A 57,305-nucleotide genomic window follows, 5' to 3' on the forward strand; every position below is an offset into this window, starting at 1 on the left:
CCCGTAGGGCGCGGGGTTCAGCGTGCGCAGCGACGCGTACAAGTCGCTGGGCCGCACGTCCGTGGTGGCCCGGAAGGTCTGGCTCAACACCACCTCGAACAGGTCACCGCGCGCGAAAGCGTCGAGCGCGCTCCGCACCCCAGCCTCGAACTCGGCTTCGGTGTGGTCGCTCTCGACGGGGCCCAGGTGGCCGCCGCGCGGCAGGTCGTCCGCCGCTCCCGCGACAGGTCTCGCGAGCCCGCGTGTGGTCGCCGTGCCCGTGGCCAGTTCGTAGGTCACGCGCTCGGCGCGCCCCTCTTGGGAGTCCACGAACACCAGCTCGTCCGGGAGGTACAGCACCAGATCGCGCGCCCCGAGCGGCAGCGGCAGCTGTGAGCGTACGGGCTCGAAGCGGAACCCGAGGCCGTAGCCGAACGCGCCGTACAGCCCCAGCAGCCCGTCGCCCGCGTGGCCCAGGTGTGCCACCAGGGCGCGCAGCAGGTCGAACACCGACGCCGACCGGCTGCGCTCCTCTTCCGACTCCGGGGCCACCGCGGGGCGCACGCGCGCGCGGATGACGTCGTCCGCTATCTGCACGTCCATGAGCGCGCTGGTCTCGCTCACCACGGGCAGCAGCATGCGCAGCAGGGCAGCCCCCCGCATGTTCAGGGCCGCGAGCTCCACGCGCTCGCTGCTGCACGTGATGCGCAGCGGCGGGTTCACCAAGCCGATGTCGTAGCGGCTGTAGCGCCCCGGGAACTCGAAGCTGGACCCGAGCAGCACGCCGGGCTGCGTGTCGAGCGCGCGCGCCATGGACGAGAGGGCCGCCCGCGCCTCGGTGAGCGTGAGCGGCAGCGTGTGACGCTCGACGTGGACACCGCCACCGGTGATGTAGTGCGTGGTGGCGTGCGCTTCGAGCGCGGGCGATGAAGCAGGGATGACGGACAGGGGCTGCATGGTCGAGACTCCTTGCCTCCCTCGCGCCCGCTGAAGTCCTCTCGCTTCGCTCGGCCGCCGGGAGGCGACCGGGGTCGCCTCTTCTGGGGCCGAAAACAGAACGGCCGCCAGAGGGAGGCGGCCGCGAACGATGACTGAGCAACGAATATCGCGCGGCGCCTCCTAGGAGGTAAACCACCAGCGCGGATACGAGTTGATGCTGCGAAGCATGGCCACAAGGTGGCGCACTACCCTGGGAGCGTCAAGTAGTCCGGTCTCGACCGCGTGCGCCCACTGGGCGTTAGCTCTCCGACACCACGATGACCTTGTCCGCCGTCGTGAACGTGATGGCGTCCGCCTTCTTCGGGTTCACCACCACGCCATAGGCCTGCGACGCGTCGAACGACTTGGCCGCGATGCGGTAGCCGATCGCGATCTCGCCGCGACGCCGCGCGGCCTCCACCACCGTGTGGAACGTCATGGCCTGCCCGGTCTGCACGTAGTGGTCCATGGGCTTCAGGTAGATCTCCGCGCCGTCCGGATCGAAGAGGTCCATGAGCACGGGGTACAGGTCCGCGTTCTCGGCGGTCTGGCACATCATCAAGCTCACCAGCTTCTCGCTCACGATGAAGTCGTCGGCTTGCGTGATCTCGGCCAGCTGCCGGTTCCGCACGTCGCGCATCTCGCTCACGATGGAGAAGTCGAGGTTCAGCCGCTCGCCCATCTCGCGCAGGTGCAGCAGCGTGACCAGCACGCGCGCGTCGGCCCGCTGCGCCGGGAGGTCGTCGCTGCACATCACCAGGATGTGGTCGAAGGTCTCGGGCTTGGTGGACTCGAGCACGCTGCGGTCCGTGGTATCGCCCGTGCGCACCTCGAGCCGCTGGGACACGAGCGGTCCGATGGCCTCCTCCACGTGGCTGACTTCGGCGGTGTCGGCGACGATGCGCACGTACGAGCCGGGCGCCACGTAGGCGTCGAGGCCACGTACGATGGCGGGCACACCGTCGCTGAAGCCCAGCACGAGGGTGCGCTCGGTCTCCACCGTCTTCGGCGGCGCCTCCACGATCAGCGCCGCGTCGAATCTTCGGAGCGTCGGTGCTCGCCACCAGCGTGTCGTCGTCGCGCGAGATGGCGATGATGCGGTCGCCCTTCTGGATGCGGGTGTCGAGCGGCGGCAGCACGCGCGGCCCTTCGCTCGTGCGGATGCCGATGACGGCCGACTCGGGGTACAGGAAGAGCGCCTCGCCGAGCGTCTTGCCCACCAGCTCGGGCGCCTCCGCGATGTAGATTTCGTCGCCGTCGAAGTCGAGCAGCTCCGTGTGCACCACCGAGAGACCCGACTGTCGGCACGTCTGCACGGTGATGCGCGAGATGAGGTCGCCGATGAGCACCACCGAGACCTCGGCCTTGCCCACCATCTTGGCGACCGCGACGTTCTTCTCGTCCTTCACGGCGGCCACGATGTGATACGGCTCGGCGCGCCGGTTGGGGGCGTTGGTGATGGCCAAGATGGCCTTGATGACCGTGATGTCCGGATCCTCGTCCTCGGGCGACAGCACGATGATGGACTTGGTGCCCTGCACGTTCACCATGTCGAGGTCGATCGGGTCGGCCGGATTTCCGGAGCGGCACACCACGCGCACGCGCCCCGTGTCGGGCACGCGGGCGCGCAGCTCGTCCTCCATCTCCACCTTGTCGCGCTCGGACAGGATGACCACGCACGCGTCGCGCGCGTTCTCGTTGGCGATGGTCAGCTCTGAGAGCACGGTGTCGATGGCGGACGTGAAGCCCAGGATGAGCACGTGGTCCGACTCGATGACCTTCGAGCGCCCCTTGCGCATCTCGTCGATGCGCGCCTCGAGACCCGCGTTGAGCACGCCGATCAGCGCGGACACCACGAAGATGCCACCCAAGGTGATGGCGAAGTTGGTGAGCAGGAAGGGCCAGCTGCCCGCGTCACCCCCCAGGGCGCCTGCGTCCATGGCGCGCATGAGCGCGTACCACAGCGTCTCCACGAAGCTCTTGTCCGCGACCTCCTCGGGCATGATGCCGAAGGCGATGACCACGATGGCGTACACCACCATCATCAGGAACGTGACCACCGCGAGCCAGGCGATCAGGGCACGCGTGCCCTTGGCCATGGAGTTGTCGAAGGCATAACGGAGGCGTTCTCGGACGGTCGGTTTCATCGCGGCCACAGGTACCACGGAACGCCCGGTTCCACTTGTTTTGAAAAGTTACAGGCATCCTTCCTGTTCGCCCCACCTTCGGCGCCGAGGGAGCGGGGAGTTTGCCGCGTCGCTCGTGGTACCAATTCGAGACCATGCCTCGCTGTCTCCCAACCATCATCGCCGCGTTCTTGGTCGCCTGTGGGACGCCCACCTACACCGAGGGAACCTACGCCATGGCCACGGAGAGCCTGGACGAGTGGATCGCCCGAGCCGATGAGCCCTTGCGCAGCGAGCTGGCCGCGCATCGGGCCGAGTTCGATCGTCGCATGACCGCGCTGCCCACGGACCCTGCGGCGCGGTCGGCCGCCATTGGGGACATCTACACGGAGGCCATGGAGACGCGCTCGACCTACCAGGGCGCATCCTCGACGACCTTCGCTCGCGCGCCCGTCCCGCGCTCGCGGCGTCGGGGCTCATCGGCTACTGGTCGGACAACAACTATCGCCTGAACATCGAGGCGGACGGTCGCATGAGCTACTCGCGGAAGGGCCAGAGCACCCACATCTCGGGCGAGATCATCCGGGTGGATCCCACGGGGCTCCGGTTCCAGGTGTTTGTACTCGGGTCGGCGGACCGCGAGTTCAGCGTGGAGCACGCGCCCCGCATGGAGGGAACGCTGCGGGTCATCCGGGTGAACGGCAATATGCTGCGGTTCTGGCAGTGACCCGGCGCGGCGCATCGCCCGGCGCGAAGTAGACTGCGCGCGATGTCCGTCTCCGCCTGCCAGTTGCTGTTCGTTGCCGTAGACCCCGAGGGCCTCGCCGTCGAGTGCGGCCCCGTCCACTTCACGCGGGCGCAGCTGACGCAGCGGTCGCTGTCCTTCGCGACCCTCCTGCGCGACGCGGACATCCAAGCCGACGACCACGTGGCCTTGCTGTGTCGCAACCGCGCGGAGGTGCTGGAGGTGGTGCTCGGGTCGCTGCTGGCGGGCGTGTGGCTCACCCCCGTGAACTGGCACCTGGCCGCCGCCGAGATCCGCTTCGTGCTGCGCGACTCGGGCGCGAAGCTGGTGGTGGTGGACGAGGCGCACCGCGCGCTGGTGCCGGAGGGCGTGGCCACGTTGCTCCTCGGGCCCGAGTACGAGCGAGCGCTCGCCAATGCCCAAGCGCTCCCGCTCGACCTCACTGCTCCGCCGGGGGGCACCATGATGTACACCAGCGGCACCAGCGGGCAGCCCAAGGGCGTGCAGCGGCAGCGCCCGAGCACGCTCCAGGCAGCGCTCGAGACCTACCGCGCCACCGCACGCCTGGTGGGCTTCACGGCTCCCGGCGTGCACTTGGTGCCCGGCCCGCTCTATCACGCGGCCCCGCTGCTGTTCGCGCTCTACGATGCGCTCTCCGGCTCCTCGGTGGTGGTCATGGACCGCTGGGACACCGAGCACTGCCTCGCCCTGCTGCGCGAGCGCGGGGTCACGCACGTGCACCTGGTGCCCACCATGATCGTGCGGCTGCTGCGCGTGCTGGATGCGCGCAACGAGCCCACCCCCACGGGGCTGCGCGTGCTCTTGCACGGCGCCGCGCCCATCGCGCCGGCCGTCAAGCACCAGGCCATCCGGCGCTTCGGGCCCGTGCTGACCGAGTACTGGGGCGCCACCGAGGGCGGCGTCTACACCCTACTGGACACGGCCGACTGGCTCGCCCACCCGGGCAGCGTGGGGCGCGCCCTGCCCAGCTTCGAGGTGTACGCCGTGGATGACGCCGGCACGCGCTTGGCGGCGAACGAGCGCGGCACCCTGGTGTGCCGTCACCGTCAGCTGAGCACGCCGTTCGTGTACCACCTGGCCCCGGAGAAGACGCGCGCGGCCTACGTGGCGGAGGGCGTCTTCACCGTGGGTGACCTGGGTCACGTGGACGAGCAGGGGTTCGTGTACTTGTCCGACCGGCGCAGCGACCTGATCCTGTGCGGAGGGGTGAACGTGTATCCCGCCGAGGTGGTGCGGGTGCTCGCCGCGCACGCCCACGTGGCCGACCTGGTGGTCACGGGCACGCCCGACGACGAGTGGGGCGAGCGTGTGGTGGCCGTCATCGAGCCCACCGCAGGCGCCGTCCGCGCCTCGCTGGAGGCCGAGCTGCGGACGCTCTGCGAGGCGGAGCTAGCGCGCTTCAAGCACCCCCAGCGCTACGTCTTCGTGGACCAGCTGCCGCGCCTGCCTTCGGGCAAGGTGCGCACCCAGGACATCGCGGCGCTGGTGGCGCCCGGCTAGCCGCGCTGTCACGGGATTCCCCCCCCTGTGCTGGGGAATCCAGGAGCTTTCACGGCGGGCCCACCCGTGGTACGTCCTCGCTCCGATTCGCCGCCGCTTCCGGCTCCACGCATGAACCCCTCCATCCTGCCTCCCCCGCTCAATGCAGAGCGCGTCGACACCGCCGGGCAGTCGCGCGCGGAGCGCCTGTTCCCATTGTTGACCACGCTGCGTGGGTATAAGCGCAGCGACTTCCGGGGCGACTTCATCGCGGGCCTCACGGTGGCGCTGTTCACCATCCCACAGGGCATGGCCTACGCCCTCATCGCGGGTTTCCCACCGTCGGCGGGCCTCGCCACTGCCGTGGCCGCCTCCATCTTGGGGGCCGCGTTCGGCAGCTCCGAGTACCTCATCAACGGGCCCACCAACGCCATCGCCGTCATGATCGCCGGCAACGCGGCGCTCTTCGCCACGCAGGGCGATCCGATCCAGGCCATCATCCTGCTCACGCTCATCATCGGCGTGGTGCAGACCATCGCGGGCCTGCTGCGCCTCGGGACCATGACGCGCTTCGTCAGCGAGTCGGTGCTGGTGGGCTTCACGGCGGGCGCCGGCGTCTACATCGTGGTCAACCAGCTGCCGGGTTTCCTGGGCGTGGCGCGCGCCGACGTGGTGCCCACGCTGTGGGGCTGGGTGCCCACCAAGTGCGCGCTCTTCGACTTCATGCGGCTGGTGAGCTCGCTGCACCACATCCACCTCGCCACGCTGGCGTTGGCTTCAGGCACGTTCGTGTGCGTGCGCGTCCTGCAGCGCCTCGAGCCCAGCATCGGGCGGCGCGTGCCGGCGCCCTTCGCCGCAGTGGTCATCGTGTCCGTGCTCGCGTGGCTGCTGGGCCTCACGGAGGACGGCACGCCGCACCGGGTGGCGCTCATCCGCGACATCGAGCCGCTCACCCGCTCGCTGCCTTGGCCACGCATGCCCACCTTCGACGCCCCGTCGTTCCGCGCGCTGGCGCAGCCGGCGTTCGCCATCGGGCTGATGGGCGCTGTGGAGGCGGTGGCCATCGGCAAGTCGCTCGCCACGCGCATGGGTCAGCGCTTCGACGCCAGCCGGCAGCTGGTGGGCGAGGGGCTCTGCAACGTGGGCGCTGCCATGGTGGGCGGCTTCGCGGCGTCCGGGTCGTTCAGCCGCACCATGGTCAACTTCGAGTCGGGTGCCACCACGCGCATGTCGTGCATCTTCTCGGGGGCGCTGGTGCTGGTCATCGTGGTGCTGTTCGCGCCGCAGGCCAACGAGATCCCCACCGCGGCGCTGGCCGGCACGCTGGTGCACATCGGCCTCAAGCTGGTGGACATCGGCCGCCTCAAGGCCGTGTTCGACAGCACGCCCGGCGACCGCATGGTGCTGGTGGTCACGTTCCTGGCCGTGCTCTTCGCCGAGCACCTCGAGAACGCGCTCTTCATCGGCATCGGCACGTCCATCTACTACGCGCTGCGGCGCGCCGAGGGCTTCAAGCTGCGCGTGCTGCTCGAGGGCGAAGACGGTGTGCTGCGCGAGGACCCGGACGTGGACCCCGCGGACATCGGGGACGTGACCGTGCTGAACCTGCAGGGCGAGCTGTACTTCGCGGCGGCCGAGGAGCTGGCGGCCGAGCTCACGCGCCAGCTGGACGCCAACACGCGCTTCCTGGTGCTGCGCGTCCAAGAGGCGTTCAACGCGGACGCCACCACGGTGGAGGCCATCGCCAGCGTGGCCGAGAAGGCGCGGGCGCGCGGCGGCCGCTTGATCCTGTGCGGCGTGCGCCAGAGCATGTACGGCGTGTTCGAGCGCGCCGGCCTGCTCGACAAGATCGGCAAGGACTCCATCTTCCAGACCGAGCGCGACCTGCTGCAGTCCACACGGCGGGCCATCGCCTTCGCCCACGAGCTGTCGGCCAAGGCGGCGGAGGCGGCGGCTGCGGCGGAGGCTGCGGAGGCGAACCAGCGCAGCTGAGGCCTCGAGGGGTGGTGGGCCGTCGAATGAGCCTTCGTTGCGCTCCCGGGGCCTCGTGCGACAGTCCCGCATGGTCGACGCTCTCCCCCCGCCCGACGCGCACGCGCCGGGTGCCCGCACCAGCACGCGCAAGCTGACGGCGGGCCTGATGCTGGGCGTGGGCGTGCACGCCATGGAGGGCTTCTCCATCTACACCGCGCTGCCCGCGCTCACGCTGGAGCTGAACGCGCGCGCGCTCTACGGCGCGGTGATCACCACGTACTTGCTGGGCTCGCTGGTGGGCCTGGTGTGGGCCGGCGTGCACACCGACACGCGTGGCCCGCGTGGCGCGCTGCGGGTGGGCCTGGGCGCCATCGCGCTCGGGCTGCTGGGCGCCACGTTCGCGCCCGACATCTACTCGCTGCTGGTGTGTCGTTGCTTGCAGGGCTTTGGCGGCGGGGCGCTCACCACGGTGCTCTACGCCGCGGTGCACCGAGCCTATCCGCGGGCCGAGCAGGCGCAGGTGCTGGCGCTGCTGTCGCTGGCGTGGGGCGGGAGCGCGGTGGCCATGCCCGGGCTGCTGGGTATGATCGTGGACCACCTGCACTGGCGCTACGTGTTCGCGCTGGGGCTGCCGGTGGCGGGCCTCGCGGCCGGGCTCATCCTGCCTTCGCTGCGCGGCGTCGAGCACCAGCCGCGCGCGTCGCTCGAAGCGGTGACCGCGGACGCCCCCGCGCGCCCACGCAAGCGCGTGCTCGCGCTGGCGGTGACCACGCTGGTGGCCGGCGCGACGCTGGGTCTGCACGCGCCCACGTTCGCAGGCGTGCCCGGGTGGCTGCTGCCGGCGCTGGGTGGCGTCGCCGTGGTGGGCGGGCTGGTGGCGCTTTGGCCTGCGGGCGTGTTCCAGCTGCGCGCCGTGCTGCCGGCGGCCGTGGGCGTGAAGACGCTGGCCTGCGCGCTGTTCTTCGGCGCCGAGGCGCACCTGCCGCTGGCGCTCACGGACATCCACCAGCGCGGCAGCACCTTCACCGGCCTGGTGCTCACCGCCGCCGCCATGGCGTGGTCCAGCGCCGCGTTCCTGCAGGCGCGCTTGCTGCCACGGCTCGGCGCTTCGCGCATCGCGCTCATGGGCGTGCTGGGCACCGCGCTCGCGGTGGCAGGGTTGCTCCTGCTGGTGGACCCCAGCGTCACGCCCTACCTGGCCCTGCCCATCTGGGCGCTGGGTGCGGCGGGCATGGGCATGGTCTACAACACCACGTCGGACTCGGCGCTGGCGGCCACGGGGGAGGGCGACTCGGGGGCCACCGGCACCGCGCTGGGCATCTCCGACTCGGTGGGCGCGGCCCTCGGCACGGGCGTGGCCAGCGGGCTGCTCAACGCGGCGCCCAGCCTGGGCGTGGGCCTCACGTGGGGCTGGATGGCGCTGCTGGTCCTGGCCGTGCCCATGGCGGTGGGGGCCAGCCGTCTCGGTGGGCGTCCACCCGTGGGCGCGCCGGTTTCCTAGCCATCGCTAGGCGCGTCCGCTAAACGGTGGGTCCATGCAGGGAACGGCGCGCCTCTCGGGTCACGTGTGGTCATCCGCGATCTTGCTCGCGGGCCTCTTTGGCTGTGGGCCCACCGACGCAGCGCCTCCCGTCTGCGAGACCTTCGACACGGGCTTCGAGCAAGAGCTCGCGGCCATGGCGGCCCCGCTGTCTCCGCGCGGCGCCGAGCTGCCTTCCACGCTGCTCACCACCTCCAGCTACGACCGCGCGTCGCTGACGCCCGGGTCGGAGGAGTGGTTCGCCAACTACGATCGCAACCGGTACTTGGGCCTGGACGCGCTCGGCCACGGCATCCTGGTCGAGCACACGGGCCCGGGGGCGCTGCTGCGCCTGTGGAGCGCCAACCCCAACGGCACGCTGCGCATCTACCTCGACGATGGTCGCGAGCCCGCCATCGAGGTGCCGTTCGAAGAGTTCCTCAGCGAGCAGAACCCGCTCGGGGCCGCGTTCGCGTATGGCGTGACCGTCAGCGCCCCGGGCGAGTACGGCGCCAACCTGTACGTCCCCATCCCCTTCGAGCGCTATCTGCGGGTGACGTACGAAGCGCCGGTGGACGCGGACCAGTCGGACCACCTCTTCTGGCAGGCATCCATCAAGGCCTACGAGCCCGGGGTGTGCGTGGAGAGCTTCGACCTCGGCGGAGCCAGCAGCTCCACGCTGACGGCCACCGGAAGCGCGCTCACGGAGCCCAGCGCCCCTGCTCCCGCCAGCAGCGAGACCCTCGCGTGGGACAGCGCCGAGGTCGCGCACACGTGGGCGGCAGGCGACGACGGCGCCGAGCTCGAGCTGCTGTGTGTGGCCAGCAGCGCCGCCATCGACAGCGCGCGCACCGTGCTGGAGCTCCGCTTCGACGGCGTGACCACCGTGCGCGCACCCTTGCGCGACTTCTTCGCGGGCCTGGCCGGAGGCACCTCCGAGACCACCTTCTACACCTCGTACGACGCGTCCACCGCCGAGTGGTGCACGCGCTTCCGCATGCCGTTCCGTGAGGGCGCGGAGCTGCGTGTCATCGCCCCCGGCGCCGAGCCCGAGCGCGAGCTGCGGCTGCGCTACACGCTGACCGCCACGCCCTTCGACAGCGCACGCTACTTCCACGCGCAGTGGCAGCGCACCCCGGCCGTGGTGGAGAACCAAAGCGACCAGCGCGCCGTGACCATCGAAGGCGGCGAGGGCTTCTTCGTGGGCCTGGTCATGGCGGCGACCAACCACTCGAAGTGCTGGTGGGGCGAGGGGGACGAGAAGGTGCACGTGGACGACGAGCCCTTTCCGCGCCTGTTCGGCACCGGCACGGAGGACTACTTCGGCTACGCGTGGGCGTCGTCCGAGGTGTTCCTCCAGCCCTTCCACGGGCAGCCCGAGGCCGACGTGGGGCAGGGCACCGACGTCTGCGGGCGTGGGGAAGACCTGGGCGGCACCTGGTGGAACTACCGCTTCCACCACCTCGACCCCATCGACTTCCAAGAGTCGCTGCGCTTCGATATGGAGGTCTGGCACTGGGGCGGAACACCCGACGGGGTGGCCCCCCTCGAGCAGGCTTTCACGGGCTTCTGGTACGGCAGCGTGGCCCAGGCGGCGCCCGCAGTCGGGGACCTCGGCACACGCCCAGGGGTGTGGCCCGCGCCCTAGCCGCCATGAACCGTGCGTACGGCCGGATACGATTTCGGTCCGCTCTCGGCATAATCGAGTGGCCAGTTGTGGGCGCTGTGGCATCTTTCCCCTCACGCCGATAGGGCGTCCAAACGCTCCGAGGGGAGATTCACATGACGGTTGAATGGAAGGCTGGCGCGCACGCGCTCAGCGTGGTCTTGGGTCTTGCGATGGTGGTGATGGGCTGCGGCGGAGGCAGCGGCGGCGACCCCGACGCGGGCACGGCGGCCGATGAGGGCGTCTCCCCCGATCAGGGCATGGTCGTGGAGGACGGCGGGCCCACCGATGCCTGCGCCGCGCAGGAAGACCTGCCCGATGAGGACAACGTGGACTCCAACTGCGACGGCATCGACGGCGATGCGGAGGATGCGGTCTTCGTCACGACCACCGGCTCGTTGGTGGAGAGCTCCACCGTGGGGACACGCGCCATGCCCGCAGGCAGCATCGCGTTTGGCATCTCGCTCGCGCAGGTACGTGGCAAGTCGCAGGTCCTCGTGGCCGCCGGCGACTACCCTGGGGCCGTCACCCTGGTCGAGGGCGTCGGGGTGTTCGGAGGCTACAGCGTGGCGGCCGACTGGGCGCGCACGGCGGTCATCGACACGCACATCGCGGGTAGCGTACTGGCCACCGACATCGAGGCGCGCACGCTGCTGTCGCAGCTCACGGTCACCGCGCCCGACGCCACCACGCCGGGCGGCTCGTCCATCGCCATGCGTGTCATCCGCTCGAGCGGCCTCGAGGTGAGCGACTCCACCTTCACGGCAGGGGCCGGCATGCCCGGCGTGGGCGTGACCACCACGCTCCCCGTCGCGCCCGCGGGTTCATTCGGCGACAACTTCGCGGCCACGCAGCGGGTGGCGGCGCTGCAGACCAGCAGCGGTGGCTCGGTGCTCAGCAACCCCGAGATCGCCGGCGGCACCAAGCAGAACCACGCCATGCCGAACGCGTTCGACTGCTCGGGCCTCGCGAGCTGCGGCCAAGTTCCCTTCGTGCAGCCGCACCTGCGCTCGCCGGGAGGCGCCAACACGTGCGGCTGTGGCCGCGGTGGCGAGGGCGGTGCGGGCCTCGTGAACCCCGCCCCACTCACCCTCGCCGCGTTCCAAGACATCATCGGGTCGTTTCAGGCGGGTCGAGGCGGCGCGGGCGCATTGGGCGAAGTGCCGGGCACCACCTGCGCGGCGCAGGTGCAAAACGGGGGTGGCGCGGCGGGGTATTGGAACGTCGGTCGTGTCGCCGTGGCCAACCTGTCGCTCAACGACATTGGCCCGCGGCCAACCGGCCCCATCCAGGGTTCGACCGGCGCTGCGGGTGCCGACGGCGCGGCTGGCCCACAGGGCGCTGCAGGCGCCGCCGGGTCGTTCGACGCCACCGGCTACGTCCCCAGCGCGGCGGGTGCCGGAGGCACGGGGGTGGGCGGCGCGGGTGGCGCGGGCGGCGGCGGTGGGGCGGCCTTCATGTGTGCGGACGAAGGCGTCCACAACGGCACGCCCAACAACTACGACGAGCTCTGGATCGTGATGACAGGCGGCGCGGGAGGCGGCGGAGGCGCGGGCGGCTGCGCCGGCACCGGTGGTGCTCCTGGCTCGGGCGGCGGTGCGTCCATCGCCATCTTCGTGTGGGAGTCCACGCCCACCTTCGTGCGGGTGACCGCCGTGGGGGGCGCGGGTGGACAAGGCGGCGCGGGCCAAGCGGGTCAGGTGGGCGGCAACGGGGGCAACGGTGTGGCGGGCCGCGGGCCCTTCAATGACGACCTCGGCTTCGGCGACACGTGGCCGTCGTGGACCGCATGGGAGAACGGCAATGCAGAGCGCTGGTGCGTGGGAGGCACCTCCGGCGGTCAAGGCGGTCGCGGCGGCAAGGGCGGCGACGGAGGCGGCGGCGGCGGCGGTGCCGGCGGCGACTCGATCGGCATTGTGCTCGCGGGCGGCTCCTCCACCAGCGCGTCCAGCAGCGACCTGACCACCACGGGTGGCACGGGCGGCGCGGCGGGCGACGGGGCTGGCACCGCCAACGACGGGGCCGCGGGTCAGTCGCTCGGCATGTTCAGCGCACCCTGACGCGACGGCGTCGGCCAGCAGCACACCGCTGGCCGACGTGTCTTTGCTTCAGCGGGCGGCCAGACGCCCGTGCAGCAGCGCCGCGAACGCGGTGCAGACGTCCACCGTGGTGAAGATGCCCACCACCTTGTGGTTCTGCATCACCACCGCGGACCCGTACTTCTTGCTGGCCATCTCGGTGACCACCTCGTCGATGGGCGCGTCGGGGGACACGGTGTAGACGCCCTGGCTCATGGCGTCCTCCACCAGAATGACGCTGGGATCCACGTCGCGGAGGGTCTCCACCAGCGCCAGGTCGCGCTCGGTGATCATGCCCACCAGCTCACCGCCGCGCAGCACGGGCAGGTGGCGAACCTCCAGCTCTTTCAGCAGCTTGTGGGCATGCGCTAGGGTTTGGTCGGAGCCCACGGTGTGCGGGCTGGTGGTCATGTACTTCTGGACGGTAGGGATAGACTTGCTCATGAGCCGACCCCTACGCAACAAGCGTGCCCGGCTTGCCGGCATGCGCTTCTCGCGTCGCCCCACGCCGCGCTGCGCAGCCGTTGCGCGCGCCCTCCCTCCGGCGCAACGCACCGCCGAGCTTGACCCCGTCACCCCCAGGGCCTAACCGGAAGTCACTGATGGACCTCGCGCCCACGGCCAGAGACTTTGCCACCTACCAGCGTGAGACGGTGCGGCACCTGCTGGAGCGCCAGGCCGGTGTCTTCGCGCTGATGCTCAGCTTGTCGCTCGCGCTCGACGCGTGGCGCCTGCACCCCTCCGCCGAGTTCGCCACCATCTTGCAGCGCCTGCCCGCGCAGATCGTCACGTGCGCGGTGGTCTTCGTGTTGCTGCGGTACACGCGCTTCGGGGCCCGCTTCCCCACCTGGCTGGGCGCCGTGGCCTACGCCGTGCTGGCGGGCTTCGGCGGCCTCTTGCTGGGAGACCTGGGCGGCTTCGAGGGGCCGTTCTTCTACTCGGCCTACGTCATGCCCACGTTCGTGATGATGCTGCCCTGCCGCTTCCTCGAGCGCGTGCTGATCACGGTGCTGATGGTGGGCGCCTTCATGCTGGCGTTCTTCCTGCCGCACCCGGAGCACCTGGCCTATCCGCTGTCGCACATCGCGTTCTCGTACCTGCTGGTGATCACCGTGGCCGACGTGTACTTCGGGCACCGCGCCATGCTGCTGCTGCGCGAGCGGTTCAGCATGGAGCGGCAGCTCGAGCAGCACGGCGTGGCCCTGGCGGAGGACAACCAGCTGCTGGAGGAGCGCGTGCGCCATCAGGCGGGGTCGGTGCGCTCGCTGCTGGACCGCCTCGAGACCACGCGCCACCAGGCGCGCACGGAGCTGGCGCGCGACCTGCACGACGGCATGGGCCAGCTGGTGGCGGGCACGCGGCTCGAGCTGCACCACATCGAGCGTGCGCTCGACACGGGCGAGACGCTGTCCACCGAGAACCTGGGCTACCTCTACGGCTTGGTGGACGGCCTCGACCGCCAGGTGCGCGAGATGGTGCGCGAGCTGCGCGACCCGGGCACCATCGGGAGCCTGGAGCTCGAGCTCGGCCGCCTGAAGGAGGCCTACGACCGCATGCCCGGAGTCCACATCGCGCTGCACCACGAGCTGCCCTCGGAGCCGAGCGACGCGCTGCGCGACGTGCTGGTGGCGGTCACGCGCGAGGCGCTGACCAACGCGGTGAAGCACGGGCAGGCGCAGCACATCGAGGTGCGCGTGGCGGCCGAGCAGGGCGCGCTGCGCCTCGACGTGGAGGACGACGGCGTGGGCCTGCGCGGTGGCGCTGCGGGAGGCGCCGACCCGTCGAAGACCTCGGGCTTCGGCGTGCTGGGCATGCGCGAGCGCGTGGAGTCCGTGGGCGGGCGGCTCACCTTGGCTACCCGCAGCCAGCCGGGGCGCCCGGGGGCCAGCAAGCGGCCCGGCGCGCGCGTCACCGCACGTTTTCCCGTGGAGGCCGCGTCGTGAGCGCAGAGGCTGTGATCCGCGTCTTCCTGGCCGACGACCACCCCGTCATGGTGGCCGGGCTCGCGCGCGTGCTGGCCACCGTGCCCGACATGCAGGTGGTGGGCACCGCGCACGACATCGCCGGGCTCGACGCACAGGCGCCCGGCAGCATCCACGTGCTGGTGCTGGACGTGAGCATGCCCGGCATGCACGGCGCCGAGACCATCACGGCGCTGCGCGAGCGCCACGCGCCGGTGCTGCTGTTCACGCTCGAGCCCGAGACCCCGCTGGTGGTGGAGCTGCTGCGCGCCGGCGCCAGCGGCGTGGTGGGCAAGAGCGAGCGCGTGGAGGTGCTGCTGGATGCGATTCGCACCGTGGCCGCGGGTGGCCGCGTGGTGCCTTCGGCCGTGCACGAGCGCGTGGTGGCCGGCGGGCCGGGCGCGCTGCACGACGCGCTGAGCGAGCGCGAGCAAGCCATCTTCCACCGGTTGATCCGCGGGAACTCGCCGAAGAGCATCGCCTTCGATCTCGGGCTGTCGCCCAGCACCGTGTACACCTACTCGGAGCGCGTGCGGCAGAAGCTGGGGGTGGCCAGTCAGACCGAGCTGGTGGACTACGCGCATCGCGCGGGGCTGTTGGGCAAGGGCAGCTTCGAGGGCTGAGGGCAGCGGACGCGTCGGTGCGCTGACGTTGCCGGTCGCGTGGGTCAGCCCCTCCAGTGCGGTGTCGGTGCCTCCGTGCCGGGCCAGGAAGTCCGCGATCAGCCACTGCGAGATGCTCCTCCTGCCGGGGAACGTGCGCGGCATCGCGTCGTACCGGTAGAACGCGGCGTCCTCGATCTCGCCTGGCTGCGGGGTGACCTCGCCGCTCACGTAGTCTGCCTGGAAGCCGAGCATCAGCGAGTTCGGATAGGGCCAGGGTTGGCTGCTGAAGTAGCGCACGTTCTCGATCTCGAGGCCGACCTCTTCCATGACCTCGCGGCGGACGGCGTCCTCGACGCTCTCGCCTGGGTCCACGAAGCCTGCGAGCACCGAGTAGATCCCCGCTGGGAAGTGTGGCGAGCGCGCGAGCAGAATCTCGTCGCCGCGCTCGACGGCGACGATGATCGCGGGCGAGAGCCTGGGGAAAGCCTCGAGCTTGCACGACGGACAGACGCGCGAGCGCGCGGTCTCGGAAGGAACGGTCGGAGTGCCGCACGCCCCGCAGAAGCGATGCGTACGTGCCCAGTCGACGACCTGCACGGCGCGGCCCGCGAGCGCGTGGAGCGGCTCTGGCAGCGTGCCGTAGAGCGCGATGAGCTCGTGGCTGCTCGACGCCTCGGGCAGCTCGGCGTCTTCCGCGAGCGAGGCGGCGTGCACGTCGAGATCACCGAGGCGGCCGAGGTAGTGTTCCTCCGTGATCACGAAGCCGAGGGTGCGCGGATCCTCGCCGGGTACGTTGCCTTCGACGAGCACGAGCTTGCGGCGGTGAAAGACGAAGTAGACGGACTCGGCGGCCGACTCGGTCTTCCGGAGCGCGGGCACGAAGCGTGGAATCGCGGACATCGCCGGAAGATGGCATGCCGTCCGGCTCAATGCGTATACCCGAGTGGGCACCCACAGCGGCCCTCCGGTATGCTGCCGTGCGGAGGCTCCCATGCGATTTCTGTTCTCGACGCTGGCCGCGCTGGCCCTGGTTCTCCTTGTGGACGCGAGCTCGGCGCAGGCCATGCGTTGCGGCACGCGCCTGGTGCGGGAGGGGGACAGCACGGCCGAGGTGCGCGCCACCTGCGGAGACCCCAGCGACGTCATCACCACCACCGAGACGCGGCAGCGCACGGTGTACAACCGCGTGGCGGGCGTGCTCGTGGCCGACACCATCAGCATCGAGGTGCAGGTCCAGCAGTGGGTCTACAACCTCGGGCCGCAGCGCTTCATGCGCCGGTTGATCTTCGAGAACGGCGTGCTCGTGGAGATCGAGCAGCTCGACCGTGGCCGCTGAGCGGCGCATACGGCGATGTCGCTTGGCTGCAGGGTTCGATGGGCACCCCCGGCTGGAAGCCGGGGGCAGCAGACCAGGCCTCGGCGACCTGAAAGTCCGCCCCCCGGGTCGGACTGAGTTGTTGTGAAGTTGGAGGCGGTACTACCAAGGGTACTCGGACACAATAGTGCGCCCTTGGGGCGGACTGGATGCAGTGTCTCAGTACCCTCTGTAGGGCAAACCCTGTTGGTAGCCATGTAGTCCGCCGCCGCTAGGCGGGGGACTTTAAGCGAGTCGAGGCCAGGTTTGCTGCCCTCCGCTTCAGCGGGGGGTGCCCATCGTCTCGAGGCGAATCGCGTACTCGAGGCTGTCCACCAGCGCCAGCAGCGACGCCTCGATGATGTTCGTGGACGCGCCCACGGTGCTCCACGATGCGTCGTGGCTGCGGCTGTCGATGAGCACGCGCACGGTGGCGCTGGTGCCGTTCTTGCCGTCCAGGATGCGCACCTTGTAGTCGCTCAGGTGCACGTCGGCCACGGCGGGATACGTGGTGCGGATGGCCTTGCGGATGGCTTGGTCCAGCGCGCTCACGGGGCCGTTGCCCTCGCCGGCGGTGTGCACCACGTCGCCGTGCACGCGCAGCTTCACGGTGGCCTCGGAGAACATCTCGGTGCCCTGGCGGCGGCCCACGGCGGTCTGGAATTCCAGCACCTCGAAGGGAGCCTCGTAGCTGGCTTCGCTGCGCGCGATCAAGAGGGCTACGGAGGCCTCGGCGGCCTCGTAGGCGAAGCCCTGCGCCTCGGCGCGCTTGATCTGCTCGAGCACCGCTGCGCCCTCCACGGAGGACACGCTCACGCCCATCTCTTCGGCCTTGCTCAGCACGTTGGCGCGGCCGGAGAGCTCGCTCACCACCACGCGGCACTCGTTGCCCACCAGCTCCGGCTCAATGTGCTGGTAGCTGGTGGGGTCGCGGCGGATGGCCGCCACGTGCACGCCGCCCTTGTGCGCGAAGGCGCTGCGCCCCACGAACGCCGCGTGCTCGTTGGCCGGCACGTTGGCCACCTCGGCCACGAAGTGCGAGAGGTCGTAGAGCTCGCTGAGGCGGCCCTTGGGCAGGCAGCTGTAGCCCAGCTTCAGCTCGATGTCGGGGATGATGGCGCACAGGTTGGCGTTGCCGCAGCGCTCGCCGTAACCGTTGATGGTGCCCTGCACGTGGCGCACGCCCGCGCGCACGGCGGCCAGCGTGTTGGCCACGCCGCAGCCACCGTCGTCGTGAACGTGGGCGCCCAGCTCGATGTCGGGGCCCAGCTCTGCGCGCACGGCACGGACGATCTCGTCCACCTCCCACGGCATGGAGCCGCCGTTGGTGTCGCACAGCACCAGCGTGCTGGCGCCGCCGCGCTGGGCTGCCCGCAGCGTGGCCAGCGCGTAGCCGCTGTCCAGCTTGTAGCCGTCGAAGAAGTGCTCGGCGTCGTAGATGGCCGTGCGCTTCGAGGCCACCAGGTAGCGCAGGCTGTCCTCGATCATCTCGAGGTTCATGTCCAGGGACGTGCGCAGGATCTCGGTCACGTGCATGGTCGAGGTCTTGCCGAAGATGGTGCACACGCTGGTGCCCGCCTCCACCAGCTTCTGCAGCTGGGGGTCCTCGGCCGCGGCCACGTTGGCCCGGCGCGTGCTGCCGAAGGCCGTGATGCGCGCGTTGGTCCAGGTCATCTCACGAGCACGCTCGAAGAACTCCACGTCCTTCGGGTTGCTCCCGGGCCAGCCGCCCTCGATGAACGAGACGCCGAACGCGTCGAGGCGCTCGGCGATCTTGATCTTGTCGTCGCACGACAGGCTCATGCCCTCGCCCTGCGTGCCGTCACGCAGGGTGGTGTCGTAGACGTGCACCACGGGGGTGCGCTGGCTCTCGGTGCTCATCGGTGGGCCCTTTGGCGCGGCTTCTTCAGGGGCGGGACTGCTCGTACTTCGAGATGGCGTCCTCGAAGCTCAGGATGTAGCCCAGCTGGTCGATGCCGTTGAGCAAGCAGCGCTTGGCGAACGCGTCCACGGGGAACGTGACCTTCTCGCCGCTCGGGAGCGTGAGCGTCTGCGACTCGAGGTCCACTTGCACGCGGGCCGTGCGGTCGGCGTTCACGGTGGCCATGAGCTGCTGGTGCACTTCCTTGCTGACCTCGATGGGCAGCAGGCCGTTCTTGAGCGAGTTGCTCTTGAAGATGTCGGCGAAGCTGGTGCTGATGAGGGCGCGCAGCCCCCAGCCCACCAGGGCCCAGGGCGCGTGCTCGCGCGAGCTGCCGCAGCCGAAGTTGTCGCCGGCCAGGAGCACGGCGGCGCCCTGGCTCGCAGGCTCGTTCAGCACGAACGCGGGGTTGTCGCTGCCGTCGGCGAGGTAGCGCCAGTCGCAGAAGAGGCTCTTCCCGAGGCCGTCCTTGTCGGTGACCTTGAGGAAGCGCGCCGGGATGATCTGGTCGGTGTCGACGTTCTCGGCGGGGAGCGGGACGACGTGGGACTCGAGGGTCGTGAACTTGGCCATGGTGAGTTCTGGCTTTCAGTCGAAGTGACGAAGAGGGGAGGGGTTCAGCCGAGCAGCTCGCGCACGTCCGTGACCTTGCCGGTGACGGCGGCCGCGGCGGCGGTGAGCGGCGAGGCCAAGATGGTGCGACCACCCTTGCCCTGCCGGCCCTCGAAGTTGCGGTTGCTCGTGCTCACGGCGTACTGCCCGGGCTCGAGGTTGTCGCCGTTCATGGCGATGCACATGGAGCAGCCCGGCTCGCGCCACTCGGCGCCGGCTTCCACGAAGATCTTGTCGAGACCCTCGGCCTCGGCCTGGTGCTTGATGTCGTGCGAGCCCGGTACCACCAGGGTGCGCACGCCCTGAACCTTGCGGCCCTTGAAGATGCTGGCGGCGTCGCGCAGGTCTTCGATGCGCGAGTTGGTGCAGCTGCCGATGAACACCACGTCCACCTTGTGGCCGAGCAGCGAGTCACCGGGCGTGATGCCCATGTAGTCCATGGCCTTCTCGTAGGCGGCGCGCTCGCTGCCCTCGAAGGCGCTGGCGAGCGGCGTGCTGTCGCCCACGCCCATGCCCATGCCGGGGTTGGTGCCGTAGGTGATCATCGGCGTGAGCGAGGCGGCGTCGATCTCCACGAGGGCGTCGTACGTGGCGCCCGGGTCGCTCGGCAGTTGCTTCCAGCGGGCCACGGCGGCGTCCCAGTCAGCGCCCTTCGGCGCGAACTCGCGGCCCTCGATGAACTCGAAGGTCTTCTCGTCGGGGGCGATCATGCCCGCGCGCGCGCCGGCCTCGATGCTCATGTTGCAGACCGTCATGCGGCCCTGCATGGACAGGTCGCGGATGGCGCTGCCGGTGTACTCGATGACGTAGCCGGTGGCCCCGCCCACGCCGATCTTGGCGCACAGCGCGAGGATGATGTCCTTGGCCGTGACGCCGGGGGCGAGCTTGCCCTCCACGCGCACTTCGAGCGTCTTCGGGCGCGTCTGCAGCAGGCACTGCGAGGCGAGCACGTGCTCCACTTCGCTGGTGCCGATGCCGAACGCCAGGGCGCCGAACGCGCCATGCGTGGACGTGTGGCTGTCACCGCAGACGATGGTCTTGCCCGGCTGCGTGAGGCCGCGCTCGGGACCGACCACGTGCACGATGCCGTTCTTGAGGTTGCCGAGGCCGTAGAGCGTGATGCCGAACTCCGCGCAGTTGGCGGTGAGCATGTCGAGCTGCGCCGCGGCCTGCGCGTCGATGACCTTCAGCTTCTTCGGGTCGGTCGGCGTGCTGTGGTCCATGGTGGCGAGCGTGTTCTCGGGGCGGCGCGCCTTGAGGCCGCGCTCGCGCAGACCCGTGAACGCCTGCGGCGAGGTCACCTCGTGGATGAGGTGCAGGTCGATGTAGAGCACGGCCGGACAGCCCTCCTCTTCGGCGACCACGTGCTGTTCCCAGACCTTTTGGAACAAGGTCTTCGGCTGCTTCTGACTGGCGGACATCTTCGTTTTCTCTTCTCAGAAAGGTGGCGCGGGCTGGCTCAGGCGGAGGTGGCTACCTCGGCCTCGCGGGCAGAGCGGTTTTGTTGGACCGAGAGCAGGCGGTTCAGCGACGCGAGGTACGCCTTGGCGCTCGCGACGATGACGTCGGTGTGGGCGCCGTGCCCGTGATAGACACGCGCGCGGCTGCCACCGCTCTGGGGGTTGATGCGGCTCTCGTCGAGCTCGGGCTCTTCGTCGGCGCTCACGCGGACGTTGACCTCACCCAGGGCGTCGATGCCGCGCGTGACGGACTGCACGCTGTACTCGAGCAGCGTGACGGGGATGTTCACGATCTGCTGGATGGCCATGTAGACCGCGTCCACAGGGCCCGTGCCCACCGTGGACACGGTGCGCAGCTCGCCTCCCGGGATCTCGAGGCGCACGGTGGCGGTGGGCATGCCGGTGCCGCAGGTGACCTGCAGCGCGTCCAGGCGATACAGCTCTTCGGGCTGGTACAGCTCGTCGCTCACCAGGGCCAACAGGTCTGCATCCGTGATGTGCTTCTTCTTGTCGGCCAGGTTCTTGAACCGCGCGAAGGCCTTGTAGAGCTCGGCGCCCGCCAGCGGGTAGCCCAGCTCGGCCAGGCGGTTGGCGAAGGCCGCGCGCCCCGAGTGCTTGCCCAGCACCAAGAGGCTCTGGCTGGCCCCCACGGTCTCGGGCCGCATGATCTCGTAGGTCTCTTGGTTCTTGAGCATCCCGTCCTGGTGGATGCCCGCCTCGTGCGCGAACGCGTTGGCGCCCACGATGGCCTTGTTGGGCTGCACCGACATGCCGGTCACCTTGCTGACCAGGCGGCTGATGCGCGTGAGCTGCGTGCTGTCCACGGTGGTGGTGAGCTTGAAGCGGTCGTGCCGCACCTTCAGCGCCATCACGATCTCTTCGAGCGACGCGTTGCCGGCGCGCTCGCCGATGCCGTTGACCGCCACCTCCACCTGACGCGCGCCGTTCTGCAGCGCGGCCAGGCTGTTGGCCACCGCGAGGCCCAGGTCGTTGTGGCAGTGCACGCTGATGATGGCCCGCTCCACACCCACTACGTTCTGGTGGATCAGCGCGATGCGCTCGCCGAACTCGTCGGGCGTGGTGTAGCCCACCGTGTCGGGGATGTTGATGGTGCTGGCGCCGGCCTCGATGGCGGCCTGGATGGCCTCGTAGAGGAACTCCATCTCGGTGCGGCCCGCGTCCTCGGGGCTGAACTCGATGTCGGCGCACAGGCCGCGCGCGTAGGTCACCATCTCGGTGATCTTCGAGAGCACCTCGGCCTTGCTCATGCGCAGCTTGTGCTCGCGGTGGATGGGCGAGGTGGCCAGGAAGGTGTGGATGCGCGGGTGTTTGGCCGGCGAGACGGCCTCCCAGGCCTTGTCGATGTCTCCCGTGGCGGCGCGCGCCAGCGAGCAGATGCGCGGCGGCTCGGCCACGGGGCGGCCTTCCACGGCGACCATGCCCACGCCCTCGGCGATGCCACGCACCGCCAAGAGGTCATCCGGGGAGGCGGCCGCGAAGCCCGCCTCGATGATGTCCACGCCTAGCCGGCTCAGCGTCTTCGCGACCTCGAGCTTCTCGGAGCTCGTCATCGTGGCGCCGGGGGATTGCTCCCCGTCGCGCAGGGTGGTGTCGAAGATGCGAACGTGGTCAGGCTGGGACATGGTGATGGGGTCTCCTCTTCCCCGTTACTCTGCGGCTACTACAGGCCGCGCATTCACTGTCGGGTGACCGGGGCGAGGCGCGACAGAGCCGCGCATCATGGACACGGTGCCGGTCTGCACCATCTCTTCCACACCGAACGGCTTGAGCACCGCCAGGAACGCGTCGATGCGCGTCTGGCTGTCGGTGATCTCGAACGTCATGGTGTCGAGCGACATGTCCACCGTGCGCGCGTTGAACACGCTGGCCACCTGCAGCAGCTCGGTGCGGCGCTCGGGGCGCGCGGTCACCTTGATGAGCGCCAGCGCGATGTCGATGGTGGCCAGGTCCGTGATGTCGTCCACCCACAAGACGTTGACCAGCTTGTAGAGGTTGGACTCGATGCGCTTGGCCTTGTCGAGATCGGACTCGATCACGATGGTCATGCGCGAGACGCCCGCCTCGTTGGTGTTGCCCACGTTCAGCGAGTGGATGTTGAAGTTGCGCCGGCGGAAGAGGGAGGCCACGCGGTTGAGAACGCCCGGCTTGTCTTCGACGTACACGACGAACGTGCGGTAGCTTGCTTCGCTCATCTCAGTCGTCCTTTCCCGTCTCGTAGATCGGGTTGTGAATCTCGGGCTTGTCGCGGCGGATCATGTCGCCCAGGTCGGCGCCCGCGGGCACCATGGGGTACACGGCGTCCACCTGCTCCACCACGAACTCCACCACGCAGGTGCCGGGGTGAGCGTGGGCGTCGCGCACGGCCTGCTCCACCTGGTCACGCTGGGTGACGCGGATGCCCTTCGCGCCGCAGGCCTCGGCCAGCATCACGAAGTTGGGGCTCAGCATGGGCGTGGACACGTAGCGGCCGCCGTAGAAGAACTGCTGCCACTGGCGCACCATGCCCAGGTAGCCGTTGTTGATGATGGCCACGTTCACCTTGATGCCCTCCTGCAAGCAGGTGGTCAGCTCGGTCATGGTCATCTGGAAGCCGCCGTCGCCGACGACCACCCACACGTTCTCGTCGGGGCACGCGAACTTGGCGCCAATGGCAGCCGGCAGCGCGAAGCCCATGGTGCCGAGGCCACCCGCTGGTGATGAGGCGCCGCGGGTAGTCGTGCTTGTAGTACTGGGCTTCCCACATCTGGTGCTGACCCACGTCGGTCACCACCAGGGCCTTGCCCTCGGTGTGGCGGTAGAGGTCGTGGATGACGTGCGCCGCGAACAGCTTGCCGTTGTCCGGCATGTCCTTGATGTCGCGCACCGCGGAGTCGCCGCGCTCTTCGTTGATCTGCGCCATCCACTCGGGCCGCTCGCGCTTCTCCACCAGCGGCAGCAGGCGCGTGAGCACGTCCTTCGCGTCGCCCACGATGGGCAGGTCCACGCGCACGTTCTTGTTGATCTCGGCGGGGTCCAGCTCGATGTGGATCTTGCGCGCCTTCTTGGCGTACGTGGCGAGGCTGCCCGTGACGCGGTCGTCGAAGCGCATGCCCACCGCGATGATCAGGTCGGCGTCCTGGATGGCCTTGTTGACCCACGACTCGCCGTGCATGCCCATCATGCCCAGGTTGCGGGGGTGCGTGGCCGGGAAGCCGCCCAGGCCCAGCAGCGTGCAGGCCGCGGGGATGTCGGTCTTCTCCACGAAGTCCTTGAAGACCTCGCCGGCGCCCGCCATGACCACGCCCTGACCCGCGAACAGGATGGGGCGCTTGGCGTCGCGGATCATTCGCGCGGCCTGGGCCAGGTCGCTGTCGTCCGGCGCGAAGTCCGGACGGTAGCCACGCAGCACGATGGGCTCGTCGCTCCACTCGAACACGCAGCTCGCCTGCTGAGCGTCCTTGGTGATGTCCACCAGCACGGGGCCCGGACGGCCCGAGCGGGCGATGTAGAACGCCTCGCGGATGGTGGGGGCGATGTCCTCGGCGCGGCACACCAGGTAGTTGTGCTTGGTGACCGGCAGCGTCACGCCCGCGATGTCGGTCTCCTGGAAGGCGTCCGTGCCGATCAGGTAGCTGGGCACCTGACCCGTGATGGCCACGAAGGGGATGCTGTCCAGCATGGCCGTGGCCAGGCCGGTCACCAGGTTGGTGGCACCCGGGCCCGACGTGGCGATGCACACCCCCACCTGACCCGACGCGCGCGCGTAGCCATCGGCCATGTGCGCGGCGCCCTGCTCGTGGCGCGTGAGCACGTGGTGGATGGGGTACTGAATCATCGCGTCATAGGCCGGCATGATCGCGCCGCCCGGGTACCCGAAGATGACCTTGACGCCCTCACGTACGAGCGACTCCCAGATGATCTGGGCGCCGTTGAGGGTCTGTCCGGTATGATCGGGAAACTCGTTCTGGGTCATGGGGTCCTGGGGGCTGACTCGAGGGATGGATGGCTGGCCGCGGATGAAAAAAAACCCTCGCGGGGAGGCGAGGGTCATCAGGGGCTAGCCGGGGGTCTTCAGGCTTCCTGGTGGTCCTCGCCGCGTCGGCTGCCAATTAGCAGCAGGCCGCGGAGGCCAATAACGACGCCGAGCCCTACTACGACCTCACCACGCACGCCAGCCACGCCAGAGGCGGTGGAGGCGGGACGCGCAGAGAAGGAGGGGGCGGACATCTGTGGAGGATTGTGGAGCGGGGCGGGGGGGGCGTCAAGGGAATGGCGTGGATTCCCGAGGACGTGCCTGTCTCCCTCAATCGCACGCCACATTCGTCGCGGACCGCAGCGCGCGCGATGCTCGCGGGCGTCGCTGGGGCTTGTCGTGGCCCTCTTGACCCACTCGCCGTGAGGGCTTGAGGCTCATCGCCCACACACGTGCCTACCCTCTTCATCTCGTGGCGAAGTGCACTTGGGGAGCACGAGCGTACACCAGCTGCCTCGGGCCTAGACCGCTTGGGTGCCTCTTGCGCCAGACCGAGTTACGAATGCGGCGGGCCGCAGCGCGGGACTCCCCGCAGGCTCACCTGGCCGCTCTCCAGGGTGAGCGCGGAGAGGCGGTCCACCCAGCGCAGCGCGATGTTCATCAGCATCCTGTCGGCCGTGTAGGTGAAGCGGGGCTGGTCGCCGCCCAGACGGATGCGCAGCGCGACGACCCCGCGCGGGTGACAGACCCGCATGCGCATGTCGAAGATGGAGCCGGTGGCGCGCACGTCGGTGCCGCTGATGCTCTCGTACCCCTCGGCGTAGAAGTTCCCGTACACGTCCGACAGGAGCACGTCGGTCGGCCGAACGCCCCGTTCGATCAGTGACAGATCGTGCGTCACGCGCACGATGGCTTGCGACACGTGCACCGCCACCCCCGCGCCAGCCAGGATGCGCACTGCGGCGTCCTCGACCGTGATGTGGTCCAGCATCACCTTCACGCCGTCGGTGCCCCCATCGGGATCGGGTGCGCTGAACGCATCCTCGATGCTCGTGGAGTTCTGCTCTCCCGTGTCGATCACCAGCTCGACACCGCGCGTGTGAGCCTCATCGAGGCGAATGGTCCCCGTGAGCAGCGCGCTCCACACGAAGTGCACCTCGGCCTCCTCGATGGAGAGCACGTTCACGCCGCGCGGGTCATGGAACACCAATCCCCGCACGCGAGCCCTCGTGAAGGTGATGGCCTCCACCTCGTCGATGCGCATCCCCCCTGCGATTTCGCTCGTCACGATGGCCTCGAGCAAGCGGCCCGCGCGTCCGCGTCCCCAGGGTGTCTGGAGCAAGAGCAGGACGAGCAGCAAGAGGCCGAGCACCACGCCGAGGAACACCGCCGTCCGGCGCAACCACTTGCGCACGTTCGGGCTGGGTCTCATGGGGCCTACCTTGCGACGAGACGTCACGCGCGGTCAATGACTGGCCACCCGGTGGATCAGAACTGCAAGCTGCAGGCGCTGACCACTCTCGACAACACGCCGCCCACCCGGAATGCCTGGAAGGCGAAATCAGTGACGCCGCGCGCGAGCGTCTGGCCTACTGCGCCCATGAGCTATGACCTGATGGTGTTCGACCCGGCGCTGGCGCCGGTCGAGCGAGAGGCTTTCCTCGCGTGGTACAGGGCAGAGACGGAGTGGCGCGAGGGCCACGGCTACGACGATCCGAGCGTGTCATCACCGGCTCTTCGCGCTTGGTTCCTCGACATGATCTCGTCGTTTCCGGCGATGAACGGTCCCTTTGCCCCGGACGACATCGATGACGATGACACGAGGGTGACGGACTACAGTGTCGGCAAGAACGTGGTGTATGCATCGTTCGCTTGGTCGGTGGCTGACGAGGCGCGCGCGCAGATGGTCGCGCTTGCGGAGAAACACCGGGTTGGCTTCTTCGATGCGAGCGGAGATGAGCATGCGACGTGGCGGCCCCACGCCGATGGGACGTACCGGCGCGACCAAGGGTGACGGGATGAGGACTCCGACCCCATACCTGGTCGCGACGGGTGCCGTGCTCACCATGGTGAGCGTGCTCGGGTGCGGGTCGTCGGCGTCGACTGCAGCCACCGGACCTGCGGACGGTTCGCGCACTGAGCCGTCCGCAGCGGATACCGTCTGCCCACTGCCTCAGATGGACGAGCGCCGCTTCGCTCTCCACGGTGGGCCGACCACGTGCGACTCCTACGAGCTGCAGTGCAACCGGGAATGCATGCGGGGGGACGCGCGCCACTGCCACCTGCTGGGGTTGGGACATCTGCTGCGCCCAATCAACCATGAGCTGGCCACCGAGCTGCTGCTGCGTGGCTGCCAGCTGGGGCTGCCGGAGAGCTGCGTCGAGTGGGTGCTGGCGGTGGGGCGCGCCTCCGACGTGGACCAGTGCCAGCGGCCCGTGATGGAGCGTGCGTGCGCGCTGGACGTGGCTCGCGGGTGCGCCGTTGCAGGGGCCTACGCCACAGATGCCGGAGAACACGACGAGGCGCGTGATTTCGCCCTTCGTGCGTGCGCCCTGGGTGACTACGACACCTGCGCTCGGCTCGCAGAGACGACCGACGCGACCACTCCCGACGGCATCGAGACCCTGCGCCGCTTGCTGTTCGCGGCGTGCTTTCGCGGGGAGCACCTTCGCTCGTGCGTGCGGCTGGCGGAGGCGCTCGAGGACGGCCCCTTCGCCACGGACACGGCCAACGAGGCGGGAGTGGCCTGGGAGCAGGCTTGCCGGTTGGACCGGCGCTACTGCTCGCGCGTGCCGCCTCCGCGCCCACCACCCGTGGGCACCGACGCGGGCTCTGCCTCGCTCTACGCGGAGCCGAGCGCTCCCGCCGGCGCCACCCCGACCGATACCAGCGAGCGCGGTGGGTCCCTCAGCGCGGATGTGATCCGGACCGTTGTTCGTGCCAACCAGCGCCACGTGCAGGCCTGCTACGAGACCGCACTCGCACGCTGGTCCGAAATGCGCGGCACCGTGACGGTGCGCTTCATCATCCAACCCGACGGCACGGTCTCGACGGCCACCGTGGTCAGCGACACCGTCGGCGATGCCGGACTCCGCGCGTGCATCACCGCGTCGGTCGCGACGTGGCGGTTCCCAGCCCCTGCGGGCGGGATGGTGAGTGTCACGTACCCCTTCACGCTCGAGTCCACGTGACCCGTCGGGCGAGTGATGTGTCGGAGCATGTCGGCCAACGCGCTGCGCGATCGCGGGATTCCCCACAGTGGCCTTCGAGCGTCCGTGGGACACCCTCCGCTCCATCTGCGTTTATCGCATCTCCTGCGTTGCAAGGCAGGTGAGTCCATTTGCGCAGGGACGGGTCACCGCGTCGTCCAGGCCCGTCGCCACGACGATCAGCGGGCGCTACCATCTCCCTTCCACGGCTCGCCAGGCAGTCGCGCAACGATGGCTGCGTGAACCTGCGACCACGCGTCGCGTGGGTCGTACGCCAGACCAGTGCGCAGCAGCGGGGGGACGTCTGCCAAGAACGTCGGGTCGCTCACCTTGGCCGCCATGTTGGCCTCGAACTGCGCTCGCGTGACCGGCGTGCCGCCGTGCTCCATGTATCGGTCGAACGCATAGAGCAGGGCCGCCGAGTCGAACTCCTCATGCTCGAGGGCGAGCGACAGGTCGAAGAGGTCCCGCCCCTTCTTCCGCTGATAGAGGGCGCGGAGCTTGGTGCCGAGCAGCTCCGGAAGCCGGTACGTCGACAACAGCGCGTTGCCATTGAACCAAGGGTTCTCGACCATGAACGAGCGAGACACAAAGCCGTGGACGGCGAAGTGCTCCCGTGTGTTGATCTCTACCTTCAACCGCATCTGGACCACGGGCGTGAAGGTGGTGTCGAAGCGGTAGTGGAGTGCGAACCGTCCGTGACCGGCTTTCCATCTTGGCGCGCCGAGCCACGGGTCGAGCGCTGCGCGGATCTCATCCACCAGTGGACCGATGGGCCCAGCCGTCCGCTGCACGAGGTCGATGTCTTCGGAGTAGCGACCGGGTGGACTGAAGAAGAGCTTGTGGAGGGCCGTGCCACCGCGGAACGCCAGGCCATCTGCGATGAGCGGACGACCGAAGAGCTCCGCGATGGCGCGCGACAGGACCAAGTCCTGCTCGACCTGCGCGTTGTCACCCCAGGGTGCCGCTTGGCGCCATGCGGTGATGCTTGCGCGTGGGATCACTGGTCGCCCTCCACGTCATCGTTGACCAGTACGCGCCAGCGCGGGTCGAGTGGCGCGTCACTCGCGTCGCGCGCGGAGCTGAGACGCGTCGGCTGGAGGCGCTTGCCCGCGAGCATTGTCCAGAGGGCGTCCGCCAGCTCGGGTTGCTCGACCCTCTCGAGCAGCCACCCCAGACGCTGCACGTCGCTCTGCGCGACACGGTGAGCACCCTCGACCAGCGCGCGAGCGTCCAGTTTCTCCGCCAGCTCGGAGAGCACGGTGGCCACGTTGCTCCAGTATCCGGACGCCTCGGGAAAGCGCACCAGGTCGAAGGCGGTGGTCTCCGGCGTGGCGACGGTCATGGTCCCGGTCTCGGTCTGCAGTGTCTGGGTCGCGGCGCCCTCGAAGCGGCTGCTGACGTGGAACTCGACGCGCACGCGCCCCACCTCGATGGCGCGCTCGGTGCCATCCACCATCACCTGGAAGGCCATGGGCTGTTGGTGCCCGGCGCCATGGAGGGCGGCCGCGCTCAGCAGGGCAACGTAGTAGCGCCGGCCCTGGTGCCGCATGAGGTCATCGATGAACCACGTGGCTGGTGGCGAGCCCACGGAGCGATACTCGCGTGGCACCACCACGAAGAAGTCCCGGCGCGGGCTGACGATGGACCCTCGTCGCTTGAGCCGGTGGAGCGTCATCTTGATGGCCGCGTCGGAGGCATTGGTCACGGCCCCAGCATCGGCTCGCGTGAAGAAGTATTTCCCCTCTTCCGGGCGCGCCTCGATCCAATCGTGCAGGGTCCTGGGGCGGGTCATTGCTGAACCTTTTGCGTAAAGTAACGTTATGCGTAACTTTACGCAAACGCCTCAGCAATAGCCTGGTCGGCGCGCCGGCCCGGCCCTAGCTCCTCTGTGGACCAAGGGACTCGTTCGAGAGGACGGCCGTGAGCTTGGACGACGCGCTGTACGTGCTGAGCATCACCGCGGTGCTGGCGCTCCTGGATGGGACCTTCGCGGTGTTCGGGGCGGCGCTCTCACTGCGCGTCCTGCGGGGCCTGGACGTGGTGTTCGCGCTGCCGGCGCTGGGGCTTCTCGGGCTGGGCTGGTTGGTGTGGGGGCCGCACGAGCTCCTCGCCGTGCTGCCGCTGAAGCGCGTGGAGATCACGGCCGAGGCGCGAGACGGTCAGTGGCACTTCGTGCACATGCACACCGGGGCGCAGGAGACCGATGCGTTGACGGTGCCGCACGACATCCCCGTGCACCTCACCGTTCGGTCGGAGACCGAGCGGCGCCAGCTGTACATCCCAACACTCCGGGTACGGGTGGAGGTGGATCCGGGAGAGACCGAGAGCGTGTGGTTTCGTGCAGCCGCGCCCACACGCGAGGACGCCGCGTATGTGGTGTACGACCGATACCGTCCTCGGTACCCCGAGTACGAGCGGGAGCCGTTCACCGTACGCGTGGTGAGCCTCGACGACTTCTGGGCGTACCAGGAGCCGTGCTCCTTGCCCTTCCCCTGGGACCAATGTGGCGAGCGCTTCGGGGACAACGAGCTCGCGTGCTGGGGCGAGCGCCTCTCGCAGGAGATGGGCTGCATGGGCTGCCACGCCGTCGACGGCCCGTCAGTCGGCCCGCCGCTCCGCGGAATGTGGGGCAGCACCACCACGCTGACCGATGGGAGGACGCCGGTGGTGGACGACCAGTACTTCAGGCGAGCCCTGCTCCGACCCCAAGCCGACATCGCCGCGGGCTTCGATGGAGCCGACATGCCGGCCTACCACCCAACCCCCGATCGGATCCTCGCGCTTCGTGCGTATCTCATGTGGCTCACGGACCCGAACGCTCCCGTGCTCAAGGAGCGCAATCTCCGGGACCCTGGCTAGGGGTTACACTCACCCCATGCGCGCACCTGCTCCCGGCTCCATCTTCGTCCTGGCGCTGGTCGGGGCTCTCGCGGTTCCCGTCACGCACGCGCAGACCACGCCCGCCCAGCCGCTGGCGATGCTCGAGCCAGACCAGGTCCACCTCGGCGGGAGCAACTGCACGGCGAGCGTGCCGCGTGAGCTCGGTCGGTCGTCGGTGCGGAACCTCCGTTTGCGTGTCGCGTCGCAGCCCGGCCCGAGGCCCAGCACGCTCGCGGTGTGGTCGAGCGGTGAGCACACCGTCGCGAGCCGCCGGATCGACCGCGAGCTCGGCGCGCTGAACACCGTGGCGCTCGATCAGGGCCTCAACGTCCAGGTGCTCGCGCCCGTGAACGGAGGGCGCTTCCTGGTGCTCAGTGTGGGCGCGCTCTGCAGCGGGGGACGGACCCGCGGGTACTCGTGCGTTCGTGCGATTGGGCTCGACGCTGACGGGATGCCGACCGGGGCGGCCCACGCGCCCGAGCCATCCACACAGCAGTTCGATGTGGTGAGCTCCGCGACGCTTCGCGGGGTGGACGGCGCGCCGTCTGGGGTGGCGGTCGCGACCGTGTCGCGGTGGGGTGGCGCGAGCATCGATCTGTTCCGCCTCGACCCGGGGGGGCGCGTGATGGTGGAGGAGCACCCGATTCGAACCCAAGGCCCGAGCGACTATCCGATCGAGCTGCTGACGGCAGACGGAGAGCAGGTCGTGGCGCTCGGTTCCCAGGACGGGCCGGCGACCGACGAGGAAGGCGTGGCGCTCCGCCGTTCGTTCGTGCTCGCGCTCGGGCAGCGTCGTCACGTGATCACTCGAACGGCGCCCGCGAGCGCCCGCCTGAGCTGGGCGCGTGCCCGCGGAGCCGACCTCGACTTGTTCTACACGATGCCCCGAGGCGACGTGCGTTGGCTGCGGGTGTCGGGCGGCGACGGCAGCTTCCTCGACGGCACACCGACCACCCTCGCTCCCACCGCGGAGCTGCCGGCGACGCCAGTGTTCCCGGCGCTGGCGGTGACGCGCGGATCGCTCACCCTGACACGCACGGACCTCCGTGGCGCTGCCGTCGGGCAGCCGCTGGTGATGGCACGCGTGGCTGGCCGTGCCATCACGAGCTGGTCGTGGGACGGGTCGGCGCTGCACGTCGTCTGGGGAGCGCGGGTGGGCCGAGAGTGGGTGATCTCCGAGTCGAGCGTGACGTGCTCAGCGGCTCTCTGAGCCGTGATCGGCCCACCCAGCCAGCGTCACTTGCGCTTGCGCAGCCACCCAGCCACCTCGACGATGCCTTGCGCCTCTCGCTCGCCCCACGCTGCGCGGTCGTCGGGGAGCTTGGTCCATGCTTCGCACAGCGCCATCCAGCGCGGGTCCGCCGCGAACCAGCCGCGGGTCGCTCCCAGTGCGCGCGGCCGTCGTCGTGGATGTCGCGCATCAGCACGTGCAGCGAGTCGTAGACGAAGCCTGCTGCGCGCGGCGACGGCGGGGTGAAGCGAGGGGACAGCACCGCGTGGGCCTCCCCCGGGTCCCGGGTGAAGACAGCCTGGAGCGCGAGCACGCGCTCGTTGCCGGTGGCTTCGTCGAGGCGCGCGGCCAGCGCCTCTAGACCACGGGCTTCGCTGCGCGCGAGGAGCGCGAGGCCCGCGCGCTGGCGGACTTCGTGCTGGGGCGCCTCCCGCCATGCGCGAAGCAGCAGGTCGTGGCCGTGCGAGACCTTGCCCAGCAGCGACAGCAGGTCCTCCACCAGCATGCGCGGACGAGGCTCGAGTGGCTCCGTGAGGGCACCCGAGCGCTCGATGGCTGCGATCGCGGCGCTCGCGAGGGAGACGTCACCGCGGAGCTGTGCCCACGCCGTGCGAACCTCGGGACCGCTCCCGTGCGCCGCGGCGAGGCGGGCGAGGCCAGCGTCGGAGGCGTCCAGGAGGAGGGCGTGCAGCGTGGTCAGGGGCATGGAACTCCTTGTAGCAATGTGCCCTCGTGTTCTGAGCGAGCGCACGCGGAAGCATGGTGGCTGCCAGGATGACGCCATGACTTGCGGTCAGGCAGCATCACACACTAGGTTGGCCACATGACCACCACGTTCAAGCTCTACTACACCCCCACCAGCTGCGGCGCAGCCAACTACCTCGCGGCGACCATCGGCGGCCTCGAGTTCGACTCGGAGGTGGTGGACCTCGCGAAGCACCAGACCAAGTCCGGAAAGGACTTCTACGCGATCAACCCGAAGGGCAACGTCCCCGCCATCGTGTTCGCGGATGGGTCGATGCTCAACGAGAACGTGGCCACGCTCACCTTCCTCGCCGACCAGGGCAACGCTGGCCTCGCCCCGCAGGAGGGCACCACCGAGCGCTACGCGTACCTCAACGACCTCGGCTTCGTGACCAGCGAGCTGCACCCCGCGTACGGCGCGCTGTTCAACCCGAAGCTCAGCACCGAAGCGCGCGAGGCGGCCATGGCCAACGTGCAGCGGCGCGTGGACAAGTTCGTGGGCATGATCGATGGCGGGAAGAAGCCATTCCTCAACGGCAAGTCGCTGAGCGCCGCAGACCTCTACGCGTTCATCGTGCTCGGGTGGAGCGGCTTCCTGAAGGTCACGCTGCCCTCCGCAGCGCAGGGCTATGTGGATGCCCTCAAGGCTGACCCGCGCATAGAGAGCGCGCAGGCGGCGATGACCGCCGCGCAGTGAGTCTGAGAGCTCAGCCCTTGGCCTTCTTGGCCGCTCTCAGGTGGGCGCTGATCTCCTTGGCGTAGGCCGGCGAGACACGCTTGGTCTCGATGAGCTCGCGCCACAGCGGCTCGTCGAGGAACGCGGCGTGGTCGCGCACCAGCTCGTCGGAGAGCGGTCTCTTGGAGCGGACCACCATGCGCCAGTCGATGCGGTCGGCGAAGCGTCGCAGCTGCGCCTCGCTCACCTGCACGTTCGCCCCGAGGAGGCGCCACTCGATGCGGTCACCGAACGCGTCGATGACGTCTTCCTCGTGTCCGCGTCGCAGGGTCACCTTCGACCACGTGAGCCGGTCGGCGTGTTCCTTCAGGAACGCCACGGAGAGGCTAGGGTGCTCGGACACGCCCAGGGGGCCACTCCAGTCGAGCGCATCTCTGTGCTTTCGGATGAAGCTCTCGGAGAGCTTGGTGGTGTTCAAGCGCTGGAACGGAATCTTGTCCGCGAACTCTTCGATGAACGTCCGGAGAGCGCCTGCGACTGCGCCACCGCACTCCAGTCCACCCGATGGGCGTGCTCGCGCAGGAAGCCCTCGCTCAGGCGCTGCTCGTGGGACGCCCCGGCCCAGTCCACTCGGTCGGCGTGCTCGGCCAGGAAGGCCTCCGACAACACCTGGCGACGGCTGATCTCGCTCCAGCCGAGCTGCTCCGCGTGCTCGAGGATGAACGCCTCGGACAAGCACGCGTAGCGAGCGACCGTCTGCCAGTTCCCCGGTGTGAACGACGCGGCGTACGTCGCGGCGAAGCCCTCCGTGACGTAGATGTTGGGCCAGCGCAGGAGCTTGTCCCACTCCTTCTTGTTCTTCGGCACGGCGTCCGGGCGGCTGAAGCCGGCCAAGCGAAAGACGGTCTGACCGCCTGACGTGTCCTTCTCCAGGATCAGGGGAGCGTCGGGGTCGGGCAGGCGGTCGGCCGCGTTCAGCTCGGCCACCAGCTCACCGAGGTCGGTGTCGCTCGCGTCGCTCACCACCTCGAAGCCACCCTGGCCGAGCTCGATGCTGGTGCGGTCCGTGGTCGCGTGGGCGAAGAGCACGCCTCCGTCGACGCTGATCTCCCAGAGATCGTAGCGCGGCGCCGGGTCCCCCATGGCCACTACCTCGTAGCGCTGCGCTTCAGCGGGCTCCTCCGCAGGGAACGCCGCTGCGAAGCTGGTCTTCTTCCCGAAGTAGGCCGCCAACGCGGCCAGCAGCTGGTCTCGGTGGATCGGGGCCAGCTTCTTGGCGGCCGCCGCAGTCGTGATCATGGGCCCGCGCGCGATGAGCTGAAGCGACATGGCGAGCACCATAGCTCGCCCGCCGTCGGCCCGTGTAGTCTGCGCGCCATGAACCTGTTCCGCTCGGTGGTAGAGCCACGCTGGCACGAGATCGACGGATCGCGCGTGGCTCGTCCACGGGTGCTCATGGACTGGATGGAGCACGCTCGGTCGCTAGTGCCGGCGGACGACTCGCTGCATGCACCGCTCAACTTCGGTCTGGCGCGGTCCATCCGCCTCGACACTTTCGCGCCCATCGACACGCCCGCGCCGGTGGCCGTCGCGGTGTGGCTGTCGCACTGTGGGACGACCAGCTACGCCATGGACCACGAGCTCACGCGTGTCGGCGATGGCGCCGTCGTCGCGCGGGCGCGCCTGGTGTTCGTCCGCATGGGCGCCGACCGACGGCCTGCGCCCGTGGACCCGTCCGTGGCGGGGAGAGTGCACGGCGCGCCCGTGCAGCTGACGCAGGGCAGGGAGCTCGGCGTGCCCCACGGGGCGCCGGCCTTCGAGCGCGCGTTTCAAGCGGTGCTGAACGACGAGAACCGTGGACGCCACGTGGGTCACACGCAGGTGGTCGACTATTTGGACGACACGTGGCGGCTGGCCCTCCTTGGTGCGGTGCAGGGAGCCGAACCGGGGATGCACTGGCGTCAGCCACGCAGCATCGCCGTGGACTACGAGGGCGAGGCGCACGCCGGCGACCAGCTGGTGGCGCGAGCGTGGACCACGTCCGAGTGGGCGTCGGACGCGGCCCTCGACTTGACGCGGCCCAGCGACCAGCGATGCATCGCGCGCGCGCGGTTCCTGTTCTAGGCGCTCAGCCGGCCACTAGCCGCAGCACCAAGTACGCCAGCATCCCCACCGGTCCGTACATGAGGGTGAGGCCCAAGATGGGCAGGCACCACAGGTGAGAGATGCCCACGCGCTCGGCGTCGAGCGCGATGCTGGCGCCCACGAAGAGGTCGAACGCCAGGAAGTGGATCCAGCCCACCAGCACCACGCGTGGCGTACGGAAGAGCGAGATGACGCCGCGCAGCGTGAGGAAGCTGCCGCGTGGGCGCTCGCCCTCGGCGTCGTAGCGGCCGCCCAGCGTGAGGAGGAAGAGGTACTGCACGCACAGCAACGCGAGCGCGCCACCCAGCGTCCAGGTGCGCGCGGGATCGGGGACCCAGGGGAAGGCGAACACGACCACCCAGCCCAGCAGGGCGATGAGGGAGGCGAGGCGAAAGAAGCGGTCGAGGAAGGGCATGGGTCAGTCTCGGCCTATCGGAGTCGGTCGCGCCAGCGCGACGGGAGTCCGAGCGAACGCCTGATGCGAGCTTCGGCTTCATCCCACGGAATGAGGCGCACGGCTCCAGACTCTACCTCCGCGAGCCGACCGCTGACCTCGGCGGTCCATGCTGGGCTTGGCTGACGTCACTGGGACAGTCGGGGCCGGCACGTGTCTGGCGAACAGGGCCTGAGTGCAATCAGCTTGGGTTCGCGGACATGAGTCACTGCGTATTGCGCTGCGCTAGCGAACGGTGAGAGCATTCACCGACGGAAAGGGAGGGACGATGCGCAACGTGCGAAGGGGACTTCGACTCATGATGAACACGAGAACATGTCTCTTGGTGGGCGGGCTGCTGATGGCTGGCTGTTCGGAGGAAGGCAGCGGCATCGACCCCGCTCTCATTCCCACGACCCCAGCCGTCCTCGAGTGGGATGGTGAGTCGTTCCAAACCACCAACGCGATAGCGAGGCTCTCCTCTAGGACTCCGACGATGATCTTTTGGTCTGCGCCGGGGGCAAGCTGCGACCCATTCGATGTGGATATCCCAGCGGTCGGGACCATCGAGGCCACGGTCTTCTTGCCGTCGGAGTCTCTGGTCGCTGGGGCCGTTTTCGAGATCACCGGGCAAACGGGTTCCGGTAGCGTTGATCTGATCGTGGTGGCGTTGGCGCGCACCGTGGATGGTCGCGTCGAATCGCACAGCTACCACGAGGGCTACGTGGTGGTGGACGCCGTGAGCGAGTCCGAGATCACCCTTCGAGTGGCCGCCCGTGACGGCGATGTGCAGATCAACGGGGCCATCACCGCGCTTGTCTGCCCGTAGGCTCACGTTCGAGCACGACGCCGACCTCAGTTGCAGCGAAATTCACACGCCCCACCCCCTCGACACAGTACCCTCTCGTTGGCTTTTCGGACTGGAGTCGAGACATGAACGTTCACCGTGTGGCCTTGGCGAGCTCGCTGGCCGCTGCCCTGTTTGTTCTCCCTGGCTGCGGTGACGCGGGCGTTCGCATGGACGCTGGCGCCGACGGGGCGCGGCAGTCCTGCATGGACGCGACGGACTGCGACGACGGCATGTTCTGCAACGGCGCAGAGACGTGCCAGGTGGGCGCGCCCGGCGCGGACGCGTTCGGCTGCTTGCCGGCGGGGGATCCGCCCTGCGCGCTCGACGCCGTGTGCGAGGAGTCGCGCGACCGCTGCGTGGGGGACTGCGAGACCATGCCGGACTTCGACGACGACGGCACCGACCGCGTCGCGTGCGGCGGAACCGACTGCGACGACACGGACGCCAACCGCTTCGTGGGCAACGTGGAGGTGTGCGACCTCGCGGGGCACGACGAGGACTGCGACAGCGCTACGCTCGGCGGGCGGGACATCGACAGCGACGGCTACGTGGACGCCGCGTGCTGCAACCCGGACGGAGCGGGCGGGACGGAGTGCGGCGATGACTGCGATGACCTGTCGCCTTCGGCTCGGCCCGGGAGCGTGGAGGTGTGCGACAGCGTGGACAACGACTGCGACGGCGACTTCGACGAGGGCGTGGCGTTCCCGGGGTTCGTGGACGCGGACCGCGACTACAGCGGCGACGTGAGCATGCCCATCGTGGCGTGCTTGGGATCGCCCGGGTTTGCCACCACGGCGGGCGACTGCGACGACACCGACCCGCACGCCAGCAACCTGCAGGTGGAGGTGTGTGACGGCGTGGACAACGACTGCGACGGGGGCACGGACGAGAACCCGCGCCCAACGCCGTGGTATCTGGACGACGACTCGGACCAGTTTGCGGAGCCCGGAGCTCAACCCCACCGTGGCCTGCGTGCCGCCGACCGCCATGCACGTGCTGCTGCCGCTCGACTGCGACGACAGCACCGCGCTGCGCGGGCCGCTGGCACCCGAGCTGTGCAACGCGCTCGACGACAACTGCAACGGCGCGGCCGACTTCGTGGTGAGCGCGTTCAACTACGAGGACGACGACCGCGACGGCTACGCCGACAGTGGCTGCGGCGGGAACGACTGCGACGACCGCGACCCCACTAGCCGTCCAGGCGCCGAGGAGCGCCTGGACGGCCGGGACAACGACTGCGATGGCAGCGTGGACGAGAACGTGATGCCCGCGCTGTTCTTCCGCGACCTCGACGGCGACCTCTACGGCGACGCGACCATGTTCGTGGTGGCCGCCAGCGTGCCCACGGGCTACGTGGCGCGCGCCGGCGACTGCGCCGACAACGACGTCCGGCGCTTCCCCGGGAACGTGGAGCGCTGCGACGTGCTCGACAACGACTGCGACCAGCGCGTGGACGAGCACGCCATCGATCCGGGCACGTTCTACCGCGACGCGGACGAAGACGGCTTCGGCGCCGAGGACCGCGTGTGGCGCGCCTGCGAAGCCCCCGAGGGCTATGTGAGCGTGAGCGGCGACTGCAACGACGACGACCCGAGCCCCTCCGGGGGGGTCACGAGCTGGTACCGCGACCACGACGGCGACACCTTCGGCAACCGCGCAGTGGCGAGCGTGGGGTGCGAGGCGCCTGCGGGCTTCGTGGCCGACGCCACCGACTGCAACGACCTCGACCCCGCGACGAACCCTGGAGCGACCCCGCTGTGCCACCCGCGCGACCGCGACTGCGACGGCACGGTGGACGCCATGGAAGTGGGCTGCAGCGCCACGGCTTGCAACACCGACAACGGGGGCTGCGACCAGGAGCCGGTGGCCACGTGCAGCACCGTGGGTATGGGCACTTCGTGCGCGTGCCCCGTGGGGTTCATGGGCAACGGAGTGGGCTCGTGCGGCTGCCTGTCGGAGACGGAGTACCTCACCGGCTTGAGCGCCACGGGCGGAACCCTCACGCCCGCGTTCGCGGTGGGGCAGCGGCACTACACGCTGGTCATGGACGCGGCGGCCACCAGCGCGGAGTTCACGCCCAGCATCGGCGCGCCGGCCGACGTCACGCTGCGCATCGCTGGGGCCACGCACGCGTCGGGCGCGGCGTTCGACCTCGGCACCGTGGCGCTGCGCACGCTCAGCCACTTCGACGTGGTGTTGCTGGCCACGCACGCGGACGGCTGCGTGCAAGAGACCACCATCACGGTGACGCGCTCGCAGTACCTGCGCGGCACCACGGGCGGTGGGGACAATGAGGCCGACGTCGTGTCGGTGTCGGGTGACGGAAACCGCATCGCGCTCGGCGACCGCCTGGACGGGGACAACGCCCCGGGCATCAACGGCACCTCCACGGGTGGCCTGTACGCCGTGGGCGCGGTGTTCCTGTTCCAGCGGTCCGGGTCCACCTGGCAGCTCGAGGCCACGTTCCGCGCGTCGACCCTGGTGTCGCAGGACCGCTTCGGGGCTTCGGTGGCGCTCTCGTACGATGGCAGCACCATGGTGGTGGGCGCCGACAACCGTGACGTGGGCGCCTTCGATGCCGGCGTGGCGTTCGTGTTCCACCATGACGGCAACGCCTGGGTGCAGCAGGCGGTGCTGAACAACCCTGCGCCGTCTACCAACGACTACGTGGGCACGTCGATCACCGTGTCGAACGACGGAGACACCTTCGCCGTGGGCGGCCCCACGGAGGACTCGAGCGCCACAGGCGTGGGCGCACCCGTGGCGGACAACTCCTCGACAGACAGTGGCGTGGTCTACGTGTACACGCGTAGCGGCTCGATGTGGTCGACGGCCACGCGCATCAAGGCGCCGGTCAACGGCCCGGGCGACCAGTTCGGTTCTGCGGTGCGCCTGTCGGGCGACGGCATGACGCTCGCGGTGGGCGCTCCGCTCGAAGACGGCAGCGCCTCCGGCGTGAACGGCGCCTTCGACGAGCTGCAGCCCAACAGCGGCTGCGTCTACGTGTACACGCGCAGTGGCATGACGTGGAGCTATCACTCCTACATCAAGGCGCAGAACCCTGGCATGGGCGACTCGTTCGGGCAGACGTCCGCGCTCGGTCTCGACGACCTCGGCCGCACGCTGGTGGTGGGCGTGCGCTTCGCGGACCTGGTCGGTACGGATAGCGGCGCGGCCTACGTCTACACCTTCGATGGCACGGACTGGGGGTTCGAGACCACCCTCGTGGCTGGGAATGCCGACGCGGGCGATCGATTCGGCGTCGGCGCGTCCATCTCGGGCGACGGCCAGCACATCGGCGTGACGGCCCCCTACGAGGACAGCCGCTCGGCGGACGACCCGTTCAGCAACACCGAGGTGGACGCGGGCGCGGCCTACGTCTTCGACCGCGTGGACCAGGCCTGGGTGGAGGCGCTCTTCCTGAAGGCTTCTTACCCGTACGCGGGCTTCTTCTTCGGGTACCGGTACATCTCGCTCTCGTCCGATGGGGCGGTCATCGCCGTCACCTCGCTAGACTGGGGATCGGGCGCGGGGCCGCGAACGAACGGGGACCGCAGCGACCGGAGCCGCTCGGACAGCCCGGGGGCGGCGTACGTCTTCGAGCGGTAGGCGGCCGAAGCCGAAGTCGACATAGCGGCCAGTCGAGTGCCCTGCCGGGGCGTCTATCTGGATGCTCGGCCGAGCTCCATGGCCTTGAACCGCTTCCAGAGCGCGCCCACCCCTTCGAGGTCTTGCATCGTCGCGGCGCGAAGGTGCTCCCTCGCGAACGAAGCGCTGCTGGCCAGCTCGGGGTGGCTGACCTCGATGTCGTGCAGGAGCCGGTCGGCGACGGCGGCGTCGTTCATGCCCCCGAGGACATCCTGCAGGGCCTCGAGGCACTCGATGTAGCGCTCCATCTGTTCTGACGGTTGGAGCGGCAGGAAGAACTCCGCTGCGTAGCGCGTGTTCTTGGCTGCGATGCGCACCCTGTGGCGCTCCTCGGGCGTTCCGCGCGCCAGCCGCTTGCCGCGCTCGAGCAGCTTCTCGTGCCGGCGACGCAGGGTCTTCCTCGCGCGCTTCTCGAGCGGCTTCTGGAGCGCGGCGCGGGCGGTCTCGTCGAGGGACTCGCAGAAGCGCGAACCCTGGAGCCAGCTGTCCAGGGCGAGCATCAGGCGCGAGTAGCGCACGGACGTCACCGCCTCGGCGGCCTGCTGCCGCTTCTCCCCGGCCATGCTCAGCGCGACCTGCCGGAGCGGCACGAGGTCCGGTTCCTGCGGGCACCCTTCGATGAGCATCGGCAGGGTGGTGTCGGCCAGCACGTCGGCGTCACGCGCGGCTCCCAGCTGCTCACCGAGCCAGGTGAGCTCTTCTTGCAGCGCGGGGGGGAATGGGATCCATCGTTCGAACAAGCGCAGCGCAGAGCGCAGGCGGCGCGTTCCCACGCGCATCTGGTGTATGCACTCCGGGTCGGCTCCCTGCGCGACGCCGCGCTGATTGTCCTGCACCTGTTTCAGGCAGTTGCCCACGATGAGCCGAAACCCGTCTTCGACGCTCACCCCACGGCTCAGCGCCACAGGCTCGGCCTTGACGGCAGCGGCTGGGGCGACCTGCGGTTTGAGTTCCGTCGTCATGGTGGATTCACCATGGAAGTCCCACGCCCGCGCGCAATCGTCTAGGGTCCGCGCATGTTCGACACCTCGGATGGGCTCGCGGTCTGCCTCTCATGCTTGCGGCCGCGGTCGGACCTCACGGCGGACTGGGTCCGTGTCGCGACCGAGGGCCGCGACCACACCACGTTCTACTGCAACGACGACTTCGCGTTCCCGGGACGAAAGCCCGTGAGCTCTCCCAGTCCCTGCCCGCACTGTCACGAAAGCTCGGCGGTCATCGCGGTGGCCAAGAGCGTGTTCGAGGGCATTGCGCGCTTCGTGGAGAAGCGAGGGTGAGGCCGACGCAGCGGCTCAGCGCGGGACCAACCGCACCGGCAGCCCGTCGGTGGGCTTCGCGAACGGCAGGTTCTGCACCTTGGTGGGGAAGTAGCCCGGCTTCTGGAACTCGATGCGGTACTGGCTGAGCAGCTCGGCGTACAGGCTGGTGAACAGCAAGCGCGCGAAGTGCAGCCCGATGCACTTGTGCGCACCGCCGCCGAAGGGCAGCCACATGAAGGGGTGACCCTTGTGCTCGTTGCGGTCCTCGTCGAAGCGGTGCGGGTCGAAGGCGTTCGGGTTGGTCCAGAACTCGGGGTGGCGCTGCAGGAAGGCGACGGGCACGCACACCATGGTGTCCGCGGGGATGGCCACGCCGTCGATCTCGCAGGCCTTCACCGTGCGGCGCAGCAGCATGGCCACGGGCGGGTGCATGCGGATGGTCTCGTGGAAGACGCCGGCCATGAGCGGGAGCGTGCGGAACATGGTGTCGTAGCCAATGGGGCGCGGCGTGGCCAAGACCGCAGCCGCGAGCTCGTCCTGGATGTCTTGGTTGTTGGCCAGGTGGTAGGCCGCCATGGTGGCCGCGCTGGCGGTGGTGTCGTGCGCCGCCAGCATCAGGAAGATCATGTGGTTGGCGATGTCTTCGTCGGAGTAGGGCTGCCCGTTCTCCATGGTGGCGCGGCAGAACGCGGCGAAGGAGTCACGGTCGTTGGACGCGCGCTTGCGGTCGATGCGCTCGAGGAAGAAGCGCTTCAGGTAGCGGCGCCCCTCGAGGCCGCGGTGGTAGTCCGTCCCGGGCCAGTCCACGCGCACCATGCCGACCGAGCCCTCCATCATGTCCGTGAAGGCGCGGTTGATCTGCGGCAGCTCCGCCTTGTCGCGCTCGTCCAGCCAGCAGAAGACGCCGAACGCGATGTCGAGCAGCAGTCGCTTGATGCCGTCGTACATGAGCATCTCGCGGGACTCGCCCCAGCGCTTGACGGTGGCCTCCGTCACGCTCTGCACCTGCGTGGCGTACTCGATCATGGTCTCGCGCTTGAACGACTCGGTGGCGATGCGGCGATGGTTCCGGTGCTCGCCGAAGTCGCGCATGACCAAGCCGCCGTCGAAGAACTCCCCCATGTGGCCCTTCCAGCCCATCTTGCACGAGAAGTTCTTGTCGCGGTCGAGCAGCACCACGTCCGCGTAGTCCGGGTGGTTGAGCACCACGGTCTTGAAGCCCGTGATGGACGTGCGGCTGATGCGCCCGAAGCGCTGATACTGGTCCGCGAACAGCGCGTTCGGGTCCTTCACCATCTCGATGGTCCGTCCCAAGAACGGATACCCGTAGTCGCCTTGGATGTGGCCGAGGTGCTTGTTCGGGGGACGCTGGTCGTAGGGCAGGGTGGCGGTGGCGGTCACGGGCAGAGTCCTGAGCAGGGGGATGGCAGAGCATAACGGCCGTTTTGTCCCGTGAACAAGACGTTTTTGATTTTTGTCCACTCCGCGAGACGAACCTCTGGAAATGTCCTGTGATTTTTGAGGTATGCTCTGCCCGTGCCCGTGAGCGACGCAGCGCCCGACTGGAAGGCCAAGAACCAACTCCCCCTGTACGACCGCATCCTGCAGGCGGCCGGCACGGCCATGGAGCAGGAGGGCATCGACGCGCTGCGCCTCGACCGCGTGGCGCGCGCCGTGGGCTGCTCGCGCTCGTCGCTCTACCGCTACTTCGACGCCAAGGAGGCGCTCATCCTGGCGGTGCTCGAGAAGCGCGTCATCGCCATGGCGCAGCGCATCGAGATCGAGCTCGAGCCGGTGGAGGACCCGGCCGACCGGCTCATCACGGGCATCGTGCGCGCCGTGGAGCTGGCCCACTCCGACCCGCAGTTCGTGGCGCTCTTCAGCGAGCCCAACAGCCCCACGGTGGTGCGCATCGCGGGCACCGCGCTCCCGCAGCTGCTCGAGCCGGTCATCGGTGCACTGCTGCCGCTCGCCGCGGACGGCGGCCTGCTGCCGGAAGACGTGCCCACCGAGGAGGCCGCGCGCTGGGTGGTCATGATCGTGGTGGGGCTGCTGACGTTCGACTCGAGCCGGGCCGCCGACCGTGACGCGCTGGTGCAGTACCTCGAGCGCTTCTTGATCCCGTCGCTCACGGGCGCGGGGACGTGGCGGCGCCAGCCGAGCTGACGCCGTTCACCTCACTTGGGCGGCATGCGGATGCCGCCGTCCACGCGAATGACCTCGCCGTTCATGTACGGGTTGGTCAGGCACTCCATGACCATGAACGCCAGCTCTTCGGCGCTGCCCAGGCGCTTGGGGAAGAGCACGGACTCACCCAGCTTGGCCTTGAACGCGTCGGCGTCCGGGCCCGAGCCGTAGATGGGCGTGTCGATGAGACCCGGCGCGATGGTGTTCACGCGGATGCCCAGCGCCGCGAGGTCGCGCGCGATGGGCAGCGTCATGCCCACGATGCCGCCCTTGGACGCCGAGTACGCGGCCTGCCCGATCTGACCATCGAACGCGGCGACGGACGCCATGTTCACGATGGCCCCCTTTGCGCCGTCGGCGTCCATGGGCGCTTGCGTGGCCATCGCGGCGGCGGCCTGGCTGAGCATGTTGAACGAGCCCAGCAGGTTGACCTTGATGATGAACGAGAACTTCTCGAGCGGCAGCGGCGTGCCATCGCGCCCCACGGTGCGGGCGGGGCCACCGAGCCCGGCGGAGTTCACCAGCGCACGCAGCGGCGCGAGCTTCAGCGCAGCCGCCACGGATGCCTGCGCGTCCTCCACGCTCGAGACGTCGCACTTCACGAACACGCCACCCAGCTCCTTGGCGATGGCCTCGCCGCGCTCGGCGTTGAGGTCGGCGATGACCACCTTCGAGCCCGCCGCGGCGAGCTGGCGCGCGGAGCCCTCTCCGATGCCCGAGGCACCACCCGTGACGATTGAGGAGCTTCCTTCGAGATTCATGCGCGGCATCGGATCTTCCTTTCGAGACGTGATCTCACCCGCTGGCGAATAAGCACGCCGAGCTCGCGGCGTCAACGCGGAGGCAGCGGGCGCAACGCACGCGGCGCAACGAGCATCGCGGCGTGCGGTGAGGTCGCACGCTCGCGGCCCCTCTGTATGACCATCGACGATGGATGGGCGGACCACTCAGAGTCCACGCATGAAGAACTTAACCTCCTCGGTCTCGGTGTTCGCGCTCTCCCTACCACTACTCGCAGGCTGTGGTGGTGGCGACTCCTCCTCGCTCGTGACGGGCATGCCCACGGGACACACGCCCACGCCCCTTGCGGCAGAGATCGTGGGCACGTCCGCGCCGGGAGACGTCTGGTCTCTCTCGATCACCAACGGTCAGTTCACGCTCACGGGCGACAACGGCACCCCCGCCAACACGGCAGACGACTACACGGCCTCCGGAACGGCAGCGCGGTCCGGGGCAAGCGTGCTGCTGACCCCGGTGGGGTCCGACGACCCGCTCTTCCAGGACCCGTTCTACGCGCTGAGCTTGCCGGGCTTCGGGTACGTGCTGCCCCTCGCGGGCCGCGCGATCGCCGCCATCGATAGGGGACCGTGCAACGTGGCCACCGACGGCGACTACCACTACTTCCCGCTGGCGCAGAACACACGCCCGGATGGCCAGCAGTGGGGCTTCGACATGCAGATTCGCGGCGGCGTCGATGGGCGCGAGATCGTGCTCCAGGAGGCCTATCGCGACGGGGGGAACACGGGGGGGTGGGAGTGGACGCTCTCCAACGTGACCTGCGCGTCCGACGTGTTCACGGTGGGGGACATCTCGACGCCGTTCTCGCGCGACCCGGGCGTGGAGATGTACGAGGCGCCGGCCATCCAAAACGTGTATGGCGCGTTCTCGTCGAACGGCACGGCGTTGCTCGACTTCGGTCGCGGGTTCGGCGGCGTGGTGGCGGTGGCGAGTTCCGGTGTGCCTTCCACGGAGGCCGATACGCTGGCGGCGTACGCGCGCGTTCGCAACCGCATCCTGGTGGGCTACGCGGTGGCCACGCACGCCACGCAAGCCACCGGGGAGGACTGGTACGCGGTGGACGTCCAACGGGGCACCCGCGAGAAAGCGCTGCGCGTGGAGATCACCATGGGTGACGGCTTCATCGGCTCCATGAGGATGTTCGACCTGGACGGCACCATGGTGGCCGAGGGCTTGGACATCGATCTGGCGTTCTCGGACGGGCAAGCCTCGGTGAGAGTGGACTTCTCGAACGCGAGCGGGTCCTCGGCGGACCTCAATGGGGCGCTGATCACGAGCGGTGAGGACCTGTCCATCGTGGCGGCCGGTCTCGAGGGCAGCGGGGTGAGCACCACGTTCAACGACGCGCTCGCCGTCACGCTGGGAGCGGGCGAAGAGATTTGGCGCACGCAGTACGCCATGTACTTGCGCTTCCTGCCCCCGCGCGACTGCTTCGAGCCGGGCACGTCGCTACCCGACGTGTATGCGTCGTCGCTCGGCCGGACCGTCCCGTCGATGTTGGGGCGCACCTACGAGCGCATCGAGATCGAGCCCGTGCTCGACACCGACGGGGAGCTCGTGGGAACGCGGCGCATCGTCCACCACGCGGACAACACCATCGAGGACTACACCAACATGCCGGCGTTCCTGCTCGTGGACCGTGGGGCCGTGGTGCAGGGCGCGAGCACGGACGACTACCCCTTCCGCGTGTTTTGCGGCCCCAGCTACCCGTGGAACCCGGGGCAAGACGCTCTCGCGGCGACGACCGGATTCGCCACGAGCGCCACGAGCGGCTTCACGGTGCCAGGCACGTACATCATCGAGGTCGGACCCGCGAGCGGAAGCGGCGGCGGCTCGTCGCAGTATGTGGTTCTCGAAGTGCGCTGAGCTTGCAGAAAAACAGGGGAGGGCGAACACACCGTGACCCCTCCAAATGCTCATCCCAATCTATGCGCGCGGTGGCAGCGTTCTGCCGATGTCGCGTCGCAGTCAACGGTTCGATCCGCTGTCAGTCGTCGAGCGGGGCTACGACCTCGACTGCGCCCTCACTGACTGGTTGGATGGCGTGGTGTCGGCGGTTCGCAGGGGCTTCCCGGAGGGCAGCTTCGTGGGCGCCTCCACCGTGCTCTACCACGAACTCGGGGAGCGCCGAATCGAGCTGTCCGTGCGTGATCCACGCGAGCCCGCTGCGTACGAGTCGTGGGTGCGCGAGGTGGTCCGCGAGATGCCGGAGAGCGTGATGTCCACCGTCTTCGGCCCCGCCCCCTTCATCGGCGAAGCCCGCAGCGAGCGAGCCTTCGAAGACCTGGTGGAGCCGCTGCACGCGGGGGTGGACTCCATCGGCTTCTCCGTGAGCGATGGCGCCGGCCGCGGCCTGCTGGTGGGCAGCCTGGTGCCGGCGGGCGTGCGGATGACCCAGCTCGAGCGACGTCGCTGGTTCCGGGTGGTCGCGCACCTGGGGGCCGCCATGCGGCTGCGGCACCGCTTTGCCACGCACGCCCCCACACCCGACGCCGTGTTTCGCCCCGACGGAAAGCTGCTGCATGCGTCGCCCGAGGTGGCGTCCGGTGGGCTGCGCGCCATGCTCACCGACGCGGTGGACAGGCTCGCGCGCGCCAAGCAGCTGCGAAGCACGTCACCCGAGGAAGCGCTCGCGTTGTTCCGCGCGCTCGCCGACGGTCAGTACAGCGTGGTCGACTGGGTGGACAGCGACGGCAAGCGCTTCGTGGTGGTGCACGAGAACGACATGCCAGCGGGGAGCTTGCGCGCGCTCTCGCGGCGCGAGGCCCAGGTGGGTGAGCGCATGCTCGAGGGCCGCAGCAACGCGGAGATCGGATACTTGCTCGGGCTCTCACCGGGGACCGTCAACCGCATCGCGCGGGACGTGCTCGCCAAGCTGGGCGGGGCCAAGCGCGCGGATCTGCCGCGGCTCTTCGAACACGGCCTCAGCGTGGGCGAGATCGGTGATGGAGGGCTGCGGACGCTGGCGCTCGGGCCGCGCTCGGGAAGCTCCGCGCACTGGGAGAAGCTCTCTCGCGCAGAGCGCGAGGTGGTGCGCCTGGCCCTCGCAGGCAACAGCAACGGAAGCATCGCCGAGACGCGTCGCGTATCCGTCCGCACCGTGGCCAATCAGCTCGGGCTCGTCTACGCGCGCTACGGGGTTCGCGGACGGGTGGAGCTGGGGGGGCTGCTGGGCGTCGAGCCCCCATGCAGGGACGGGGAGGGGGAGCGGGCCGAGGCATAGAGGTTCGCGGTCTGCGGCCGCTGAGATAATTCTTGCGTCCTTCTAGGGCTATCCTCGTCTCCAGAGATCATGGAAGCCCACCCCAGTCACCAGACCGCCCTGCTCTGGAACCAGTTCGTGTCCCCCCTGCGCTCGTTCGTGGGCAAGCGGGCGCCGCGGGAGGTGGACCCCGAGGACGTGCTGCAAGACGTGTTCGTGCGCATCCAGGGGCAGCTGCCGAGCCTGCGCGAGGCGGACCGCATCGACGCGTGGATCTTCCAGATTGCGCGCAACGTCATCGCCGACGCGTACCGACAGCGGGCGCGGCGTGAGGCGCTCGACCAGCGCGTGGCCGCCGAGGGTCTGTTGTACGTGTCGGACGATGACGAGCGCGCGGCGGCGGTGTCTCTCGCTGGCTGTCTGGCGTCGATGATCGAGCAGCTGCCGGAGCCCTACCGGCAGGCCATCGAGCTGTCCGAGATCCGCGGCATGACCCAGGCCGAGGCGGCGGCGCTCGTGGGCATTTCGCTCTCGGGGATGAAGTCCCGCGTGCAGCGTGGGCGCGAGCACCTGAAGGGCATCATCCACGAGTTCTGCCGCGTTTCGACCGACGTGCGCGGTGGCGTGGTGGAGTGCGTGGCGCTGCGCGGCGATTGTGGCGTGAGCGCGCGTCTTTCCGTGGGGCCGAGCGACTCCATGGACATGAACAACACAACCACTCGCGAGGCCACGAACACCAACCCCAACCAAGAGGAGACCAAGGGCTGCTGCGGCGGCCCTGCCCCCGGAGACGCGAGCGCGTGCTGCGCGCTGGACGCTGAGAAGAAGGCGGCGGGCGAGGCCGGCTGCGGCTGCAGCACGAAGGCGGCCTCCGCGCCCAAGAAGGGGTGCTGCTGATGCGTGCCCTAGAGTTGCCCGTCGTCGTCATCGGCGCCGGGCCGGTGGGGCTGTCCGCTGCGGTGCAGCTCCTGGACCGCGGCCTCGACGTGCTGGTCCTCGAGGCCGCCGATGAAGTGGGCGCGAGCCAGCGCGACTGGGGGCACGTGCGCCTCTTCTCGCCGTGGCGTTACAACGTGGACAAGGCCGCCGCGCGGCACCTCGAGGCGTCGGGCTGGGTGCCTCCGCCGCCCGACGACATGCCCACCGGGCTCGAGCTGCAGCAGCGCTACCTGCTGCCGCTGGCCAACCTGCCGCTGCTGAGCGGGCGCATCCGTCGCAACCGCCGGGTGACCGCCATCACTCGGGTGGGCGTGGACAAGACGCGCAGCGCGGGCCGCGGCGACGTGCCGTTCCTGGTGCGCACCCACGAGGAGGACATCCTCGCGCGGGCGGTCATCGATGCGTCGGGCACCTGGTGGACCCCCAACCCGCTGGGGGCTGCCGGCATCTCCGCGCGGGGAGAGGCGGCGCTCGCGCATCGCATCCACTACGGCATCCCGGACGTGCTCGGCGCCCACCGCGAGCGCTACGCCGGGAAGACCACGCTGGTGGTGGGGGCCGGGCACTCGGCGGCCAACAGCTTGTTGCCGCTGGTGGAGCTAGCCAGCGCGACCCCCGGGACCAAGGTGGTGTGGGCCACGCGCAGCGCGGATCTGACGCGCGTCTTCGGCGGTGGGGAAGCCGACGGACTGCCGGCCCGCGGGCGGCTGGGCAGCGCGCTGCGCGAGCTGGTGGACAGCGGTGCCCTGCAGCTGGTCCAGCACTTCCGCATCGACTCCCTGCGCGAAGTGGCTGGCAAGCTGGAGGTGGCCGGCCTGCGCGACGGAGCGCCACACGTGGTGCGCGGCGTGGACGCCATCATCGCGGCCACGGGGCAGCGACCGGACCTGGGCATGGACCGTGAGCTGCGCTTGGGCGTAGACCCTGCGCTCGAGAGCGTGCTGGCGCTGGCCCCGCTGATCGACCCCAACGTGCACAGCTGCGGCTCGGTGCGCCCGCACGGCGCCGTGGAGCTGGCCCACCCCGAGCCGGACTTCTACATCATCGGCAGCAAGAGCTACGGGCGCGCGCCCACGTTCCTGCTGGCCACGGGCTACGAGCAGGCGCGGTCGGTGGCCGCCATGATCGCCGGTGACCGCGAGGCGGCGCTGCGCGTGGAGCTCGACCTGCCGGAGACGGGTGTGTGCTCGAGCACGCGAAGCGCCCCCGCGCAGGACGCGGGCGGTGGCTGCTGCGCGCCCGCCAAGAGCGCCTGTTGCTGAGCGGGCGGCGCTTGTGGGCGGCGGTCGCAGGGCTGTCGCTCGACCAGCTCGTGGCCTGGGGGGTGCTGTACTACGCGTACACGGTCCTCTCGGTGCCCATCGCGGCGGACCTCGAGTCTCGCGCCTGCACGTGGCGGCGGCGTTCTCCGTGTGCCTGCTGGTGGCCGGCTGGATGGGCCGCCACGTGGGCGCCGTGTTGGATGCGCGCGGCACCCGCGGCTCGCTGCGGTTGGGGGCGCTGCTGGCGCCGCTGGTGTTCGCCGCGCTGGCGCTGGTCGGCGACATGGTCTCGCTGGTGGCGGCCTTCGCGCTGCTGGGCGTGGTGCAAGCGCTGGCGCTCTACGAGCCGGCGTTCCGCACGATCGTGGACTGGTGCCCCGAGGAGCGAGCGCGCTCTCGCGCGATGCTGGGCCTCACCATCGTGGGCGGCTTCGCCAGCACGGTGTTCTTGCCGCTCACGGGCTGGCTGTTGGCCCGATACGACTGGCGCGACACCGTGCTCGTGCTCGCCGTCGGGCTCGCGGTGGTGCTGGTGCCCACGCGTTTCTCGCTGCCGCTCTCGAGCCGGGGCGGACCGCGCGCGGCGGTGGCACGCCTGCATGCGCCACCGTCCGCGAGACGACTGGCGGCGGGGCTGGCGCTGCACTCGCTCGCGTCCACCGGCGTGTTCGTCTACCTCATGTGGCACCTGGTGGAGCAAGGCGCCTCGCTCGGTGCGGCGGCAGGCCTCGCGGGCCTGGCCGGCGGTGCACAGGGGCTGGGCCGGCTGGTCTCTGGGCCGCTGCGGCGGGTCGCCGGGGGAACGAGCTTCTTGCCCCTGCTGCTCGGGGCCCAAGCGGTTGCCTTGCTGGGCGTGGTGGCCCTCGACGGCGGGGCGATGACGGCCTGCGTGCTGCTGTTCGGGGCCGCCAGCGGCGTCATGACGCTCGAGCGGGCCACGGTGCTCATCGAGTGGTACGGCCGCGCCACGTTCGGGGCGCACCAGGGCCGCCTGGCGGCAGCCACGAGCACGGCACGTGCGGTATCGCCCTTCTTGGTGGAGGGCGGTCATCTCTTCGCGAGCTACGCGGTGGTGTTCGGCGTGCTCGCTGCCGCGCTCTTGCTGAGCGCCTGGGTGTGTCGGTCGGCGGCCCGCCTGCACCACCACGAGCCGCTGCCCGGGGAGTGGGTGTTTTCGGGCTAGAGGGGGCGTTGGGTCCTGCGGTAAGCTGCCCGTGCTCCGCAACTCACGCACCGCAGAGCGTTCAGTTCTTTATTGGAAACGGCCGCCGGACCCATGCACTCGGCGGCGACACTCGCGACCTCGGCTCCATGACGCCCGACGCTCCCGCGCTGCCCTCCGTTCGCGACCTGAAGCGGCGCTACAAGCTGCTGCTTGCCGAGCAGCGCGCGCTGCACACCACCGACCTCGGCATCTCGCTGCCCATCAGCACGGGTGAGCCCGTGCTGGACGCGGCGCTGCTCGAGAAGCTGTTGCCCACGGCCACCATGGGCGAAGCCGAGCACCTGGCCCGCGCGTGGCACCTGGTGCGCACGTCGCAGGCCTCGCACCACGCCATCCTGCGCCGTCACGCGCGGGCGCTGCTGAACGACCACAAGCTGCTCCATGCGCTGGGCGCGCTCGAGCGCGGCGACGACGAGACGCTCGGCGCCATGCTGGGGGCGCTTCCCTGGGTGTGGCGCCTCGGGTTCGCCACGGCGGCCATCAAGCCTGCTGCCATGACGCTCACGGGGTGGCGGCGCGGTGTGCCCTTCCGGCTCATCGAGCCGCCGTTCGACCAACTGCGCGCCGACTTCCGCGCCACCCTCGCGCGGGCGCCGGACGCCACGCTGCTCAAGTTCCGGGACACCGTGAAGCAGTCGGCCGCGCTGCTGCACTTTCGCTTCGAGGGCGAGCGCGAGCGGGCCATCCACGACCTGTGCTTCGGTGACGGCCGCGCCGCCGCGGCGTCGGGCACGCTCCCGGTGGTGAGCGCGTTCGTCACCGCGCGAGATGCGCTGGCCCGCGACGGCTTGGGTGCGTTCGTGCGCGCGCTGGACGCCGCGCCGGGGGTCATCCCGCTCACGTCGCTGGGTGGCCTCTTCGGGCAGGCCGGCGTCCGGCTGGACCTCCCCAACGCCACCTCGCGCCCGTACATCGGCCAGCTGCGCGCGCACGCCCTCGCGTCGGCCAGCGGGGTGGAGGCGCTGCTCCGGCTGAACGAGTGGGGCCCGTGGCTGCAGCCCGAAGACTGCGCGGTCATCACCGAGCGCGTGCTCGCGGCCACCCAGAGCCCGCGCGTGAGCCTGCCGTTCTTCAAGGTGCTCAAGGGCTTCGAGGCCGCCCCGCCCCTCGTGCGTGAGGCGCTGGCCCAGCCGCTATTGGTGCCGCTCATGCAGCGCTTCGGCCAGCAGGTGCGTGCGTTGCTTCCGGCCGCGCGCGACTACACCTTCGTGCTGCCCGCCAACATGCTGCGGCTCACCAGCCTCATGCTCTACGCCATGGTGGCCACGGCGGGGGACGCGCGCCTGCTCATCTTGCGCAACAAGGGTCTGAGCAGCACCGCCCCCGTGTCCCTCCACGACGTGGTGACGCACCTCGTGGCGGGTGACACGAAGGGTTGGCTCGAGCGCGAGCTGGGCGCGGTGGCGCACGACGAGTCGTACCGCTTCGACGTCCCTGCGCTGGCGAGGACGCTCGGTGACGTCGACCCCACACAGCCCCTCATGCTGGACGTGCCGTTCGTGAGCGATGCGCGCCTGCTCGAGGCGCTGCTGCCGTTCGACCTGGCGCTCAACCTCAACCCGCCGCTGGGCGCGCCCGGTGAGCTGACCGTGGGCTACGAGTTCTACACGCACGCGGTGTACGCCACGCCCAAGGGCGGCTGGGCGGTGCTGTCGCGCGGCGGGGACACGGCCGCCACCCGCTTCGCCGAGCTCATCGACCGCCTTCAGGTGATGAGCGCCATGGCCGCGGAGGCGCGCGCATGAAGCTGCTGGCCGTGGTGGAGAAGGACCTGGTGAACGGGCGCGCGTGCGCACGCGTGGACTACACCGGCACGTTCCCATTGCTGGGCGAGCCGCCGCGACCGGGGCTGGTGGAGCTCGACTGCCCGGGGCTGAAGCAGGCCAACCGCGCAGCGCTGCTGAAGTGGCTCGCCACCGAGGGCCAACGTGTCGGTCGCGGCGCAGCCACCGGGGCATCCGTGGCGGTTGCGCTCGACGCCGTGCCAAGCCAGCTGTGGCGCGTCATCTCCTATGGCGAAGCCGTCGCGTTGCCCAACTTCGACGGGCTCACCTATCTCGCTGCTGCCGCTGCGCCGCTCGCCGAGATCAGCGCGTGCCTGGCCGAGCGCATGCCGGCGTTGCTGGAGCGCATCGACGAGGCCCTGGCCCTGTCCGACGTGGAGCAGATCCGCGGCCTGCGGGCCACGCACGCGGACCGCAAGACGGTGCCGACCGTGGTGTGGGGCCTCACCTCCCGCGCCGACACCCACATCACCGAGCTGAGCGAGCGCGTGGACCGCGAGGCGCTGGCGCAGCTGCTCACCACGCCCTTCGACGTGACCGCTTGGGTGGCGGCCGCGGCCGCGATGCGCGCGGACTCCGGGCGGGTGGAAGCCCTCGTGGCGTTGGTCCGCCGCATCCCCGATGGCGACGACGCGCCGCGCCACGCCGAGGAGATCATCGCGGCGGTGAGCCAGCACCGGGCGCTGGTGCGGGCCACGACGTACGGCGGGTTGTTCTGGAACGTGCTCGCGCCGCTGCTCGCTTGGCCGGCCACACGGCACGGCGGTGAGCTCGGGATCGAGGACGCGACGGAAGTGGTAGTGACGCCCAGCTGGGATCTCCGCAACGGCGTGCGGGTGGGGCGCATCAAGCCGGGGCGCAAGGCCCTTCAGATCCCGGGCAAGCCGCCCACCTTCGTGCGTGGCACGCGTGCGCTGCTGAAGCAGGTCGTCGACGCCGGGGGCAGCTTGCGCCACCACGGCGTGACGCTCACCTACCCGACGGACGCGCGGCCGCTGACCCCGCGGCTCATCGAGGTGGAGCGCGCCGACACGCTCGCCTACGTGGACCCCGACGCGGCGCTCGCGCTGCTGGGAGACCGCGCCACGGATCCCGCGCTGGTCGCGCTCGCGGCCCGCGCCAAGGCCGACCCGGGGGCTGCCCGCGTGCTCGCCGACTACGTCATCGAGCTGACCGCAGGCATCGACGCGGACGTCGCGCGCAAGCTGGCCCGCGGCCGGCGCTAGCGCCTTGGGCACCGAGCGCGTCCACCCGGCCTAGGAGCGACACGCACTTCGTGGCACCCTGACCGAGAAAGAGGTGCCGTGGGGGCCCCGCTACCGAGAGCTGAGACCAGGATCGAGCTGTGGATTGGCGCGTACGCGTTGCTTGCCATCGCGGTGATCGTGCTGCCTGCGCTCGTGCTGGTGGAGCAGCACCTCGAGGCCTCGCTGGTGGCCAACGAGATAGACATGGTGTCGCGCGAGGAGCGCCTCATGGTCACCACGCTGGCGCACCGCGTGGCGGCGAGCGAGCGGAGCGTGAGGCGGCTCGCGCGGCGCGTGTCCGAGACCGCTACGCCCATCACACCGAGCGAGGTGCAGACCTTCGAGCAACTGGTGGCGCGCGACGCGGACGGGGCGCATCGCTCTCGCCCGGCCAGCTTCGACGCGGTCACCCAGGCGGGCATCTGGGTGCCGCGCCACGCGCCCATGGACGACGACTCGCGGGGCTTCTACGTGCGCGTGAAGCACCTGATCGAAGACACCATGCGCGGCGGGGACGACACGCTGTCCGAGAACGCGTGGCTGCTGGTGGACGGTGGCGGTGAGGTCATCTTGTGGCCGGCGGCGCCCCTGTTCATCTACGAGGCGGCGGCCAACCACGACTACTCCGACACCGAGTGGGTGAACCTCGCGCGCCCCGCGAACAATCCCGACGGCCGTCCGCGCTGGACGCGCGTGGAGTTCGACCCGGTGCCCAGCGTGTGGATGGTCTCCGTGGTGGCCCCGTACACGCGCAACGGACGCTTCGCGGGCTCCGTGGGCCACGACGTGCCGCTCGACAGGCTCATCGCAGGAGGGGCCGCGCTGTCCGAGCGGGCGGGCGCGACGTACATGGTGATCGACCGCGAGGGGCGGCTCTTGGCGTCGGCGCGCTACGCCGCCGAGATTCAGGCGGGGCGCGGGGACTACTCCGTCGATGACGTGGCGGACGCGCCGCTGCGGAGCGCGGTCCAGCGGCTCATGCGAGCGACTCAGGACAGCACCGAGGTGCAGCGCATCGAGACCCGCGCGCTGATCGTGCTGGGGACGCGCCTCGAGGCCACCGGCTGGACCACCATCTCTGCCATCCCGCGCGAGACCATCACCGAGCGCGTGGCCGAGCCGGTGCGCACCATGCGCAACGCCACCCTGGCAGCGCTGTTGCTGGTGTTCGCGGCGTCGCTGGTGACCATCATCCAGGACCGCCGCCGCCGGCAGCGGGCGCTCTTGCAGCTGCGCGAGAGCGACGAGAAGCTGGCGCGAGCCCAGAAGCTGGACGTGCTGGGGCGCTTTGCAGGTGGCATTGCGCACGACTTCAACAACATCCTCACCGTCATCAACGGCTTCGCGCAGATCGCCATGGCGCGCAGCCGCGAGGACGAGACCCAGCGCGACCACCTGCGGCAAATCACGCGCGCCTGCATGCGCGCGGCCGAGCTCACCCGGCAGCTCCTGGCGTTTGCCAGGACGCAGCCCATCGCGCCGCAGGTCATGGACGTGAACGACCTGGTGCGCGACACGCACAAGCTCCTGCGACGCGTCATCGGGGAGGACGTGGAGGTCATCAGCCTGCCGTCACCCACGCCCGCCTGCGTGCTGATGGACGCGGGCCAGCTGGAGCAGGTGCTCACCAACCTGGCGGTGAACGCGCGCGACGCCATGCCCGACGGAGGCGCGCTGACGGTGCGCGTGGAGGTGGGCGACCATCGCGTGGTGCTGAAGGTGTCGGACACGGGCGTGGGGATGCCCGAGCACGTTCGCAAGAACGCCACCGAGCCATTCTTCACCACCAAGGAGGCCGGGCGCGGGACGGGGCTGGGTTTGTCCACGTGCCTCGCCATCGTGGAGCAGGCCGGCGGCACCCTCGAGATCCAGTCCCAGGTGGGGCAGGGCACCACGTTCACCCTGTCGTTCCCGCAGGCCGACAGCACCCAGCTGGTGCCGCCCATGCGCTCCGAGCCGCCACCCGCGCCGCGCGGCGAAGGGCAGCTGATCCTGCTGGTGGAAGACGACGCCCAGGTGCGCAACGCCACCTCCGAGCTGCTGCGGGCGCTGGGCTTCGACGTGGTCGAGGCGGACAACGGCGCGAGCGGCCTCGGCGTGGTGCGCGAGCGGCACAAGGACCTGGCGTGCGTGCTCACCGACGTGGTCATGCCCATCCTGGGCGGCGGCCCCTTCCTGGCCCTGCTGCGGGCGGAGCACCCGAGCCTGCCCGTGGTGGTCACCTCGGGCTACGTGGACGACCCGCGCCTGCGCGACGACCTGCGCGACCTCACGCTCGAGTTCCTGCCGAAGCCGTTCACGGCGGACCAGCTGTCGCGCGCGCTGGCTCGGGCCATGAGCGCGACGAGCGCCTAGCCGGGCTCGCGGCGGGCGGCACCGCGGAACAGGTCCGCCAGCTCGCTCTCGGTGGCCTGGCTGGCGCGCGCCTGGCGCTCGAGGATGGCCTCCACGCCCAGGCTCGAGTCCAGCTCGTTCAGGAACTGGTCCACGGCCAGGCGGGCCAGCCCCTCGATGCGGTCACCCCAGCGCTCTTTGAGGCGCGCCTTGGCGGCGTCCTCCAGCAGCGCGTGGAAGGCCTTGCGGACGACCTGATCGGCCTCGCCCTTGAGCATCTGCGTGGGTTCGAGATCCAAGAAGCGGGCGTTCTTGGGGCTGGGCGGCGGGCCGCCTTCGGGGCGCTTTTGGTCGTTCATGGTTTCATTCTGCCGCGCTGCACGAGGTGGCGAAAGGGCCGGCCGCGAGAACCCGTCTCGACCCTGGTTGCAGGGCTCACCCCGCGCTGAGACCATGCGCCGATGACCCCCAGCCGCCGTCCACCGCCGCCTGCAGCAGCGCCTCGCGAGCCGTCACGAGACACCCGCGGCGTGGAGCTCACCGAGGTGCAGGTGGACGGCGTGGCCATGCTGCTCATCGACCTGCCCGCGCCCACGCTCGCGGGGGACCACTTCGCCGACATGACGGATGCGGAGCGCGACGTGGCGCTGCGCGTGGCCGCGGGGCAGAGCAACGCGGCCATCGCCAAGGCGCGCGGAACGCACGTGCGCACTGTGGCCAACCAGCTGGCGGCGCTCTTCCGCAAGCTGGGCGTGGCGAGCCGCGCGGAGCTGCGCGCGCTGCTGGCGCGGGGCGGCA

48 protein-coding genes and 5 pseudogenes (1 of these 53 running past the window's edge) are annotated in these 57,305 nt (G+C 69.8%); 31 read left to right on the forward strand and 22 right to left on the reverse strand.

Going from position 1 to position 57,305, the window contains the following annotated elements; all coding sequences use genetic code 11:
• The coding region (locus IPI43_26960; protein ID MBK7777717.1) for a chorismate-binding protein at window positions 1-936 on the reverse strand (936 nt) is incomplete at its 3' end.
• Window positions 937-1,163: 227 nt separating this feature from the next.
• The gene (locus IPI43_26965; protein MBK7777718.1) at window positions 1,164-3,104 is read right to left on the reverse strand and encodes a hypothetical protein; all 1,941 of its coding nucleotides are present in this window, start codon (window positions 3,102-3,104) and stop codon (window positions 1,164-1,166) included.
• 134 nt (window positions 3,105-3,238) lie between these two features.
• Here IPI43_26965 and IPI43_26970 point away from each other — a divergent pair, with 134 nt between their 5' ends.
• From IPI43_26970 to IPI43_27000, 7 genes are all read left to right on the forward strand, one after another.
• The gene (locus IPI43_26970; protein ID MBK7777719.1) at window positions 3,239-3,595 is read left to right on the forward strand and encodes a hypothetical protein; all 357 of its coding nucleotides are present in this window, start codon (window positions 3,239-3,241) and stop codon (window positions 3,593-3,595) included.
• Between the two features lie 20 nt (window positions 3,596-3,615).
• Complete coding sequence (locus IPI43_26975; protein MBK7777720.1) at window positions 3,616-3,810, forward strand: hypothetical protein; 195 nt, start codon at window positions 3,616-3,618, stop codon at window positions 3,808-3,810.
• 42 nt (window positions 3,811-3,852) lie between these two features.
• Window positions 3,853-5,349 (forward strand): AMP-binding protein, encoded by a 1,497-nt coding sequence (locus tag IPI43_26980; protein MBK7777721.1) that lies wholly within the window; start codon window positions 3,853-3,855, stop codon window positions 5,347-5,349.
• Window positions 5,350-5,460: 111 nt separating this feature from the next.
• Complete coding sequence (locus tag IPI43_26985) at window positions 5,461-7,320, forward strand: SulP family inorganic anion transporter (GenBank protein MBK7777722.1); 1,860 nt, start codon at window positions 5,461-5,463, stop codon at window positions 7,318-7,320.
• Window positions 7,321-7,390: 70 nt separating this feature from the next.
• Complete coding sequence (locus IPI43_26990) at window positions 7,391-8,803, forward strand: MFS transporter (GenBank protein ID MBK7777723.1); 1,413 nt, start codon at window positions 7,391-7,393, stop codon at window positions 8,801-8,803.
• 34 nt (window positions 8,804-8,837) lie between these two features.
• Entirely contained in the window at window positions 8,838-10,469 is a 1,632-nt protein-coding gene (locus IPI43_26995) for a DUF2961 domain-containing protein (protein ID MBK7777724.1), read from the forward strand.
• 134 nt (window positions 10,470-10,603) lie between these two features.
• Window positions 10,604-12,547 carry a hypothetical protein gene (locus tag IPI43_27000; GenBank protein MBK7777725.1) on the forward strand — a complete coding sequence of 648 codons (1,944 nt, stop codon included), beginning with the start codon at window positions 10,604-10,606 and terminating at the stop codon, window positions 12,545-12,547.
• Window positions 12,548-12,595: 48 nt separating this feature from the next.
• Here the strand turns inward: IPI43_27000 and IPI43_27005 are convergent, their stop codons facing one another.
• A complete protein-coding gene (locus IPI43_27005) occupies window positions 12,596-12,976 on the reverse strand; it encodes a CBS domain-containing protein (GenBank protein MBK7777726.1) in 381 nt (126 codons plus the stop codon).
• A 191-nt stretch (window positions 12,977-13,167) separates the two neighbouring features.
• Between IPI43_27005 and IPI43_27010 the strand changes: the two genes are divergently transcribed.
• Together IPI43_27010 and IPI43_27015 are read left to right on the forward strand one after the other, a co-directional pair.
• Window positions 13,168-14,508, forward strand: a complete 1,341-nt coding sequence (locus IPI43_27010) for an ATP-binding protein (GenBank protein ID MBK7777727.1) — start codon at window positions 13,168-13,170, stop codon at window positions 14,506-14,508.
• Window positions 14,505-15,149, forward strand: a complete 645-nt coding sequence (locus IPI43_27015; protein ID MBK7777728.1) for a response regulator transcription factor — start codon at window positions 14,505-14,507, stop codon at window positions 15,147-15,149. The genes IPI43_27010 and IPI43_27015 overlap by 4 nt, the downstream gene beginning before the upstream one ends.
• 78 nt (window positions 15,150-15,227) lie before the next feature.
• On the opposite strand, the pseudogene nudC reads toward IPI43_27015, so the two are convergent.
• Window positions 15,228-16,031, reverse strand: a pseudogene (gene nudC / locus IPI43_27020) (NAD(+) diphosphatase).
• A gap of 91 nt (window positions 16,032-16,122) precedes the next feature.
• Here nudC and IPI43_27025 point away from each other — a divergent pair.
• Complete coding sequence (locus tag IPI43_27025; GenBank protein MBK7777729.1) at window positions 16,123-16,467, forward strand: DUF2845 domain-containing protein; 345 nt, start codon at window positions 16,123-16,125, stop codon at window positions 16,465-16,467.
• 300 nt (window positions 16,468-16,767) lie between these two features.
• Here the strand turns inward: IPI43_27025 and IPI43_27030 are convergent, their stop codons facing one another.
• From IPI43_27030 to IPI43_27060, 7 genes and pseudogenes are all read right to left on the reverse strand, one after another.
• A complete protein-coding gene (locus IPI43_27030; GenBank protein MBK7777730.1) occupies window positions 16,768-18,366 on the reverse strand; it encodes a citramalate synthase in 1,599 nt (532 codons plus the stop codon).
• Between the two features lie 25 nt (window positions 18,367-18,391).
• Window positions 18,392-18,979, reverse strand: coding sequence for a 3-isopropylmalate dehydratase small subunit (gene leuD / locus IPI43_27035; protein MBK7777731.1), 588 nt, complete (start codon window positions 18,977-18,979; stop codon window positions 18,392-18,394).
• 44 nt (window positions 18,980-19,023) lie between these two features.
• On the reverse strand, window positions 19,024-20,439 hold the full coding sequence (gene leuC, locus IPI43_27040; GenBank protein ID MBK7777732.1) for a 3-isopropylmalate dehydratase large subunit: 1,416 nt from the start codon (window positions 20,437-20,439) through the stop codon (window positions 19,024-19,026).
• Window positions 20,440-20,477: 38 nt separating this feature from the next.
• Window positions 20,478-22,121, reverse strand: a complete 1,644-nt coding sequence (locus tag IPI43_27045) for a 2-isopropylmalate synthase (GenBank protein ID MBK7777733.1) — start codon at window positions 22,119-22,121, stop codon at window positions 20,478-20,480.
• Between the two features lie 24 nt (window positions 22,122-22,145).
• A complete protein-coding gene (ilvN, locus tag IPI43_27050) occupies window positions 22,146-22,691 on the reverse strand; it encodes an acetolactate synthase small subunit (GenBank protein ID MBK7777734.1) in 546 nt (181 codons plus the stop codon).
• Window position 22,692: 1 nt separating this feature from the next.
• Window positions 22,693-24,451, reverse strand: a pseudogene (gene ilvB, locus IPI43_27055) (biosynthetic-type acetolactate synthase large subunit).
• Window positions 24,452-25,007: 556 nt separating this feature from the next.
• A complete protein-coding gene (locus tag IPI43_27060) occupies window positions 25,008-25,883 on the reverse strand; it encodes a hypothetical protein (protein MBK7777735.1) in 876 nt (291 codons plus the stop codon).
• A 168-nt stretch (window positions 25,884-26,051) separates the two neighbouring features.
• Here IPI43_27060 and IPI43_27065 point away from each other — a divergent pair, with 168 nt between their 5' ends.
• Window positions 26,052-26,465, forward strand: a complete 414-nt coding sequence (locus IPI43_27065) for a hypothetical protein (GenBank protein MBK7777736.1) — start codon at window positions 26,052-26,054, stop codon at window positions 26,463-26,465.
• A 163-nt stretch (window positions 26,466-26,628) separates the two neighbouring features.
• A complete protein-coding gene (locus IPI43_27070) occupies window positions 26,629-27,642 on the forward strand; it encodes an AgmX/PglI C-terminal domain-containing protein (GenBank protein ID MBK7777737.1) in 1,014 nt (337 codons plus the stop codon).
• A gap of 197 nt (window positions 27,643-27,839) precedes the next feature.
• Here IPI43_27070 and IPI43_27075 read toward each other — a convergent pair whose 3' ends face one another.
• Both IPI43_27075 and IPI43_27080 read right to left on the reverse strand, forming a co-directional pair.
• The gene (locus IPI43_27075; protein ID MBK7777738.1) at window positions 27,840-28,664 is read right to left on the reverse strand and encodes a nucleotidyl transferase AbiEii/AbiGii toxin family protein; all 825 of its coding nucleotides are present in this window, start codon (window positions 28,662-28,664) and stop codon (window positions 27,840-27,842) included.
• The gene (locus tag IPI43_27080; GenBank protein ID MBK7777739.1) at window positions 28,661-29,455 is read right to left on the reverse strand and encodes a type IV toxin-antitoxin system AbiEi family antitoxin; all 795 of its coding nucleotides are present in this window, start codon (window positions 29,453-29,455) and stop codon (window positions 28,661-28,663) included. The genes IPI43_27075 and IPI43_27080 overlap by 4 nt, the downstream gene beginning before the upstream one ends.
• Before the next feature lie 128 nt (window positions 29,456-29,583).
• On the opposite strand from IPI43_27080, the gene IPI43_27085 reads away from it, so the two are divergent.
• Entirely contained in the window at window positions 29,584-30,522 is a 939-nt protein-coding gene (locus IPI43_27085) for a c-type cytochrome (protein ID MBK7777740.1), read from the forward strand.
• Window positions 30,523-30,538: 16 nt separating this feature from the next.
• Window positions 30,539-31,753, forward strand: coding sequence for a hypothetical protein (locus IPI43_27090; GenBank protein ID MBK7777741.1), 1,215 nt, complete (start codon window positions 30,539-30,541; stop codon window positions 31,751-31,753).
• Here the strand turns inward: IPI43_27090 and IPI43_27095 are convergent.
• The gene (locus IPI43_27095) at window positions 31,644-32,480 is read right to left on the reverse strand and encodes a hypothetical protein (GenBank protein ID MBK7777742.1); all 837 of its coding nucleotides are present in this window, start codon (window positions 32,478-32,480) and stop codon (window positions 31,644-31,646) included. The two genes, IPI43_27090 and IPI43_27095, sit on opposite strands and share 110 nt — an antisense overlap.
• Window positions 32,481-32,597: 117 nt before the next feature.
• Here IPI43_27095 and IPI43_27100 point away from each other — a divergent pair, with 117 nt between their 5' ends.
• A complete protein-coding gene (locus IPI43_27100; protein MBK7777743.1) occupies window positions 32,598-33,215 on the forward strand; it encodes a glutathione transferase GstA in 618 nt (205 codons plus the stop codon).
• 10 nt (window positions 33,216-33,225) lie between these two features.
• On the opposite strand, the gene IPI43_27105 is transcribed toward IPI43_27100, so the two are convergent.
• Together IPI43_27105 and IPI43_27110 are read right to left on the reverse strand one after the other, a co-directional pair.
• Window positions 33,226-33,672: a hypothetical protein gene (locus tag IPI43_27105; GenBank protein MBK7777744.1), complete on the reverse strand. Its 447-nt coding sequence runs from the start codon at window positions 33,670-33,672 to the stop codon at window positions 33,226-33,228.
• Window positions 33,669-34,523, reverse strand: a complete 855-nt coding sequence (locus tag IPI43_27110; GenBank protein ID MBK7777745.1) for a hypothetical protein — start codon at window positions 34,521-34,523, stop codon at window positions 33,669-33,671. The genes IPI43_27105 and IPI43_27110 overlap by 4 nt, the downstream gene beginning before the upstream one ends.
• Window positions 34,524-34,571: 48 nt before the next feature.
• On the opposite strand from IPI43_27110, the gene IPI43_27115 reads away from it, so the two are divergent.
• Window positions 34,572-35,318: a hypothetical protein gene (locus IPI43_27115; protein MBK7777746.1), complete on the forward strand. Its 747-nt coding sequence runs from the start codon at window positions 34,572-34,574 to the stop codon at window positions 35,316-35,318.
• A gap of 4 nt (window positions 35,319-35,322) precedes the next feature.
• Here the strand turns inward: IPI43_27115 and IPI43_27120 are convergent, their stop codons facing one another.
• Complete coding sequence (locus IPI43_27120) at window positions 35,323-35,754, reverse strand: DUF4281 domain-containing protein (protein MBK7777747.1); 432 nt, start codon at window positions 35,752-35,754, stop codon at window positions 35,323-35,325.
• Window positions 35,755-35,768: 14 nt separating this feature from the next.
• Window positions 35,769-35,912, reverse strand: a pseudogene (locus IPI43_27125) (addiction module protein).
• Between the two features lie 179 nt (window positions 35,913-36,091).
• On the opposite strand from IPI43_27125, the gene IPI43_27130 reads away from it, so the two are divergent.
• The 4 genes and pseudogenes from IPI43_27130 (at window position 36,092) to IPI43_27145 (ending at window position 40,231) form a co-directional block, all read left to right on the forward strand.
• Window positions 36,092-36,601: a hypothetical protein gene (locus IPI43_27130; GenBank protein ID MBK7777748.1), complete on the forward strand. Its 510-nt coding sequence runs from the start codon at window positions 36,092-36,094 to the stop codon at window positions 36,599-36,601.
• 476 nt (window positions 36,602-37,077) lie between these two features.
• Window positions 37,078-37,353, forward strand: a pseudogene (locus IPI43_27135) (putative metal-binding motif-containing protein).
• A gap of 18 nt (window positions 37,354-37,371) precedes the next feature.
• Window positions 37,372-37,512: pseudogene (locus IPI43_27140) on the forward strand (putative metal-binding motif-containing protein).
• 82 nt (window positions 37,513-37,594) lie between these two features.
• A complete protein-coding gene (locus tag IPI43_27145; protein MBK7777749.1) occupies window positions 37,595-40,231 on the forward strand; it encodes a hypothetical protein in 2,637 nt (878 codons plus the stop codon).
• Window positions 40,232-40,284: 53 nt separating this feature from the next.
• Here the strand turns inward: IPI43_27145 and IPI43_27150 are convergent, their stop codons facing one another.
• Window positions 40,285-41,232 carry a CHAD domain-containing protein gene (locus IPI43_27150; protein ID MBK7777750.1) on the reverse strand — a complete coding sequence of 316 codons (948 nt, stop codon included), beginning with the start codon at window positions 41,230-41,232 and terminating at the stop codon, window positions 40,285-40,287.
• Window positions 41,233-41,286: 54 nt separating this feature from the next.
• On the opposite strand from IPI43_27150, the gene IPI43_27155 reads away from it, so the two are divergent.
• Entirely contained in the window at window positions 41,287-41,547 is a 261-nt protein-coding gene (locus tag IPI43_27155; GenBank protein MBK7777751.1) for a hypothetical protein, read from the forward strand.
• 15 nt (window positions 41,548-41,562) lie between these two features.
• On the opposite strand, the gene IPI43_27160 is transcribed toward IPI43_27155, so the two are convergent.
• A complete protein-coding gene (locus IPI43_27160) occupies window positions 41,563-42,930 on the reverse strand; it encodes a cytochrome P450 (protein MBK7777752.1) in 1,368 nt (455 codons plus the stop codon).
• A gap of 141 nt (window positions 42,931-43,071) precedes the next feature.
• Here IPI43_27160 and IPI43_27165 point away from each other — a divergent pair, with 141 nt between their 5' ends.
• Window positions 43,072-43,695 carry a TetR/AcrR family transcriptional regulator gene (locus tag IPI43_27165; GenBank protein MBK7777753.1) on the forward strand — a complete coding sequence of 208 codons (624 nt, stop codon included), beginning with the start codon at window positions 43,072-43,074 and terminating at the stop codon, window positions 43,693-43,695.
• Window positions 43,696-43,706: 11 nt separating this feature from the next.
• Here IPI43_27165 and IPI43_27170 read toward each other — a convergent pair whose 3' ends face one another.
• Entirely contained in the window at window positions 43,707-44,477 is a 771-nt protein-coding gene (locus IPI43_27170; GenBank protein ID MBK7777754.1) for an SDR family oxidoreductase, read from the reverse strand.
• Window positions 44,478-44,676: 199 nt separating this feature from the next.
• Here IPI43_27170 and IPI43_27175 point away from each other — a divergent pair, with 199 nt between their 5' ends.
• The 8 genes from IPI43_27175 to IPI43_27210 all read left to right on the forward strand — a co-directional run bounded on the left by IPI43_27175 (window position 44,677) and on the right by IPI43_27210 (window position 56,528).
• On the forward strand, window positions 44,677-46,380 hold the full coding sequence (locus IPI43_27175) for a hypothetical protein (protein ID MBK7777755.1): 1,704 nt from the start codon (window positions 44,677-44,679) through the stop codon (window positions 46,378-46,380).
• A gap of 88 nt (window positions 46,381-46,468) precedes the next feature.
• Window positions 46,469-47,737, forward strand: a complete 1,269-nt coding sequence (locus IPI43_27180) for a helix-turn-helix transcriptional regulator (protein MBK7777756.1) — start codon at window positions 46,469-46,471, stop codon at window positions 47,735-47,737.
• A gap of 69 nt (window positions 47,738-47,806) precedes the next feature.
• Window positions 47,807-48,613 (forward strand): sigma-70 family RNA polymerase sigma factor, encoded by an 807-nt coding sequence (locus IPI43_27185; GenBank protein MBK7777757.1) that lies wholly within the window; start codon window positions 47,807-47,809, stop codon window positions 48,611-48,613.
• A complete protein-coding gene (locus IPI43_27190; protein ID MBK7777758.1) occupies window positions 48,613-49,917 on the forward strand; it encodes an FAD-dependent oxidoreductase in 1,305 nt (434 codons plus the stop codon). The genes IPI43_27185 and IPI43_27190 overlap by 1 nt, the downstream gene beginning before the upstream one ends.
• A gap of 130 nt (window positions 49,918-50,047) precedes the next feature.
• Complete coding sequence (locus tag IPI43_27195; GenBank protein MBK7777759.1) at window positions 50,048-51,100, forward strand: hypothetical protein; 1,053 nt, start codon at window positions 50,048-50,050, stop codon at window positions 51,098-51,100.
• Window positions 51,101-51,228: 128 nt separating this feature from the next.
• Window positions 51,229-52,887 (forward strand): hypothetical protein, encoded by a 1,659-nt coding sequence (locus IPI43_27200; GenBank protein MBK7777760.1) that lies wholly within the window; start codon window positions 51,229-51,231, stop codon window positions 52,885-52,887.
• Window positions 52,884-54,152 (forward strand): hypothetical protein, encoded by a 1,269-nt coding sequence (locus tag IPI43_27205; protein MBK7777761.1) that lies wholly within the window; start codon window positions 52,884-52,886, stop codon window positions 54,150-54,152. The genes IPI43_27200 and IPI43_27205 overlap by 4 nt, the downstream gene beginning before the upstream one ends.
• Before the next feature lie 159 nt (window positions 54,153-54,311).
• The gene (locus tag IPI43_27210; protein ID MBK7777762.1) at window positions 54,312-56,528 is read left to right on the forward strand and encodes a response regulator; all 2,217 of its coding nucleotides are present in this window, start codon (window positions 54,312-54,314) and stop codon (window positions 56,526-56,528) included.
• Here the strand turns inward: IPI43_27210 and IPI43_27215 are convergent.
• Window positions 56,525-56,866: a hypothetical protein gene (locus IPI43_27215; GenBank protein ID MBK7777763.1), complete on the reverse strand. Its 342-nt coding sequence runs from the start codon at window positions 56,864-56,866 to the stop codon at window positions 56,525-56,527. The genes IPI43_27210 and IPI43_27215 overlap by 4 nt on opposite strands.
• A 102-nt stretch (window positions 56,867-56,968) precedes the next feature.
• Between IPI43_27215 and IPI43_27220 the strand changes: the two genes are divergently transcribed.
• Window positions 56,969-57,305, forward strand: the 5' portion of a protein-coding gene (locus IPI43_27220) for a helix-turn-helix transcriptional regulator (protein MBK7777764.1). It continues 5 nt past the right edge of the window; only the first 337 of its 342 coding nucleotides appear in the window; its start codon is at window positions 56,969-56,971; the stop codon falls past the right edge of the window.

Source organism: Sandaracinaceae bacterium (assembly GCA_016706685.1).
Taxonomy (GTDB): domain Bacteria; phylum Myxococcota_A; class Polyangia; order Polyangiales; family Houyiibacteriaceae; genus JADJJE01.

Excerpts from the sequence above, each read along its gene's own strand:
- ilvN (MBK7777734.1), bottom strand. The coding sequence starts at position 22,691 with ATGAGCGAAGCAAGCTACCGCACGTTCGTCGTGTACGTCGAAGACAAG.
- IPI43_27045 (MBK7777733.1), bottom strand. The coding sequence starts at position 22,121 with ATGTCCCAGCCTGACCACGTTCGCATCTTCGACACCACCCTGCGCGAC.
- IPI43_26980 (MBK7777721.1), top strand. The coding sequence starts at position 3,853 with ATGTCCGTCTCCGCCTGCCAGTTGCTGTTCGTTGCCGTAGACCCCGAG.
- IPI43_27000 (MBK7777725.1), top strand. The coding sequence starts at position 10,604 with ATGACGGTTGAATGGAAGGCTGGCGCGCACGCGCTCAGCGTGGTCTTG.
- IPI43_27080 (MBK7777739.1), bottom strand. The coding sequence starts at position 29,455 with ATGACCCGCCCCAGGACCCTGCACGATTGGATCGAGGCGCGCCCGGAA.
- IPI43_27100 (MBK7777743.1), top strand. The coding sequence starts at position 32,598 with ATGACCACCACGTTCAAGCTCTACTACACCCCCACCAGCTGCGGCGCA.
- IPI43_27155 (MBK7777751.1), top strand. The coding sequence starts at position 41,287 with ATGTTCGACACCTCGGATGGGCTCGCGGTCTGCCTCTCATGCTTGCGG.
- IPI43_27010 (MBK7777727.1), top strand. The coding sequence starts at position 13,168 with ATGGACCTCGCGCCCACGGCCAGAGACTTTGCCACCTACCAGCGTGAG.
- IPI43_27190 (MBK7777758.1), top strand. The coding sequence starts at position 48,613 with ATGCGTGCCCTAGAGTTGCCCGTCGTCGTCATCGGCGCCGGGCCGGTG.
- IPI43_27150 (MBK7777750.1), bottom strand. The coding sequence starts at position 41,232 with ATGACGACGGAACTCAAACCGCAGGTCGCCCCAGCCGCTGCCGTCAAG.
- IPI43_27110 (MBK7777745.1), bottom strand. The coding sequence starts at position 34,523 with ATGTCGCTTCAGCTCATCGCGCGCGGGCCCATGATCACGACTGCGGCG.
- IPI43_27170 (MBK7777754.1), bottom strand. The coding sequence starts at position 44,477 with ATGAATCTCGAAGGAAGCTCCTCAATCGTCACGGGTGGTGCCTCGGGC.
- IPI43_26970 (MBK7777719.1), top strand. The coding sequence starts at position 3,239 with ATGCCTCGCTGTCTCCCAACCATCATCGCCGCGTTCTTGGTCGCCTGT.
- IPI43_27175 (MBK7777755.1), top strand. The coding sequence starts at position 44,677 with ATGAAGAACTTAACCTCCTCGGTCTCGGTGTTCGCGCTCTCCCTACCA.
- leuC (MBK7777732.1), bottom strand. The coding sequence starts at position 20,439 with ATGTCCGCCAGTCAGAAGCAGCCGAAGACCTTGTTCCAAAAGGTCTGG.
- IPI43_27025 (MBK7777729.1), top strand. The coding sequence starts at position 16,123 with ATGCGATTTCTGTTCTCGACGCTGGCCGCGCTGGCCCTGGTTCTCCTT.
- IPI43_27120 (MBK7777747.1), bottom strand. The coding sequence starts at position 35,754 with ATGCCCTTCCTCGACCGCTTCTTTCGCCTCGCCTCCCTCATCGCCCTG.
- IPI43_27130 (MBK7777748.1), top strand. The coding sequence starts at position 36,092 with ATGATGAACACGAGAACATGTCTCTTGGTGGGCGGGCTGCTGATGGCT.
- IPI43_27215 (MBK7777763.1), bottom strand. The coding sequence starts at position 56,866 with ATGAACGACCAAAAGCGCCCCGAAGGCGGCCCGCCGCCCAGCCCCAAG.
- IPI43_27205 (MBK7777761.1), top strand. The coding sequence starts at position 52,884 with ATGAAGCTGCTGGCCGTGGTGGAGAAGGACCTGGTGAACGGGCGCGCG.
- leuD (MBK7777731.1), bottom strand. The coding sequence starts at position 18,979 with ATGGCCAAGTTCACGACCCTCGAGTCCCACGTCGTCCCGCTCCCCGCC.
- IPI43_27065 (MBK7777736.1), top strand. The coding sequence starts at position 26,052 with ATGAGCTATGACCTGATGGTGTTCGACCCGGCGCTGGCGCCGGTCGAG.
- IPI43_26985 (MBK7777722.1), top strand. The coding sequence starts at position 5,461 with ATGAACCCCTCCATCCTGCCTCCCCCGCTCAATGCAGAGCGCGTCGAC.
- IPI43_27060 (MBK7777735.1), bottom strand. The coding sequence starts at position 25,883 with ATGAGACCCAGCCCGAACGTGCGCAAGTGGTTGCGCCGGACGGCGGTG.
- IPI43_27030 (MBK7777730.1), bottom strand. The coding sequence starts at position 18,366 with ATGAGCACCGAGAGCCAGCGCACCCCCGTGGTGCACGTCTACGACACC.
- IPI43_27180 (MBK7777756.1), top strand. The coding sequence starts at position 46,469 with ATGTCGCGTCGCAGTCAACGGTTCGATCCGCTGTCAGTCGTCGAGCGG.
- IPI43_27070 (MBK7777737.1), top strand. The coding sequence starts at position 26,629 with ATGGACGAGCGCCGCTTCGCTCTCCACGGTGGGCCGACCACGTGCGAC.
- IPI43_27185 (MBK7777757.1), top strand. The coding sequence starts at position 47,807 with ATGGAAGCCCACCCCAGTCACCAGACCGCCCTGCTCTGGAACCAGTTC.
- IPI43_27200 (MBK7777760.1), top strand. The coding sequence starts at position 51,229 with ATGACGCCCGACGCTCCCGCGCTGCCCTCCGTTCGCGACCTGAAGCGG.
- IPI43_26975 (MBK7777720.1), top strand. The coding sequence starts at position 3,616 with ATGAGCTACTCGCGGAAGGGCCAGAGCACCCACATCTCGGGCGAGATC.
- IPI43_26965 (MBK7777718.1), bottom strand. The coding sequence starts at position 3,104 with ATGAAACCGACCGTCCGAGAACGCCTCCGTTATGCCTTCGACAACTCC.
- IPI43_27095 (MBK7777742.1), bottom strand. The coding sequence starts at position 32,480 with ATGCCCCTGACCACGCTGCACGCCCTCCTCCTGGACGCCTCCGACGCT.
- IPI43_26995 (MBK7777724.1), top strand. The coding sequence starts at position 8,838 with ATGCAGGGAACGGCGCGCCTCTCGGGTCACGTGTGGTCATCCGCGATC.
- IPI43_27090 (MBK7777741.1), top strand. The coding sequence starts at position 30,539 with ATGCGCGCACCTGCTCCCGGCTCCATCTTCGTCCTGGCGCTGGTCGGG.
- IPI43_26990 (MBK7777723.1), top strand. The coding sequence starts at position 7,391 with ATGGTCGACGCTCTCCCCCCGCCCGACGCGCACGCGCCGGGTGCCCGC.
- IPI43_27115 (MBK7777746.1), top strand. The coding sequence starts at position 34,572 with ATGAACCTGTTCCGCTCGGTGGTAGAGCCACGCTGGCACGAGATCGAC.
- IPI43_27005 (MBK7777726.1), bottom strand. The coding sequence starts at position 12,976 with ATGACCACCAGCCCGCACACCGTGGGCTCCGACCAAACCCTAGCGCAT.